The 43,868-nt window shown below is 52.9% G+C and carries 29 protein-coding genes and 3 pseudogenes; 23 read left to right on the top strand and 9 right to left on the bottom strand.

Annotation, left to right across the window (positions count from 1 at the left end; all coding sequences use genetic code 11):
• The 3 genes and pseudogenes from KP708_RS14115 to KP708_RS14105 form a co-directional block, all read left to right on the top strand.
• On the top strand, positions 1–1,086 hold a 1,086-nt coding region (locus tag KP708_RS14115; RefSeq protein WP_215757204.1), incomplete at its 5' end, for an efflux RND transporter periplasmic adaptor subunit.
• A 6-nt stretch (positions 1,087–1,092) separates the two neighbouring features.
• Positions 1,093–4,162, top strand: a pseudogene (locus KP708_RS14110) (efflux RND transporter permease subunit).
• Positions 4,159–5,595, top strand: coding sequence for an efflux transporter outer membrane subunit (locus KP708_RS14105; protein WP_215757203.1), 1,437 nt, complete (start codon positions 4,159–4,161; stop codon positions 5,593–5,595). The pseudogene KP708_RS14110 and the gene KP708_RS14105 overlap by 4 nt, the downstream one beginning before the upstream one ends.
• Before the next feature lie 424 nt (positions 5,596–6,019).
• Here the strand turns inward: KP708_RS14105 and KP708_RS14100 are convergent, their stop codons facing one another.
• Together KP708_RS14100 and KP708_RS14095 are read right to left on the bottom strand one after the other, a co-directional pair.
• Positions 6,020–7,372, bottom strand: a complete 1,353-nt coding sequence (locus tag KP708_RS14100; RefSeq protein WP_215751357.1) for a carbohydrate porin — start codon at positions 7,370–7,372, stop codon at positions 6,020–6,022.
• Between the two features lie 243 nt (positions 7,373–7,615).
• A complete protein-coding gene (locus KP708_RS14095; RefSeq protein ID WP_215751356.1) occupies positions 7,616–8,254 on the bottom strand; it encodes a TetR/AcrR family transcriptional regulator in 639 nt (212 codons plus the stop codon).
• Between the two features lie 213 nt (positions 8,255–8,467).
• Here KP708_RS14095 and KP708_RS14090 point away from each other — a divergent pair, with 213 nt between their 5' ends.
• From KP708_RS14090 to KP708_RS14040, 10 genes and pseudogenes are all read left to right on the top strand, one after another.
• On the top strand, positions 8,468–10,936 hold the full coding sequence (locus KP708_RS14090; protein WP_215751355.1) for a membrane-bound PQQ-dependent dehydrogenase, glucose/quinate/shikimate family: 2,469 nt from the start codon (positions 8,468–8,470) through the stop codon (positions 10,934–10,936).
• A 553-nt stretch (positions 10,937–11,489) separates the two neighbouring features.
• On the top strand, positions 11,490–12,560 hold the full coding sequence (locus KP708_RS14085; protein ID WP_215751354.1) for an oxidoreductase: 1,071 nt from the start codon (positions 11,490–11,492) through the stop codon (positions 12,558–12,560).
• The gene (locus KP708_RS14080; RefSeq protein WP_215751353.1) at positions 12,551–13,039 is read left to right on the top strand and encodes a heme-degrading domain-containing protein; all 489 of its coding nucleotides are present in this window, start codon (positions 12,551–12,553) and stop codon (positions 13,037–13,039) included. Before KP708_RS14085 ends, KP708_RS14080 begins: the two co-directional genes overlap by 10 nt.
• Before the next feature lie 156 nt (positions 13,040–13,195).
• A pseudogene (locus KP708_RS15875) lies at positions 13,196–13,935 on the top strand (IS3 family transposase).
• Between the two features lie 487 nt (positions 13,936–14,422).
• Positions 14,423–14,713 carry a type II toxin-antitoxin system RelE/ParE family toxin gene (locus tag KP708_RS14065; RefSeq protein ID WP_215751350.1) on the top strand — a complete coding sequence of 97 codons (291 nt, stop codon included), beginning with the start codon at positions 14,423–14,425 and terminating at the stop codon, positions 14,711–14,713.
• Positions 14,703–15,032, top strand: coding sequence for a HigA family addiction module antitoxin (locus KP708_RS14060; protein WP_252347592.1), 330 nt, complete (start codon positions 14,703–14,705; stop codon positions 15,030–15,032). Before KP708_RS14065 ends, KP708_RS14060 begins: the two co-directional genes overlap by 11 nt.
• A 138-nt stretch (positions 15,033–15,170) precedes the next feature.
• Positions 15,171–16,199: a hypothetical protein gene (locus KP708_RS14055; RefSeq protein ID WP_215751349.1), complete on the top strand. Its 1,029-nt coding sequence runs from the start codon at positions 15,171–15,173 to the stop codon at positions 16,197–16,199.
• A 290-nt stretch (positions 16,200–16,489) separates the two neighbouring features.
• Positions 16,490–16,732: an AbrB/MazE/SpoVT family DNA-binding domain-containing protein gene (locus KP708_RS14050; RefSeq protein WP_215751348.1), complete on the top strand. Its 243-nt coding sequence runs from the start codon at positions 16,490–16,492 to the stop codon at positions 16,730–16,732.
• The gene (gene mazF, locus KP708_RS14045) at positions 16,733–17,065 is read left to right on the top strand and encodes an endoribonuclease MazF (RefSeq protein ID WP_215751347.1); all 333 of its coding nucleotides are present in this window, start codon (positions 16,733–16,735) and stop codon (positions 17,063–17,065) included.
• A 230-nt stretch (positions 17,066–17,295) separates the two neighbouring features.
• Positions 17,296–18,292 (top strand): annotated as a pseudogene (locus tag KP708_RS14040) (IS3 family transposase).
• Positions 18,293–18,353: 61 nt separating this feature from the next.
• Here KP708_RS14040 and KP708_RS14035 read toward each other — a convergent pair.
• Complete coding sequence (locus tag KP708_RS14035; RefSeq protein WP_215751346.1) at positions 18,354–19,268, bottom strand: LysR family transcriptional regulator; 915 nt, start codon at positions 19,266–19,268, stop codon at positions 18,354–18,356.
• Between the two features lie 98 nt (positions 19,269–19,366).
• On the opposite strand from KP708_RS14035, the gene KP708_RS14030 reads away from it, so the two are divergent.
• On the top strand, positions 19,367–20,215 hold the full coding sequence (locus KP708_RS14030) for an NmrA/HSCARG family protein (protein ID WP_215751345.1): 849 nt from the start codon (positions 19,367–19,369) through the stop codon (positions 20,213–20,215).
• Positions 20,216–20,524: 309 nt separating this feature from the next.
• Positions 20,525–20,947: a hypothetical protein gene (locus tag KP708_RS14025; protein ID WP_202208616.1), complete on the top strand. Its 423-nt coding sequence runs from the start codon at positions 20,525–20,527 to the stop codon at positions 20,945–20,947.
• Positions 20,948–21,027: 80 nt separating this feature from the next.
• On the opposite strand, the gene KP708_RS14020 is transcribed toward KP708_RS14025, so the two are convergent.
• Positions 21,028–21,969 carry a LysR family transcriptional regulator gene (locus KP708_RS14020; protein ID WP_215751344.1) on the bottom strand — a complete coding sequence of 314 codons (942 nt, stop codon included), beginning with the start codon at positions 21,967–21,969 and terminating at the stop codon, positions 21,028–21,030.
• 108 nt (positions 21,970–22,077) lie between these two features.
• Between KP708_RS14020 and KP708_RS14015 the strand changes: the two genes are divergently transcribed.
• The gene (locus tag KP708_RS14015; protein WP_215751343.1) at positions 22,078–22,983 is read left to right on the top strand and encodes an NAD-dependent epimerase/dehydratase family protein; all 906 of its coding nucleotides are present in this window, start codon (positions 22,078–22,080) and stop codon (positions 22,981–22,983) included.
• Between the two features lie 81 nt (positions 22,984–23,064).
• On the top strand, positions 23,065–24,810 hold the full coding sequence (locus KP708_RS14010) for an alpha-glucosidase (protein ID WP_252347590.1): 1,746 nt from the start codon (positions 23,065–23,067) through the stop codon (positions 24,808–24,810).
• Between the two features lie 152 nt (positions 24,811–24,962).
• Here KP708_RS14010 and KP708_RS14005 read toward each other — a convergent pair whose 3' ends face one another.
• From KP708_RS14005 to KP708_RS13990, 4 genes are all read right to left on the bottom strand, one after another.
• Positions 24,963–26,609, bottom strand: coding sequence for a lactate permease LctP family transporter (locus tag KP708_RS14005; protein ID WP_215751342.1), 1,647 nt, complete (start codon positions 26,607–26,609; stop codon positions 24,963–24,965).
• Between the two features lie 70 nt (positions 26,610–26,679).
• On the bottom strand, positions 26,680–28,200 hold the full coding sequence (locus KP708_RS14000) for a carbohydrate porin (RefSeq protein ID WP_252347589.1): 1,521 nt from the start codon (positions 28,198–28,200) through the stop codon (positions 26,680–26,682).
• A 209-nt stretch (positions 28,201–28,409) separates the two neighbouring features.
• Complete coding sequence (lldD, locus tag KP708_RS13995; RefSeq protein ID WP_215751341.1) at positions 28,410–29,558, bottom strand: FMN-dependent L-lactate dehydrogenase LldD; 1,149 nt, start codon at positions 29,556–29,558, stop codon at positions 28,410–28,412.
• 613 nt (positions 29,559–30,171) lie between these two features.
• Positions 30,172–31,053 (bottom strand): LysR family transcriptional regulator, encoded by an 882-nt coding sequence (locus KP708_RS13990; RefSeq protein WP_215751340.1) that lies wholly within the window; start codon positions 31,051–31,053, stop codon positions 30,172–30,174.
• A 101-nt stretch (positions 31,054–31,154) separates the two neighbouring features.
• Between KP708_RS13990 and KP708_RS13985 the strand changes: the two genes are divergently transcribed.
• Together KP708_RS13985 and KP708_RS13980 are read left to right on the top strand one after the other, a co-directional pair.
• Positions 31,155–32,846 carry an alpha-keto acid decarboxylase family protein gene (locus tag KP708_RS13985; protein WP_215751339.1) on the top strand — a complete coding sequence of 564 codons (1,692 nt, stop codon included), beginning with the start codon at positions 31,155–31,157 and terminating at the stop codon, positions 32,844–32,846.
• Between the two features lie 170 nt (positions 32,847–33,016).
• Positions 33,017–35,449 carry a membrane-bound PQQ-dependent dehydrogenase, glucose/quinate/shikimate family gene (locus KP708_RS13980; RefSeq protein WP_215751338.1) on the top strand — a complete coding sequence of 811 codons (2,433 nt, stop codon included), beginning with the start codon at positions 33,017–33,019 and terminating at the stop codon, positions 35,447–35,449.
• A 224-nt stretch (positions 35,450–35,673) separates the two neighbouring features.
• Here the strand turns inward: KP708_RS13980 and KP708_RS13975 are convergent, their stop codons facing one another.
• The gene (locus KP708_RS13975; RefSeq protein WP_215751337.1) at positions 35,674–36,570 is read right to left on the bottom strand and encodes a LysR family transcriptional regulator; all 897 of its coding nucleotides are present in this window, start codon (positions 36,568–36,570) and stop codon (positions 35,674–35,676) included.
• 101 nt (positions 36,571–36,671) lie between these two features.
• Between KP708_RS13975 and KP708_RS13970 the strand changes: the two genes are divergently transcribed.
• The 4 genes from KP708_RS13970 to KP708_RS13955 all read left to right on the top strand — a co-directional run.
• Entirely contained in the window at positions 36,672–39,077 is a 2,406-nt protein-coding gene (locus tag KP708_RS13970) for a TonB-dependent receptor (protein WP_215751336.1), read from the top strand.
• Positions 39,078–39,119: 42 nt separating this feature from the next.
• Positions 39,120–41,009 (top strand): CocE/NonD family hydrolase, encoded by a 1,890-nt coding sequence (locus KP708_RS13965; protein WP_215751335.1) that lies wholly within the window; start codon positions 39,120–39,122, stop codon positions 41,007–41,009.
• 433 nt (positions 41,010–41,442) lie between these two features.
• Positions 41,443–41,637 (top strand): transposase, encoded by a 195-nt coding sequence (locus KP708_RS13960; protein WP_215751334.1) that lies wholly within the window; start codon positions 41,443–41,445, stop codon positions 41,635–41,637.
• A 539-nt stretch (positions 41,638–42,176) separates the two neighbouring features.
• The coding region (locus tag KP708_RS13955; RefSeq protein WP_371822796.1) for a beta strand repeat-containing protein at positions 42,177–43,868 on the top strand (1,692 nt) is incomplete at its 3' end.

Here is a 43,868-nt window from a genome sequence, read left to right as displayed (position 1 = left end):
GGCTGTCAGAAGAAAGCTGCCGCTCCGCAATTGCCGCCACAGCCTGTTGGCGTCATGACGCTGCAAACCCAGCCGGTTACGCTGGAGACGTCTCTTCCCGGCCGAACGGATGCCTATGAACAGGCGCAGATCCGGCCGCAGGTGAATGGTGTGATTGTCTCGCGTGACTTTGAGCAGGGTGCGGACGTCAAAAAAGGGCAGCAGCTGTTCCAGGTTTATATTGCGCCGTATCAGGCTGCTTATGACCAGGCTAAGGCTCAGCTTATGAATGCTCAGGCCGTTGCCACGCGCGCGGCTGGTCAGCTTCGCCGTTATGCGCCGCTGGTCAAGGCGCATGCTGTCAGCTCACAGGACTATGACAACACGCTTGCAACGGCCCGCGAAGCTGAAGCGCAGGTTGCTCAGGCGAAGGCCAATCTTGAGGCTGCTGAAGTCAATCTCAATTACACCCATGTCCGCGCGCCGATTGATGGCCGTATCGGCCGTACGCTTTACACGCCGGGGGCGCTGCTCACGGCAGGACAGACACAGCCGATCGCAGTCGTGACACGGCTTGATCCGATCTATGTGGACGTCAATCTGGCAGCTTCGGACATGCTGCGTCTCAAGCATGAACTGGCAACGGGGCAGGTTGAGCGGAAGGGCGATGATGCCGCCGCTGTTGGCCTCAAGCTTGAAGACGATTCAGACTACCCGCAGCGCGGCAAGCTCCAGCTTTCGGAAGTCACGGTCGATCCTGCAACGGGAACGCTTGTCATGCGAGCCGTTTTCCCGAACCCGGATCATCTGCTTCTGCCGGGAATGTTTGTACATGCCCATATCCGCGAAGGTATCGATCCGAACGGCATTCTGGTGCCGCAAGTGGCTGTCCAGCGTGATTCTAAGGGCAACCCCTTTGTGATGATTGTTGATGCAGAAAACAAGGTGCAGCAGCGCTCTATCCAGACGTCCCGGACAGTTGGCAAGGACTGGCTGGTGACGGGCGGCGTCAAGGCTGGCGACAAGATCATCGTGAACGGTCTGCAGAAGGTTCAGCCGGGTGCGAAGGTCGCACCTCAGGACGTTCCTGCGGGAAAGGCTGAGTAACAGCACATGACGCTCTCACGCTTTTTCATTGATCGGCCGATCTTTGCCTGGGTGATCGGTCTGATCATCATCCGTGAACAATACGGTCGTCCGTCCGATCCTGCAGCAGATGTATGGTCTGGATCATCTCGAGTATCTGTCTGCGTCGTCCTATGCGAGCGGCCAGATGGAGATTGATCTGACGTTCGAGCAGGGGACCAATCCTGACATTGCTCAGGTTCAGGTTCAGAACAAGCTCCAGCTGGCGCAGCCGCGTCTGCCTTCCGAAGTGACGGCTCAGGGTTTGAGCGTTACGAAGGCCACCAAGAACTTCATGATGGTTCTGGCCTTCATTTCCGAAGATGGTAGCATGTCTGGCCAAGACATCGCAGATTACGTGGCTTCCAATATTTCTGATCCACTGTCGCGTGTGTCAGGCGTGGGTGACCACACGCTGTTTGGCTCTGAGTATGCCATGCGAATCTGGCTGGATCCGTCCCGGCTGTATAATTACGGGCTGACGGTTGGGGATGTGCAGTCTGCCATTCAGGCACAGAATATTCAGGTTTCGTCTGGTGAACTGGGTGGTCTTCCCGCAAAGAAGGGTATCGGATTTGATGCGACGGTGATCGGCCCGACGCGTCTGAGTTCGCCTGAAGAATTCAACAAGATTCTGCTCAAGGTCCAGCAAGACGGCAGTCAGGTTCGCCTGAGCGACGTGGCCCGTGTTGAACTGGGCGCACAGAGTTATGCTCTGGGTTCCGTCTATAACGGTCATCCTGCATCTGCGATGGCGCTGAAGCTGGCGCCGGGTGCTAACCAGCTTCAGACAGAGGCCGCAGTTCGCGCCAAGATGACGGACCTGCAGCGTTATTTCCCTCATAGTCTGAAGCTGGTTTATCCGCTGGATACCGAGCCGTTTATCACGCTTTCTATTAAGGAAGTCATCGAGACGCTGGTTATTGCCATCATTCTCGTCTTCTTCGTGATGCTGATCTTCCTTCAGAACTTCCGCGCCACGCTGATCCCGACGATTGCTGTTCCGGTTGTTCTTCTGGGCACGTTCGGGCTCCTGTCCGTGATGGGATATAGCATCAACACGCTGACCATGCTGGCTATGGTTCTGGCTGTTGGTCTGCTCGTGGACGATGCGATCGTCGTTGTTGAAAACGTTGAGCGTGTGATGACGGATGAGGGCCTGTCTCCCAAGGAAGCAGCCCGTCAGTCCATGGATGAGATTTCCGGCGCCCTGATTGGTATCGTGCTGGTTCTGACGGCCGTGTTCCTGCCGATGGCTGCCTTTGGTGGCTCTACCGGTGTGATTTATCGCCAGTTCTCCATCACCATTGTTGCCGCCATGTGGTTGTCTGTTCTGGTGGCTATGGTCATGACGCCGGCACTCTGCGGGTCCATGCTCAAACCGACCCATAAGGGACATGAGCGTGGTCCGGCAGCCTGGTTTAATCGCAATTTTGATCGCCTGACCAATGGTTATCTGGGTGGAGTGAAGTGGCTGATCCGCGCTCCTGTTGTCAGCATGATCGTGTTTTTGTTGCTGACCGCGGGTGTGGTGTTCCTGTTTACTCGTGTGCCCGGTGGATTCCTTCCTGACGAAGATCAGGGGATCATCTTTGGCCAGGTCACGATGAGGAATAACGCAACGCAGGAGCAGACGGCGGCCGTCAATCAGAAGATTACGGATTACGTCCTGAAAAATTACGGGGACTACGTTCAGTCTGTCTTCACGATGAACGGCTTCAGCTTCGCTGGACAGGGCCAGTCTGCGGGTGCGTTCTTCATTAGAATGAAGCCTTGGGATCAGCGTCCCGGTGCGGCCCATACGACGATGACTGTGTCTCGTGAAATCATGATGCACTTCTGGATGGATCCGGACGCGCAGATCTTCGCAGTTAATCCTCCTGCCGTGATGGAGCTGGGTAATGCTACCGGTTTCGATCTGGAACTTGAGGACACAGGACATCTGGGTCACGCAGCACTGCTGGCTGCGCGTAATCAGGTGCTGATGGAAGCAGCTAAAAATCCGCTGCTTCAGGCTGTTCGTCCGCTCGGTATGGAAGATGCGCCACAGTTCAAGCTGGACATCAACCGTGAACGTGCAAACGCACTTGGTCTGACCAACGCGGACATCAACACGACGCTGGAAGGTGCTCTTGGCTCCATCTACGTCAACCAGTTCATGCGCGATGACCGTGTGAAGCAGGTCTATATCCAGGGTGAACCCTGGGCACGTATGACGCCGGAAGATCTAAACCGCTGGTATGTCCGTAATACGACGGGCACGATGGTTCCGTTCAATGCCTTTGCTTCAGGTACGTGGGAAAGCGGCCCGCAGAAGGTCGAAGACTACAACGGCATGAACTCCTATGAGATTCAGGGGCAGCCCGCCGTTGGGTCCAGTTCCGGTCAGGCTATGAGCGAGATGGAGAAGATCCTCGCCAAGCTGCCACGTGGCATCGGGTATGAGTGGACGGGTCTGTCCTACGAACAGCTTGCATCCAGTGGTTCAACGGGGCCGCTTTATGCTCTGGCAGCTATCGTGATCATGTTCTGTCTTGCCGCGCTTTATGAAAGCTGGGCCATTCCTTTTGCGGTACTTCTGGTGCTGCCACTGGGTGTGCTTGGAGCGATTGCTGCAACGTTGGGCCGTGGCCTTTCCAATGACGTTTACTTCCAGGTTGGTCTGCTGACGACAGTGGGCCTGTCTGTGAAGAACGCGATCCTGATTGTGGAATTTGCCAAGGCTTTCTTCGAAGAAGGGCAGTCTCTGGAAGAGTCCGTGATTGAAGCCGGGCGTGAACGTCTGAGGCCAATTCTCATGACGTCCATTGCCTTCGTCTGTGGTGTGTTCCCGCTTGCGATCGCAACGGGGGCGGGCTCTGCTGCACGTGTGGCTATTGGAACCTGCGTGGTGGGCGGCATGCTGTCTGCAACCTTGCTTGCGATTTACTTCGTGCCGGTATTCTTCGTGGTGGTGCTGCGTCTGTTCCGTGTGGTCCGGATCCGGGATCGCAAGGATGCCTATGCCCATCTGGATAATAAGGCGACACCTGCCATTGAAGGGGAGCACGGCGCATGAAGGCCCGTCTTGGATTTGCCGCGCTGTTGATGCTTTCCGGCTGCAACATGGCTCCCAGATACCACCAGCCAACGCAGGCTGTGCAGAATGGTTATCCTGCCGACACAGGTGCAAAAAATGCACCTGCGGTCAGCAGCGTTGCCAATCTCGGGTGGGAGGATTTCTATACCGACCCGCGGTTGAAGGCGCTCGTTCAGCTGGCTCTGAAGAACAATCGTGATCTGGCGGCGCAGGCAGCGGCTGTCACGGTTGCGCGTGGGCAGTATGAAATCCAGAATGCGTCCCTGTTCCCCATTATTTCTGCTGGGGGGCAGGGGATGTTCATGGCGCCGTCTGATACGGCGGGCTTCTCGTTTGCTCCAGGACTGGGTACTTCTGTTTCCACCTTGCGCCTGTATCAGACGTCCATCGGATTCTCGTCTTATGAGGTGGATCTCTGGGGACGTATTCGCAATCTGACGAGGCAGCAGGCTGAAACTGTTCTTAACAGCGTGGAGAATGCCCGGAATGTTCTGCTCACCACCGTGTCACAGGTGGGGACAACCTACATTCAATGGCTGGCTGACAGGGAACAGCTTCGTGTCACACGCGGGACGCTGAAGTCGCAGGGAGAAACCCTGCGTTTGACGCAGTTGTCGTATGACAATGGCGAAACGGATGCGCTCACGCTTGCGCAGGTCAAAACCCAGGTTGAGCAGGCTTCCGCCAATGAGGCGCAGTATGCCCGCGCCGTAGCGGATGACGAGCATGCGCTTCAGTTGCTGGTCGGAACGCCTCTGCCCGCCGATCTGCCGCCACCGGCGCCGTTCGGTACGCAGACCATGATCGCGAACCTCCCGGAAGGTCTGCCGTCGGATCTGCTTGCACAGCGGCCTGACATCGTGGCTGCCGAACACACTCTGATCGGTGCCAACGCGAATATTGGTGCCGCACGCGCCGCGTTCTTCCCGAAAGTGACACTGACAGCTTCGGAAGGCACAAGCTCGCTCCAGTTCCGCAAGCTGTTCACGCCTGGTGCGGAGACATGGACTGTCTCACCGTCCATCAGTTTGCCGATTTTCACCTGGGGCCAGAGTGAAGGCAATCTGTTGATGGCGAAGGCGCAGAAGCTTCAATATGCGGCACAGTATGAAAAGACTGTGCAGACGGCTTTCCGGGAAGTGTCGGATGCGTTGACGGCCCGTGAGACGTATCTGTCTCAGGACCGCCATATGCAGTCCCTCGTTGATCAGTCACAGAAGGCGTATGACCTGGCGAAGATGCGGTATGATGCCGGGATCGACAGCTATCTGACGACGCTCGAGCAGCAGAGAACGCTTTATCAGGCCCAGCAGAATGCCATTCTGGTTCAGGCGGCCCGGTTCCAGAACCTCGTCACGCTTTACCGGGCGCTTGGCGGTGGCTGGAGCCAGAAGACGGTTTCGCCAAAATGATTGTCTGGCGCGCTCTAAGCGTAACAGACTTAGAGCTGATCCCTGGAGAATGACGGTTGCAATGAGACCGATAACGGAGAACGGGATACATTTAGGCATCTGTTGTGTGCGGAGGGAGCGAGGAACCGTTTTTTGACGTTCTGTCAGCCCAATTTCTGATTTTCTAGACGATAAAAATAGTGCTGACTGCCATTTTTACTCTGCTTTCCAGGTAGAGTAAAAATGTCTATTCCTTCAAATGGGTTATGCATCTGCATTCATCTGGTATTCGATCCTTATCCGGATAATGATAAGAAATTATAAAACTATTTCTTACTTATATAGTATTAACAAGTATGTTTATTAAAAATTACATAACAAATTTTTACAACTATATAGTAAGACATTTTAATTATATTCTTGGAATTATATACTATAATGAAAATTAAAGATCGGCTAAGATTCGAAATCCTGTCACAAGGGCTGTATTATAATAATCTCCCGCATCTGGTCTAAATATAATCTGGAAATCGGGTACGATCGAAACCCCGGGATAAAGCTTCGCCGAGTAGTTGACCTCCAGAACCTGAATATTCGTCTCGACCGCATGTACGCCATTCCGGAGTGTTAGCCCGAGAGACTGCTGAAGCTCCTGCGTGCGCGTCAGGTTTGGATTGACCTGAAGGTTGGAGAAAAAGACGGACACATAATCCGCTGGCCGGTTCGGTATAAAGTGCTGTGCAATCAGTCCAACTGTATATTGATGCCGAAACGGTAGAGAGGACCCCGTCGCATCCGTGGCAATTCCCATGATGATAAGACCGTCACGTGGGCCGGGCCCGAAACGAAGTAGCATTTGATCGCCGCCAATATAGGCTGCACCTCGCTGTCGTTCGATCTGTGGGGCAGCATGGGAAGTCACAATTGGAGCGCCTGTTACGGAAGCGAAGAGGTCATTATTGTCCGAGGTATCGATATAACCACCAATCTTGTAATGCCCTGGGAGCTTATCTCTTCCCCAATGCGGCTCCCAGCCAATCTCCATGGGAACCATAATTCCGAGAGACGCTGTAGTGATCGTGAAACCGGCAGTTCCTCCGTCCTTTCTCGTATCCTGAAATAGTCCGATGCGGGTATAGACCGATTTTATAGGGTCATATTCTACCTGCGCACCTAACTCAGCGTAAGGCCAGGACCGCCAGTGTGAAGAGACAGAAACCGCCGTTGGATGCGAGCATGTTACATTATCCAAAGCATAGCACCCCAATGGAAACGATCCGAAACTCATGTTGGGAGGATAAAAACCCGCTGTGATCGTCAATCGATCATGCGCCAACTTCTGTTGTAAATAGAGCTGGACAAGGTGGTACAGGACGTTACCGCCGACACCGAAACTTTGTTGTGGTTCGAGCAGCGTCAGATCGCCGACGTAGTTCCTCGCTACATCTCGTCCGGCACGTTGCACACCCAGCATGCGGAAGCTCAAGCCTTTCGCGCCAATTAGCTTCTGTAGATCTACATCGACGGCCATTGTAACCTGATGATCGTAGGCGATCCCCGTGCGTCGACCACCGGCTACATTGGCCAGCGTTTCGGTAAGATAGGTGAGCGTCAAATCAATTCCGTGATCAAATAACCAGCTTCGAGCACCGAAAGGATCCCCCAACGCTTTATTGATAAAGGGCGTGACGGTCGCTGAAGGGGGGCGAGGCTGTGCCTTTGGCTCCGGTTGCACATTGCCAGGGACAGCCTGTACGGGCTCTTGAAGAGGATCATGCCCCGTGGCGGGTAGGGGCACCGCGTGTGCTGATATCGTCAACAGGCCAAGCAGACATGCGGCCGAAAAAAAATTTCTAGCGACAACAACAGCGGCGGCAGAACCACAAGAATGAAACATCCACTATTCCTCTCATGGCATTTCGATTCTGACTGACTAGATAGTCAGATCGGAAAGCGAGCGAATAGTTCAAAAATACCTGCCGGAAAAATCACACTTTTGGGAAAATATGTCTAAATCAATCTCTCATCTGCGGCATCAAACTCAGTCCGATGACGCGAGATAGGCGATGACGGCGTCTTTCACCATCTGGCGATGTCGTGCACGACTCTGCGTACTCAGCATATTGATTCCAAGAACAGAGGAAATAGTATGATGATTGCTAACGCGATAAAAACACAAAGACGTATAGAATATATGTAAATCTACGGGGGTTACATCTCTTTTAAAGACACCAGTTGCTGTGCCTCTGTTAATAATATCTGCTATTATCATCATGATTCTGTAACTAACGGTGCTATCAATACCTGTTTCTCGTAGATGCACGCCTTTATTTATATTTTCTATCATAACAATTCTAACAAAGTCTTCATGCTTCTCATGATAGTCGAGAGTAAAATCTATAATACGCTTCAGTGCCTCAACTGGGTCAGTGTTGCGTACATCCAGATGCTCCTCATCTGACCGAAGACTGGGATAAATCTTTTCCAATACGGCTTTATACAAGCCATCCTTATCTCCGAAATGATAATAGATCATGCCTTTCGTCGTGCGGGTTCCCCTGGCGATCCGATCTACCCGGCCGCCCGCCAGTCCGTATTCAGCGAATTCCTTCAATGCGACTTCCAGAATATTTTTTCGTGTCTGGTCTGCATCACGCTGAAAGGGAATATCATCACTCATTCGTCAATTCTCTCACATCTTCAATTGGTTAGGGGGTTTCGTCCATAGCGGAAAATATCCTGTCAATTTATCACGGTGAATTGAGGATCCCAACCCGTGCGTAGTGTTTGGTCTAGCTTGTTAGTTGTCCTATGCGTTCGCTTGCTGACTAACTGGTTAGTAGGCATTTTCTAAGACGGCCGGATTCCTTTGCCGCAGAATAGGAGAAACGTCTTGCATCCGATTGACCAACCCACCAGTTGGCTAGGCCTTCTCCTAGCCTGGTTATTAGCAATCGCCCTATTCGTCACGGGGCTCTATTTCTTCGGAGGAGGTATCTGGCTGCTGGCACTCGGCGGCAGTCCTTATTTTGCCCTCGAAAGCCTCCTGCTTCTCACCTCGGCCTGGTTTTTAGCGCGTCGGCGTACGCTCGCCTTTTTCCTTTTCATCATTTTTTACATTACGACGGTACTATGGGCATTCGGCGAAGCGGGCTTTGATTTCTGGCCTTTGATCTCGCGACTGATGGTGCCGTCCGTTTTTCTGCTCGCCTTTTTTGCTCTTCTGCCCTATCTGCGCCAAGTCAGCGGTAAGACGCCACTTCGTGGTCCGTCTTATGGATTATGCCTTGTAACGTGCATTGGTCTGATCGTGGCTTTCGCAGAGATGTTTATTCCACATGCGCCTGTCGCGGGCCCGACGCAAGAACAGGCACTTGCCAGGACCAGGGACGGCGCAGGAGATTGGAGTGCATATGGTCGCACTGCAGCCGGCACGCGCTTTGCCCCTTTTTCGGAAATCAACCGCAATACTGTTTCTGATCTCCGTCAAGTTTGGGTCATCCACACGGGGGATACTCCCATAAGCCCTGGAGGAAACGGTGCGGAAGACCAGGAGACGCCACTGCAGATCGGCAACAGTCTCTTTCTCTGCACACCACATAACAATGTCATCGCTGTTGATGTGGACAGCGGCCGCAAGCACTGGGAAGCCCATGTCAATTCCCAGTCGAAGATATGGCAGCGTTGTCGTGGGCTTGGCTATTTCGATGCCTCTGCTTCTCTCCCGATTACCGCTAACGCCGTTTCCGCACCTGCACCGATCGCTCACGATCCGACTGCTCCTTGCGAGAAGCGTCTTTTTACCAACACACCCGACGGCCGACTGATCGCCATCGACGCCCAGACGGGCAAGTATTGTCAAGGATTTGGAACCGATGGTACCGTGAATCTGCTTGAGGGTCTCGGTAATGCGCCGGATCCGCAATATCAGGTCACCTCACCGCCAACCGTTGCCGGTACGACCGTTATCGTTGGCGGTCGCATCGCTGACAACGTCAAGACCGACATGCCTGGGGGTGTAATCCGCGGTTACGATGTCATTACCGGCGCACTTCGTTGGGCTTTCGACGCCCGTAACCCTGATCCGAACCATAAACTTGCCGAAGGCGAAACCTATCGGCGCAGTTCTGCCAATTCTTGGGCGCCGATGTCCTATGATGCCGCAATGAATACGGTCTTTATACCGATGGGCAGTTCGTCCGTGGATTTATGGGGCGCCAATCGCACGCCGGAAGATCATAAATACGCCACTTCCATTCTCGCATTGGATGCAACGACTGGTCATATGCGTTGGGTTTACCAGACCGTGCATAACGACCTCTGGGATTTCGACATTCCGATGCAACCCACGTTGATTGATGTGTCGGCGGCACATGGCACCATCCCCGCCGTTGTCTTTGGCACCAAATCCGGACAAATTTTCGTTCTCGATCGCGCAACGGGCAAACCGTTGACGGACGTCAAGGAAGTATTCGTCCCGAAAGCTGATATTCCGAGTGAACATTATTCACCGACACAGCCCGTCTCAGTCGGTATGCCACAAATCGGCGCTGGCCCGCTGAGTGAGGCGGATATGTGGGGTGCCACGCCGTTCGATCAACTTGCCTGTCGGATCAGTTTCCGCTCCATGCGGTACACGGGTCTGTTCACGGCCCCAGGTATGGATACTTCGCTAAGCTTTCCTGGCTCGTTGGGTGGCATGAACTGGGGCGGCATCTCCACCGATCCCGACAACCACTATATTTTTGTCAATGACATGCGTCTCGGCCTTTGGGTCCGGATGGTCAAGACATCGGCCCCAGCCCCTACACCATCGGTGGGACAAAGTGAAAAGGTCGAAACAGGCAAAACCGGACCGGCCAGTGGCGGGGAGGCGGTCAATGCCGGGATGGGTGCTGTGCCGCTTGGAGGCACTCCGTATTCTGTCGTGAAGAACCGCTTCATGTCGCCGCTGCAGATACCCTGTCAGAAACCGCCCTTCGGGACGCTTTCGGCAATCGATATGAGGACGCACAAAATCGTTTGGCAAGTTCCGGTTGGCACAGTGCAGGACACAGGTCCCTTCGGGATCAAGATGCATGTCAAAATGCCAATCGGCATGCCAACCCTGGGAGGGACGCTCGCGACGAAGGGTGGCCTCGTTTTCATCGCTGGCACACAGGATTATTATCTACGTGCTTTTGACAGCGCGACCGGCAAAGAGGTCTGGAAAGCCCGCCTGCCCGTTGGTAGCCAGGGTGGTCCAATGTCTTACGTGTCGCCCTCAACGCACCGGCAATACATCGTCATCTCGGTTGGCGGTGCGCGACAGTCTCCCGACCGTGGAGACGACGTCATCGCTTTTGCATTGGATGAAAAATAACGTTCATTCCTGCGGCCGCACATCGGCCGCAGGATTAATTACCTTGTGTCGAGTGGTCCCCTGAAACTGAAGATCGGTTCACGACCTTGTAATAAAGCGTTTTATAGAAGCGAGAACTTAATTTGTGAATTTGACCATTGGGGTGGAAGCACGAAGCAGTCGATCTTTTTTTTGGGGGGGAAGAATATTGGGCTCCCTTGAGCATATTAGTTAATCAGGCTCCTGAAAAATCTTTCCGTTGAGCGGATAAAACACCTCATTTTGTTGAGGTAGGCGCTATCAGTGCGATAGGTACGAGTCTTCTTCTGCTGGGATTATAAGGTAGGGACAGAAATTTATAACTGAAAGCGCTCCGACTATTGCTCGAAGAACCGTGACAGAAAGTAAGAAAAAGGGATGGGCCAGATTAAACCCTGCGTGATCCATGTCGATGCAGAGTAGAAATACTTTCTGATCATTCTAATATGGCTATCCTAATCACTTCTCATGCCGCGTCTGGGACGAAGCAAAGGAGAGGGGGCGAGATCATCATTTCCTGAAGGAGCGTTGGATCATGAACCAGTTTCCTTCCATTATCCGTGTTGGCCTGATTGGCTACGGGTTTTCTGGAAAGACATTCCATAAGTCATTGTTGATAGCTGAACCGCGTATGCAGATCACCCGTGTCGCGTCGAGTGACAGCGCAAAGGTACGTGCCGACCTGCCTGACGTTGCAGTCGATGCCGACCCAATAGCCCTTATCGCGCGCGAGGATATCGATCTTGTTGTCATCGCAACCCCAAATGAACACCATGCTCCTCTGGCGCGACAGGCCCTGCTCAGCGGCAAGAACATTGTCGTGGACAAGCCCTTTACGCTGACCTTGGCGCAGGCCCGCGAACTGAGGGCTCTGGCCGCGCAACAGGGCAGATTGCTGTCCGTATTCCACAACCGTCGCTGGGACAGCGACTTCCTCAGCGTGAAGGCCGCAATAGCAAACGGGCTGGTCGGTCGCGTTGCCCATTTCGAATCCCATTTCGACCGCTTCCGACCTGTGGTTCGCAAACGGTGGCGTGAAAATGCTCAGCCGGGAGCGGGTCTGTGGTTCGATCTTGGTCCGCATCTGGCCGATCAGGCGCTCTGTCTGTTCGGACTACCCTTTGCTGTGCATGGCGACTTGATGATGCAGCGTGACGGTGCATTGACAGACGATTGGGCGCATGTCGTGTTGGAATACGATCGGCATCGTGTGATCCTGCACGGCAGCATGCTTGCTGTTGGCGGATCGCCGCGCTTTGTCGTTCACGGTGACAAGGGAAGCGTACTTAAACGTAAAGCAGATGCCCAGGAAGCCCAGCTTCTTGCTGGCATGTCTCCTGGTGATGAGGAGTGGGGCTATGACCCTGACCCGCTTCTTGCCTATGACGAAAAAGGATCGGAATGGGAAGTTCCTGCGTTCCGGGGCGATCAGCGAGACTATTACACCGGTATCGCGGATGCACTGACAGGTGTGGGTCCCAATCCTGTGCCTCCAATTCAGGCGCTGGCTGTGATGGCCGTTATTGATGCTGCCAACCGTTCTGCCCGCGAGAAGACATCTGTTGGGCTAAATCTTACCGATGAGGAAATTACCGCATGGTCGTGACAGATGACCTTCGCATCATTGCGCGTCAGGAACGCGAACTGGTCTTTCCAAAATTTGACGAAGGCGATGCGTGGCAGTTGGGCCAGTATCTGCGGGAATGGGGCCATCGGAACAAGGCCCCCATTGCTATTGATATTCGGACCTTCAACCGACCATTGTTTTTCGCCGCCCTGTCGGGATCTGCACCGGATAATATCGACTGGATACGGCGTAAGTGTAATGTAGTAGATCGCTATCGTCGAAGCAGTTATGCACTCGGCCTCGAGATGGCAGCCAAGAACTCAACCCTTGCGGACCGCTACGGTCTTCCACTTCAGGATTATGCATCTCATGGCGAATCCTTTCCGCTCACCTTGGACAGGAGCGGAGTAATAGGCTCCATAACTGTCTCTGGCCTTGAAGAGCGTGAAGACCATATGCTGGTTGTAACGGCAATCTGTGAAACCCTCTCGCTGGATGTAAAATGTTACGATTTATAAGGAAAGTCGTTTGAGAGAAGTTTTGGCGTTTATCTAGCTGTTTAGTCCCGGGGTTTGATGGTGTGATATTTTCACGTGAGTGGAAGGAAGCATCATGAGACATACGAGACCATGGCAGTGACGCACACAGAAGAATTTCGCTGAGAAGCGGTCAGAATTGCCTTGAGCAGCAGTTTGTCACGGACCCGTGTGGCGGCAGATCGACGCTTGGGCACTGGATTTCGCAATATCGGATGGCCGATCCGACAGTGCCTGAAGTACAGACAGATCTTGCTCGGGAGAACGAGCGTCTTCGCCTGGAAAACCGCGTTCTTCGCGAGCCAAAAGACGTGAGGTTCGCGTTTATCTGCGAGCACCGCCATGACTGGTCCATCGAAAGATGGTGCCTAGTTCTGCAGGTCTCTATCGGTGTGGAAGGTAAGGTCGGTATGCTTGCGCCAACGCATCGACTTGAAGGCACTGGCGCATATCCTGGAGCATTTTGCCCTGAGTAACTACACTATTGGTTGCCTTCGGATGACCATGTAACTCAAGGAGCTAGGACTCGATATGGCGGTACAACTGCGCGATCCCTCGCCTGGCTGTATTTTCCACTCTGATCGTGGCAGCCAATATTGCTCATACGATTTCCAGAAGAAACTGACGGAATGAAGGATGATGCCATCCGTGTCCGGCAAGGGAAACTGCTTCGACAATGCCGCCGTGGAGACCTTCTTTAAGAGCCTGAAGACCGCAATGCTCTGGCGACAGACATGGCCTACATGGCGGCAGGCAACCGCTGCCATCTTCCAGTACGTCAACGGCTTCTAGAATCCGCGAGGCGCCATTCATATCTCGGCAACATCAGCCCAGGCCAAAGCCGCCTAACAGGATCATATACCAGCACAAAGCCGTAGCAAGTCCACCCTGACGTAGGCCCAAATCTGCATTGGACTGGCTACGTGGAGGGGCAACTCCCGCTGAGACCTTATCGGTGGCAGCTTGAGCTTATTGCGCCCAAAGGGCTTCAATATGGCGTTGATACAGTAAAGCTCATCACACCAGCTGGGCATCCTAGCTCTTCCGGGGGACGGCAACGGAAGTTTGACAGCTTCTAACGGAGACCTGTGGAGACGATCAGACTGTCTTTCCCGGAGGCGCCTTTATCCGGGGACGAACGCCCGCGAGACATGCCTCAAAAAGAGCCTTAGGGGTCTTTCTTTCGTTATACCCTATGTCCGATTAAAGAGATTAACGGATTTAAATTTACCTTGTCAGGCTTACTGAGACCGGTCGGCTCAAATGAGACAGGGAAGGGGGCACTTAGGTAAGTTCAAGGCAATAGGAATTCCACAATGTAAAGCACAACTTTACATTTGGAGCGTGAAGCTGTAGGTTACATCTATGGAGATCGACAGCATCAGTCACAAAGGCCTGCGCCGATTTTTTGAAACAGGTAATGCTAAAGGTCTAGTTGGCGATGTTACCCGGCTTCGGAAGATGTTGGCATTCATTGATGCAGCAGCGTCGTTGGACGAACTCGCTGTTCCTCCAAATTATGGATTGCATCCATTGACAGGGGATCGTGCCGGAACCTGGTCTATGACGGTTACCAAAAACTGGCGTCTGACGTTTCGCCTGAACGAGCAGGGTTCACTCTGCGATATGACACTGGAGGATTATCATGACGCTTAAAATGCATGCCTCGCTGGCCGTTCATGTGGGTGACTGGCTCAAAACGGAGATCCTGGAACCTTATAATATCAAGGTGAACACCGTTGCAGAACATTTTGGCGTCTCGCGCCAGTCGATCAGTGCTCTTCTGAATGGACGGTCCAACCTGTCCGCAGACATGGCCATTCGGTTTGAAAAGGCCTTTGGAGTACGCGCCGATACCCTGATGCGTATGCAGAGTGCTTTCGAGTTGGCTCAGGCACGAGCGCATGAAGCCAATTTGAACGTCCAGCATTTCAATCTCGTCGCACCTTCCAGGACTGAACAACGGACTATTTAAGGTCTGCTTAGGGGGGCAAACGGAACGTCGGTTTTGCCGACGATTGTTCTTTAAAGCGGACATGTCCACCGAATCAGGACTGATTTGGATTGAAGGCACGTTGGGGTAAAGTCAGATTAGCTCGAGGGAGGTGAAGACATGAAAAAGGAGTTCGATCTGCTACGAGAGGTCTCTCGGTTTGGATTGAACCAAGGTCTTTCGCTAAACGATCCCAAAATGTCATCGGCCTTCGGTCTGCATGTCAATAAATCGTTGAAATACGCTCTGTCAGACCCGGCTTTTCTCCATGGCCTCCGTGTCGAAGCAATGTTCGAAAATATGGTCGAGAGTTTTGGCGAGGTCGTCATGATCAAGCCAGAAGACACCGGTCCGGTACGGACGGACTTGCCGATGCAGGCGCCTGATTTCCGGATTGTGCTCAAGGACGGGTCCAACTGGCTAGTTGAGGTCAAGAATGTTTATGAAAAGAATACCTCTCGCCAGCGTCGCCAAATTCTCAATAGAGACTATCGCCGGTCCTTGAGCAATTATGCGCGAGCAACCGGCGGGACGCTCAAGCTCGCAGTTTTCTGGGCACGTTGGTCCATTTGGACACTAGTAGATCCCGAGCGCCTGGCACCAGGTGATCAAAAACTTACGCTCGACATGATAACTGCGATGAAGGCGAATGAGCTCGCGGCCGTTGGCGATCAGCATCTCGGATTGCGCGCTCCAATTGTTCTGCGTCTGGCGATGGATCCGGCGCAAACCAGCGACATCGATGAGGCCGGGCGGGCACTGGTGACGATTGGAAAAACGCAACTGTTCTGTGACGGCAGGGAAATTCTCCATTCGCACGATCAGAAAATCGCATGGACTGTCATGAATTATAGTGATTGGGAAACCTCTGATGCTCGTGCAATCATCGAAGGAGACCGGCTGCTTGCGATCGAATTCGAGAGCAATCCGCCAGAACTAAGCCATCAGGGATTTGAGATGGCCGGCAGCCTCAGCCGTATATTTGCCCGCCACTATGCACAGCGAACAATGTCCGACAGCATAATCACCAATATCAACACTCCCATTCAAGCCGAGTGGTTCGAGGCGCTTCGGTCCGACGAGGGGTTCGGTCGAATTCCGCTGTGGCGTTTTATGCTGCAACCGAATTACGATAACTTGCTCCCATGAAATGCCGACAGCACGCTAGTTCCATCCCGGCCGCCTAAGTTTGTCTGGGACAACACAGTGTCGTTACGCCTCCGCTCGGAGGGGGCACAAAATCCAGTCGAACGACCGAAAAAACGGCGACCGCAACCTGTCCGTTCCATTATCATTAAGCAGACAGACGGTTAAGGGGGGAAAGCGGAAAGTCCGCTTCATACACCCCATCCGTTAAAAGCGGACATCGGATATTTTAGGATTGAAGTAAGGTCACTCGGAATGGTATCTACTATGTAGATACATATAGGAGAGATCCAATGCTTGGAACCGTCCGGAAATGGGGTAACAGCGCGGCCATCCGTCTGCCAGCCAATATCCTTGAGGCTGCTCACCTGCAGGTGAATCAAGCCGTTGATGTCCGTGAAGAAGATGGACGTATTATCATTCAACCCGTTCGACCTGCGGCACTGTCTCTCGAAGCCTTAACTGCTGCCATCACAGATGATAATCGTCATGGTGAAGTGAATTTTGGGTCCGAAATGGGTAGAGAAGTCTGGTAAATGTCAGCCTCCTGGGTGCCAGATTGCGGAGACATTGTCTGGCTAGAATTCGATCCGCAGGCAGGACGCGAACAGGCGGGGCATCGTCCCGCTGTGGTGCTCTCCCCTGCCGACTACAATAAAAAGTCTGGTATGATTGTTTGCTGTCCCACAACAACAAAAATCAAAGGGTATCCTTTTGAAGTGCCGTTGGCGGGTGAGCCTGCGAGTGTCGTTCTTTCTGATCAGGTGCGTAGCCTTGACTGGCGTGCTTGTCGTGCAAAGCATAAGGGTCTGGTCTTGGACAGCGAACTTGAAGCGATACGTGAACGGGCTCGGCTCCTGGTGGGGTAACGGTCGTAGCTTTTCTCTCCGGTCAGACTAGGCCACAAAATCTTTTCAGATGGATGCGCAAGGGCCTTACGAAGCCAACGTGAATAAAACAAAGGACGCGCACCAGTAGTAAACCCTTGTTCTACAGGATATCAGGACAACCGTTTATGGCTGATGACGAAGAGCACGTAAGTGGACGTGTGGCGGTTTAGTTCCGGACCTTTAAGAGCGAAGAAGGTCGTGAAGGAGAGTTGGAATGGGACGAGTTTACAGAGACGAGGCAGCCCGTCTTGCTCTCAGCAGTGATCTTTCGTGAGAGCGCATTGCTGAGAATCGGATCTTCGACCTTGAAGGCATGGATCCGTATGCCCAGAAGCACGACACTGTCGTTGCTGACACAACGGATCATACGGCGTTATTGCGTGAGAATGAGAGATCACGTCGTGAGAACCTTCTACTAAAAGAGGCAACACAGTTCTTCTGGAACCAAAGATCGTGAGGTTTGTGCCCACAGAACGGGGGATGATGCTCTGATGGTCCATATCCGCACCGTTTACGAGCAGAGCAGGCGAAGTTACGGACGTCCCCGCATGTCAGAGGGCCTCAGAACTTGTGGCTTGTCTGCTGGACATCGTCGTGTGGGACGGCCGATGCGGGAGACTGACATCCGGGTTGTCCGAACGCGGCGCTTCAAAGTGACCACAACAAGTTCGCGTAGGCACAGTATTGAACCCAGCCTTCTGGGACAGGACTTCTCCACAACACCATAACCAGAAATGGACAGCGGACATCACAGAGATCTGGACACGTGAAGGCTGGGTTTACCTGGCGGTGATGCTGGACCTCTTCTCACGAAGAGGCATCGGCTAGAACCTTGAGGTCCTTATGACCGCAGATCTTGCCACCGTAGCGTTACAACGCGCTCTTGTCTTGCGTCAGCCACCACCAGGGTGCGTCCATCATACGGATCGTGGCAGTCAGTATTGTTCAGGGGCGTACCAGCAGCTTCTTTCTGCTCATGGCTTTCTCGTATCCATGAGCAGAAAGGAAAACTGTTGGGATAATGCAGTGGCTGAGAGCTTCTTCAAAACCCTGAAAGCGCAACTCCTGTGGCGACAGGCCTGGAGCACACGTCAGGAGGTCGAGCAGGCCATCACTCTTTACATCAACAATTTCTACAACGCGCAGAGGCGGCATTCCGCACTCCAGTGGAAAAGTCCTCTGGATCATGAGCGCAACGTCGCTTAACAGATACCCATGGTCCGGAACTTAAAACCCCGACACGTTCAATCAAGAAGTGCGCGCCTCGCTACCGTGGCTTATCGTCACCTGTTTGCGCCTCAGTTTGCTGCAAGAGGTGAATCCGTAGCGCGTCAATGAAAACGCGGATTTTTGAGGAAAGGCTTCGGTGCGCAGCGTAGACAGCATGCGCTTCCACGGTTTCTGTTGTGAATGTTGGAAGGACCCTGACCAAGGTTCCACGCTCAATGGCTGGTCGAGCGAGAAAATCAGGCAAGCGTCCAATTCCAGCTCCGTGTTCCAGCAAGACCTGCAATACGGCGGGCTCAGGCACAACGGAGCCAACGGGAACAGGAATGCGATGCTCGTGTTTCTGCGCGTCCTGGAACCGCCATATCGTGGGGCGATCAGTCCATCCGAGAAGGACGTGATTGGTCAAATGTGCTGGCGTATCCAAGGGGCCTCGTTGAGCAAGATATGCGGGACTGGCACATGGCCATAACGCGATGTGACCCAGTTTGCGCGCAATTAGGTCTGAGCTGGGCAGGGCGCCGATACGGATGGCTATATCAAGATTCTCCCGAGCAAAATCTACAACGCGGTTTTCCGTATCGAAGTGCACGTACAATTCGGGAAAACGTTTGAGAAAATCAGGAAGCATTGGAGCGACAAGGCCAAGCGCAAAGGTCATTGCAGCATTGATCCGCAAGATACCTCGTGGCTGTCCTGTCACACCATCCAGAGCCGCTTTCGCCTCATTTAAATCATCCATAACCCGACGCGCATAGGGCAGAAGCATCCGTCCTGCCTCCGTCAGCCGGAGAGCCTGCGCGCTGCGTTCAAACAACTTCGCTCCAATGACCTCTTCAAGGCGAAGCAGCGCTCGACTGAGGGAGGATTTTGGGATGCCTGTTGTGCGAGCAGCGGCACTGAGACTCAAGGAATCTGCAATATGTATGAAGCAACCAAGATCATCAGAGTTCATTGCAGAACGTTCCATAAATGGGACGCAACGTCTACGATAAGATATCTGCTCTTCACAAGCGGAACGGCATATTGTCGTCCTTCAACGAGGGGACAACCATGTCAAAGCCAATTATCCTGATCACAGGTGCGACCGGGCAACAGGGCGGCGCTACCATTCACGAAATGGTGCGTCGCGCAGGACCATGGCAGCTTCGAGCACTGGTTCGTGACCCGCAGGCTCCAAAAGCTACTGCTTTGGCAAAGCTCGGGGTCGAACTGAGACAGGGCAACTTGGATAACGAGCAGTCCCTTCGGGCAGCACTTCGAGGTGTCCATGGGGTGCTGTCCGTCCAATCTCCCATGAAAATCGGGCCGTCGGGAGAGGAGCGTCAGGGCAAATTACTGGCGACGTTGGCTGCGGAAAGCGGTATCCGTCATTTCGTGCAGTGTTCTGTCGGCGGAGCAGAACGCCAGAGTAGGGTGCCTCATTTTGAAAGTAAGTGGGCCATTGAGCAGCATATCGTGTCACTCGGTCTCAATGCGACTATTCTTCGGCCAGCGGCTTTCATGGAAAATTTTTCCACCTTTGTGTTCCGCACGACAATGCTTTCGATGATGAAAACCTATCTCGCCCCGAAACAGTCCATGCAACTTGTTTCGATTCAGGATGTCGGGTGGTTCGCTGCTGAAGCATTCGAAAGGCCCGAGCAATTTTCTGGACGAAGTATTGAACTGGCGGGCGACACTGTCACCTTGCAGTCTGCCTCATCCGTCCTCCGTCGTTCAGGTCTGCGCCCTACACTGTCCTTCAAGATGCCAGCACTGCTTTGCGCGCGGTTACCCGAGGATTTCCGCCTCATGTTCGAATGGATCGCACGCGAGGGGTTTGATGCTGATATTGCCGGTCTCCGTCGTGAGCATCCAGGTCTTCTGACCTTGCGCGACTGGGCAGACTGTAGAGCGTAATAGAAGTTTTATCAGAACTGCTTACTTTTGTCCGGATCGAAGACAACGACAAAAGACGATTTTGTTATTGTGACCAATTCGATAAAATTCTTACTATTACCCGACTGTGTTTTCCCCCGAAAAAGAAGACCTCTCAGTCTTTCGAGAAGCGGATGCGGCTCGGCTAGGCACGTTAGATCGTAATGGAGTACTATGCTACTTCTCTCAGGAACCGCATGATGAAATCATGTGAGAGATAGAAGCGATCATTATCGGCGCAGAATAGTGCGGCCGGTCAGGCTCTTATGTTTTTTTTGGTGAGTATATCGAATGCGTATTTTGAGAGGTTTGTTTTTAGCGGTATTACAGCTTGCACTTGGGGGCACAGCAGCTGCAGCATCAGACACGACAATCTTTGTACCATCCACCCCATGTTTGACTTATCTGAACTACGCGACCAAGGACGCAGCATCTCCCAATATGCCGGAAGCGCGAAGCAGAGTCATTTCGGCAATGAATATAATGAAGCCGTATATGACGGAGTTTGCCTCGCTTCGTATGGATCATATGGAAATGCTCATGGCGCAGATTACCCAGAGCTTCTTTATCAGGATGGAGCTTGAATGCCGCAGTCATCCCGATCAGCCCTTGTCCGAAGTCATCCGAAAGGTTGGCAACGGCATTGTTGATAACGTGAATGCGAGTTTAGCCCAATCAGGAGATAAGAGGCATCTTCCTTATCCAGCCTTCTGAACAGAGGCGGCGGATTACCAAACTTTCCTGACGATCGGCGTTACGCCAAGCCAGACAACTATGCCGATGCCTAGCGGACGTTACCGTGCAATATTCATGTCTCTGACAATGTGATGTCCGGATCGGAGATTTGCGGCCAGATAGTCGATAAAGACACGGACTCTTTGCGGCATATAACGATTTGGTCCCATAAAGACGGCGTGCACAGTTTGTAGCTCCTGCGCGGCAAATCTTTCGAGCACAGGGACAAGCTTCCCCGTAGCGAGGTCTTCCTGAACCTGAAAAAGTGAAAGCTGTGCGATCCCGGCTCCTGCGAGCGTCAGACGGCGCATGCTTTCTCCGTCTCCCAAAAGGAGATTGCCTTTTGGGGCGAAGGTTCGTGGCTGTCCGGTTTCATCGCGGAACTTCCATTCCGGCGTTTGTCGTCGGAATGCGAACGTCATACAGTTATGCTTTTCCAGTTCATTGACCGTTTCAGGAATGCCATGGCTTTCCAGATATGACGGAGCCGCCACGGTAACGAAATGCGTTTCCATGAGCTTGCGCTGCAGAAGCCCTGAATTCCGCATCGGACCGATGCGAATGGCGACGTCGGCATGATGCTCGACAAGATCCACAACCTGATCCGTGAGATCTACAGAGAGCCGGATTCCCGGATAGCAGGCCAGGAATCCGGGCAACAGATCAAGCACGCATTGAAGACCGAACGGCAGATTCATGTTGACCCGAACGTCTCCCGTCGGCCGGGGCGTTTCATGCAGAAGGCCATCTTCCAGCGCTGTCATCTGTTCCAGAATACACAGACTTTCGCGATAGAAGCGCTCCCCTTCTGCCGTCAACTCAATGGACCTGGTCGATCGGTTGAGAAGCCGCGTTCGCAGCCGCGCTTCCAGACGTGACGTCAGCTTGCTAACGGCGGACGGTGACATGTCGAGCCGACGCGAGGCTTCGGAAAATGATCCGGCCTCCACAACGGCCACGAATACTTCCATTTCGCCCGACCGGTTAACATCCCTCAACATATCTGTGCCCTGAATTCATAGCGACTGTGAATTCATGTTCTCTAGTTCATTCGTCTTTCAGGGAGCAAGTTTCACGAAGCTATCCAAACTTTCTGGAGACAGTGAACCATGAAAATCTTTCTCACCGGCGCGACCGGCTATATTGGCGGTTCCGTTGCCCGCTATCTGACCGACTTCGGCCATGAAGTCCGTGGTCTCGTGCGTCAGTCCGACAAGGCACAGGCTCTGCAGGAGATTGGTATTTCGCCCGTTCAGGGATCGCTGGGTGATGCTGCTCTTCTGGCGGAAGAAGCCAAAGCAGCAGATGCCGTCATTCATGCGGCCAACTCTGATCATCTTGCTTCTGTTCAGACCTTTCTCGAAGCTCTGAAAGGCAGCGGCAAGGCGTTCATCCACACATCCGGATCAAGCGTCGTCGGTGATGATGCACGGGGAGCCTATGAACGACCGGATATCTTCGCAGATGACACCCCTTTCGTCCCGATGGACATCCGTAAGGATCGTGTTGAAATCAATGAAATCGTCCGGATTGCCGGAGTACGCGACGGGATCAGGACAATCGTTTTTTGCCCAACAATGATCTATGGGGAATCTCTTGGGCTGCCAGCAAAAAGCGATCAGCTTCCTAAGCTGTATGCTCAGTCTCGGAAAGTCGGTGCCGGCGCTTATATCGGAACAGGGCTGAACCGCTGGTCGAACGTTCATATCCGTGACCTTGCAGAACTTTATCGACTGGCTTTGGAAAAAGCACCGTCAGCCTCTTACTTTTACGCAGAGAATGGTGAAGCGTCTTTCGTCGAGATCGCGACCTCCATCAGCAAGGCGCTTGGCTTTGAGGGCAAGACGCAAAGCTGGCCAGCAGAGGATGCCATTGCTGAACTGGGTGACTGGGCCCGCTTTGCCATTGGCTCCAACAGTCGGGTGCGGGCCGTGAATGCACGCCGGCTCCTCGGATGGGCGCCTCAGCACACCTCCATCCAGAAGTGGATCGAAACAACCGACGTAGTCTGGTGAAGACAATCTAATGATGTCCGCTGCCCAAGCCCCTCTGACGCAGCGGATCATTTTCTTTTCACACTCCCTTAGGAGCTTTCCATGACCGGCATCGACCTGAGCCGCCGAAGCTTATTGCCACTGGCTGTTGGCTTCTGGGCGACGGCATCTGCATCCACGCCTGCTCAACCCCGTATGCCATGGTGGAAGAGCAGTGTGTTCTACGAGATTTATCCCCGCTCATTTCAGGATGGAAATTCTGACGGTATCGGGGATTTTATCGGGATGAAGGACAGGCTGGAATACCTTGCGGAACTAGGCGTTGACGCGATCTGGGTTGCGGCCTGCTTCGACTCTCCCAATGTCGATAACGGATATGATGTGCGAGACTATCGCAAGATCATGCCCGACTTTGGCACCATGGAGGATTTCGATGCCTTTCTGGCACGCGCGAAGCAACTGGGAATTCGTGTCATTCTCGATATGGTTTTCAACCATACGAGCGACCAGCATGCCTGGTTTGTAGAAAGCAGATCCTCCAGAGATAATCGCTACCGCAACTTCTATCACTGGCACGATGGAAAAAATGGCGCACCTCCCACGAACTGGCAGACGCAGTTTGGAGGTTCGGCCTGGACACTAGATCAGAAGACAGGCCAGTATTATCTGCACTCGTTTGAAGCACAGCAGCCGGATCTGAACTGGGAAAATCCTGAAGTTCGTGCTGAGCTTTACGCGATTCTGAAGTTCTGGGCCGACAAAGGTGTTGATGGTTTCCGGTTCGATGCGATTACTTTCATAGCAAAACCGGAAAAGCTGTACGATCTCACTCCGGAAGAAATTCCGGCACGGAAAACGTTTGCCGATCATGGGGATCGGCTCAGTTTCTATCTGAAAGATATGTACGAGCATGTTTTCAAGAATACAGAACTGTATTCTGTGGGAGAAAACTGGGGCGTGAGTCGCGATGAATATGCTCGTATTACAGACTCACGAAACAAGGAACTTTCATCCGGATTTCGCTTCGACTTTCAGATCAAAGATAATATCGATGCATGGCGTAAGGGAACTTTTCATCTAAGTGATTTGCGCGCATTCAATCGTGACAACAGTTTTGACGATCACCCCGGGACGTGGCCTGTTGTCTGGCTGGAAGACCATGACTATTCACGCTCGGTGTCACGGTATGGCTCGCAACTTCCCCAATACAGAGATCGTTCGGCAAAACTTCTGGCAACGATGATGCTTTCCCTGCGCGGAACGCCATTTATCTACCAAGGACAGGAGATTGGCATGACCAATTTTCCGTTCAGATCGATCGATCAGTTCGACGATGTATTTGCGCATAACGAATGGCGCTTGCAGGTTGAGTCAGGACACATTTCCCCTCGGGAAATGCTTGTAAATCTGGCGGCAACGACGCGCGACAATACCCGCACACCCATGCAATGGAATGAAGGGACTAACGCTGGGTTTTCTTCGGTAAAACCCTGGATGCTCGTTAATCCGAATTTCCGTACAATCAACTGCTCTACAGAATCTTCTGACCCCAGATCCGTACTTTCTTTTTACAAGAGCATGATCCGGATCAGAAAACAGTTTCCAGTTCTTATTCATGGAACCTACCAAGACATTTCGCCGGATGATTCACCGATCTACGCCTATATCCGGGAAGATTCCACAAACAGAGCCTTGGTTGTTCTGAATTTCTCTAATGATGAAAAAATGTTCTCCTTGCCTAAAGGGAAAACTGTAAAGCGCGTCATTGCCAGCAATATGGATAGAAAACAGATTCAGGGCAGCGCCATCCGTATTCAACCATGGGAGAGTATTATTGCTATCGTATAATAAATCCTGAGGTACTAGCGGCGGGTCGCAACCCGCTAGGACAGATGCCCTAGCGTCTTCTTCTCAGCCMTCTGTCTCGCCGCAACCGCCTTGATTGGTCCAAGGATCCTTGGACCAATCAATTATACTGTATCTTCAAAAAAAATACTAAATTAGATTTCTGAAATAAAATAGACTCTCGCTGAAAGCAGGCAACTGACCATTAAGACGAGTAAGATGCTCCATTTCAGTGTGAATTTGAGCATTTCTCCTTCTTTTCCAACAATCCCTACCGCTGCACAGGCGACGGCGATCGATTGGGGCGAGATCATCTTCCCAACTGAGCCTCCAACAGCATTGGCAGCAACGAGAAGTGGACCACTGACGTGGATCTGCTGACCTGTTGCGGCTTGTAATCCTCCGAATAGGGCGTTCGAGGATGTGTCAGATCCTGTGAGGAAGACGCCAAGCCATCCAAGGATTGGAGAAAGAAACGTAAAAGCTGGGCCAGTTGCGGCGAACAGGAGGGCAAGCGTCGCGGAAAGACCGGAATAATTCGCCAGATAAGCAAAGGCGAGGACCATGCCGATAGAATAGATCGGGATTTTTAGTTCGTTCAGTGTCTGCAGAAAGATCACTGCCGCATCCCGGGGGCGTGCACGTAGCACGAATGTCGAGAGGATCGCAGTCAGCATGATGCTCGTGCCGACTGAGGAAATCAGATCAAGCTTAAATACCGAGTGAAACGGTGAAGGTTCGATCGAGACCGGCGGCATTTTGATGATCAGATCATGAAGATAAGGAAAGGGGAACGTGATGACAGAGGACGCAAGCAGACCACCTGGTTTGAAGAGGTTTTTGAAAGGCGCAATGCTCCAGAGGGCGACAAGTGCAGTCAAGATAACGAATGGCATCCAGGCACGGATGACCTCGTTTTTGCTATAATTTTTCTTAGAACCAGGAACGGGTGCATTGGTGCTTTCTTGAGGGAAACGGAAACTCTTTGCTGGCGTCCAAAATTTCAAAAAGAGAGGGATGACCAGGAGTGTTGCCAAAGCCGCGGCAATGTCGGGAAGTTCAGGTCCTACAAAAACAGCCACCAAAGTCTGTGTAATGGTAAATGTCAGTGCTGCAACGAGGGTGATCGGCCAGACCTCTCTTAGCCCGCGCAGCCCATCCACTATCATCACCAGAAGGAAAGGGATGGCAAACGCGAGGGCAGCAAGCATAGGCATTGCAAGCCGAGAGATCAGCAATGGATCCGCACCAATAACCTGACCTCCGACGATGACTGGAATGCCCATAGCCCCGAACGCGCCAGGCGCAGCATTAGCGAGTAGACATAGTCCTCCCGCATAAAGCGGTGGTACCCCAAGACCGACCAGGAGCGCTGTCGTGATCGCAACCGGAGCGCCGAAACCGGCAGCACCTTCGAGAAAAGCACCAAAGCCATAAGAAACGAGGAGGATTTGAATGCGCTGATCGTCGGAAACTGTGACAATCGAATAGCGAATAATGTCGAAGTATCCGGTTTTGACTGAAAGTTTATAAAGGAAGACTGCAGCTAGAATGATCCACGCAATAGGCCATAAGCCATAGAGAAAGCCGTATAATCCTGTCGCGATCAGATAGGGTATCGGCATTCCGTAGAATAGTACGGCTATGAGGGCCGTGAGAACCACCGTGATGGTGCAGGCGATATGGCCCTTCATGCGAAGCACCAGCAACGCTACGAAGAAAAATGCAATCGGTATCAAAGCAACCAGACTGGAAATTATAATATTTCCGGCTGGATCGTATATCTGCTTCCAGGGGGACATGGATTTATTCTCCTGACTTCGTGTCGATAAGGCTTATCCATGCCGATTTCCGGCCCTGGATGCGGGGGGATTAAAGATTGCCGATAACTTTGATGCCGATGACCGTTGCGTTCGGAATGACTGACGTTTCTCCCGGTCGCATCTGGTATTCAAAAGAGGGTTGAAAGAGCAGGCCGGGCATAATGGGAACTCCGTAATAGGCTTCCAGCGTTGCCGTATGCGTCTGAGGGCCGTTTACGCCTGCGGGGAAGGGCAGGCCTGCGTCCTGAAGAAGGTGCTGCCCGAGCGTCAGGCGTTTGCTGATCTGATAATACGAATACATCACCCCAAAACGGTCGAGTGGGCGAAAAGGGATGATGCCAAGAAGCGAAGTTCCAACATAAAACTGATCAGAAAAGACCGAGACTTGCGGTGTATTATGAATGTAGCCCGCCATCAGGTAGCCTCCTGCCATCTGATGCAGGCCGTGGCTGCGATAGATCATCTGGTCAGCTTCAATATAAAATGTGTCGCGTGCCTGAGGCCTTTGCACCGCATATCGGAGGGCCATCGAGGAGGGGACCGAGCCAATCATGTCCGTAAAACCGCTGGTATCGTGGCCAAAGCCGAGTTTGTAGTGGCCCGGCAGCTTTCGTGGGCCGATAAAAGGCTCCCACGTCAGCTCGATGGGAAGCATGACGCCAGTCTGCTTCTCACTGCCCCAGGCCCATCCTGATGGATTGGATGTCAGGACGGAGGACGCGTAAACACCTGTTCTTAACGTCAGATCGCGTGTTGGACGCAGACGGATCGTGCCGCCCCATGTTGCCTTCGGATAGACGCTCCACCCTTGAACGCTTTTAATGCCTACTGGGGCTGAGCACTGGATCATGAAGGTGCATAAGAGCAGAGATGTGCCATAAGTATGTGTGAGGGTCAGGCGGCCCAGATTGATATTGATGCTGTTGTGACGGAAAGATTTTTCCACGTAGAAGTCTGCTAGATGTGCCGCCATATGGCCGGAAAGGCTGTAGACTTCAGACAGCAGAATTCGCCGCTCGCCGACGTGATCAAAGCTGATCTGTCGACCTGCTCGTTCCATTAAAACACCGTGCAGGATCCATCCATTCAGACCCAGCAGCTTGCCCAGATCGAAATTATTTACCAGCGTCAGTTCATGAGCGTACGACATGCCTTTGCTCAGACCGCCGCTCACATTAGCCAGAGCTTCCCCTTTATAAGCGAACTGGAATGTATAGCCCTGTTTAGCAAGCCACGCTCGTGCGGGTGCTACTTGTGGAACCAGATTACCGAATGCTTGAGCAGGTACGAAATACCCCGCAGAGAGGTCACGTTCCCGCAGGGCATCATCTCTGCGATTGAGGAGTGCAGACAGGCTTTCAGTATTAAAAAGGCTTTCAAGCTGATTAGGGTCGGAAAGATGTTCGGTCCTTTTGGTGGATGCCGCCACGGTATGTGATGCTTTTGCGTCGGAATGGAACGGCGTATCTCTGTCCGTTTGAAAGCTCGTTCCGGGGTGCTGTCGCATGGTTAATGCTGTATCAGGTGCACTTTCAGCAGAACTGGTGGCCATTAGGGCGATAAAGAGCATTGCACCTGCATACCAAATGGTCCCGGAGCGTCTTTTTGTCTTAACAACGGATAACGACGAAGGAAGATCTTTGGTAAAACCATGAAACATGACATTAATATTCCGTGTTATTCACAGATTATATTTATTTTTGATGTATTATTCGGTAATCGCGCCTCTATTATTTCGCGCGATATGCCGTGATGAAGTCTTTGTGGGTCGTTGAAGGATCAGCGTTCTCGCGCAAGTTTCTCAACACTGTCGGAGGTGATTTCCGAGATTGAGCGCGCGCCAGTCAAAATCATCGCAACACGGAGTTCTTTTTCGATGATGTCCAGCACATTCGCGACGCCGCGCTCTCCTGCTGCTGCGAGAGCGTAAACGAAGGCGCGCCCCAGCAGGACGGAATCAGCCCCACATGCAATCATTCGAGCAATATCCAGACCGCTGCGAATTCCTGAATCAGCAAGGATTTTCAGGTCACCCTTGACGGCATCTGCGATGGGAGGAAGGGCACGAATGGTTGAAAGGACACCGTCAAGTTGCCGTCCACCATGATTGGAGACAACGATACCGTCTGCCCCAAATTTTACAGCGTCTTTCGCGTCTTCAGGGTCCAAAATACCCTTAATGATCATTGGTCCTTCCCAGAAATCACGTATCCACTGCAAGTCTTTCCAGCTTATTGACGGATCGAAATTACCTGCCAGCCAACCAATGTAGTCTTCAAGCGCAGTGGGGGTGCCTCGATATGTCGAGATATTGCCCAGATCATGCGGGCGTCCACGCAAACCAACATCCCAAGCCCATTGCGGATGTGTCACCGCCTGAGCATAGCGACGCCATTTAGCCATCGGGCCGGACATGCCTGAATGAGCATCGCGGTAGCGCGCCCCCGGTGTTGGCATGTCTACCGTAAAGACGAGGGTGGTTACGCCTGCTGCTTTTGCGCGCTCCAAGGCATCACGCATGAAACCACGGTCTTTGAGCACATACAACTGGAACCAGATTGGTTCTCGAACTGCGGCTTGCACTTCCGCGATTGGACACACTGATACAGTGGAGAGGGTGAAAGGGATACCTTTGCGGCTTGCGGCCCGTGCTGCCTGAACTTCGCCGCGACGGGCATACATACCTGTTAGTCCCACCGGGGCAAGCGCGGCTGGAAAAGCAAGCTTACGCCCGAATATTTCGGTAGAAGTATCCAGGTCAGAGACGTTGCGAAGAATACGCTGTCTTAAAGCGAGATCTGCAAGGTCTGCAGTATTTCGTTTCAGCGTATGCTCCGCATATGATCCGCCATCAATGTAATGAAACAGGAAAGGAGGGATTTTCCGAGCGGCTGCTTTTCGGTAATCTGTCGCTGCTGAAATAATCATTGCAACTCTCCTTCGCGGATTTTGTCATTCCGCGTGCGCTTGGTTTTTTTTCTTAGATCCGTCTTTCTCACGGACTGCCTGGCGCATTGTCTGGAAGAGAAATGTCCTAACATCCATTCGCTTAAATTGGTGCTATCCATACTTTTTAGATATATAAAATAAACTTGTTATGAAATATCTATATATTATAAGGACTTAGGAGCATCGCGTACTGTGATTTCGGGTGTTATCAAAGAGGCGTGATTACTTTGAGTGTTCTAACTATTACGAAGATGAAAACCTTCGAAATCCTGTTTGATAACAGTCATTTCTTTTTGGTGAGGAAGAACAGGTTCTAATCTAACAGACTAAAGATTCTGCCCGGACACCTTCTGCTGTCAATGATGGCTATGTTCCGCGCATTTCAGTCTTGAACGCGGGGGCGCGGACCCATTCAGCGTGTCGATAGGGTTGGTTACTGTTATCCTTGCCATCGTACGCATGAGGTAAATTTGCTCTCAGGAATGTCCTATCCTGAGAACAGGGGGGCCGTCACGGCAGGATCTTTTCTATTATCAAGAAGATCGACACGAGAGTTATGCGACTATTAATGCACCTCAATCATTGAGATACTTCAGGCGAGTTCACGCAAAAGGGCATGAAACCGTGCGCTGGGCCCTGAAAGCTCAGGTTGGCTTGAGGCCAGTGCTATAGAGGCGCGAGGCATGGGGCCATCAATGGGATGAAATGTCGCACCTTCAGCATGGATCTGGCTGAGATAAGCTGGAACGATGGAAACGCCCATTCCGGCGGCTACCATGGGAACTGTCGCAGCAATCTGCGGTGTGGATTGACCAAGGCGAGGGGTGAAGCCTGCTTTCTGGCAAGCCGCGATGATAGCGTCATAAAAGCCTGGGCCAAGTTCGCGTTTGAAAATCAGGAACGGTTCGTCGGCCACAGCCGAAAGCGGGATACGGTCCTGCTGTGACAGTGGATGCCCTTTTGGAATGGCCAGAACGGTGGGCTCATCAAAGAGTGGGTGGAGAGTAATGCGCGGGTCCGGGGCTGGGGGGCGGACGATCGCGATGTCCAACCGGTGTTCATGCAGGGCCTCGCAAAGTGCAGGGGTGTTGCTCTCGTCTAAGGTGATGACGATGTCGGGCCAGCGTTCCCGAAAGAGGCGGATGGCCCGAGGAATAAGGGGCAGGAGGGCGACGGCGCCGGCCATGCCGAGACGTAGTCGCCCTTGTTCGCCTCGTGCCAGGCCTCCCGCCAGCAGATAAAATTCGCGTTCCATTGCAAGAATATGCTGTGCCTTCGCGAGGAGCTGTATGCCGCTATCGGTCAAGGTGGCACCGCGTCTGGAACGATGAAACAGGGAAAGGCCGAGTTCCGCTTCCAGTGCTTTGATCTGCTGACTGAGCGGCGGCTGCTCGATGTGCAGGGCTTCGGCTGCACGAGTAAAACTCCCGTGATCCGCAATGGCAACGAAGTAACGTAAATGGCGTAGGTCCATGATCCATACGTATCATATATGGAAATGCATTCAACTATATATTGGACTTTATCCAGCAGTCTGCCGAGAGTCGTGACAGACACTCCTCAGAGGATTTCGTGATGAGCTTTACTGTTGGACATTATCTCGCTGAACGGCTGACGCAGATCGGTCTGAAAGACCATTTTGCCGTCGCGGGAGACTATAACCTCGTCCTGCTGGATCAGCTTCTCGAACATGGCGGCATGCGTCAGATCTACAGCTGTAATGAGCTGAATTGCAGTTTTTCCGCAGAAGGTTATGCGCGGGCTAAAGGGGCAGCAGCAGCTGTCGTGACGTTTAGCGTAGGCGCTATTTCTGCCATGAATGGCCTCGGTGGATCTTATGCCGAGAACTTGCCCGTTATCGTGATTTCCGGTGCGCCCAATACCAACGATTATGGCTCGGGGCGGGTGCTGCATCATACGATCGGCACGACGGACTATAACTACCAGCTCGAAATGGTACGGCACGTCACCTGCGCAGCCGAAAGCATCACGGATGCGGAGTCCGCTCCAGCCAAAATCGATCACGTGATCCGCACGGCTCTGCGTGAGAAGAAGCCAGCTTATCTGGAAATTTCCTGCAACGTGGCTGCGGCTCCTTGTGCCCGCCCTGGTCCGGTGGACTCTCTGCTGTCTTATCCGGCTCCGGACGAGGTCAGCTTGAAGGCCGCTCTCAAGGAGAGCGAAGAGTTTCTTGCGCATCGCGAAAAGGTTGTCATCCTTGTCGGCAGTAAACTGCGTGCGGCTGAAGCACTTGAGGAAACTGTGGCTCTGGCCGACAAACTCGGTTGCGCAGTTACGATCATGAGCGCGGCCAAAAGCTTCTTTCCGGAAACACATCCGGGTTTCCGCGGCGTGTATTGGGGCGAAGTTAGCAGCCCGGGTGCTGAAGAGGTCGTCAAAAGTGCAGATGGCGTCATCACCCTGGCGCCTGTCTGGAACGATTATTCCTCCGTGGGCTGGAATGACCTGATCCGTGGTGAAAACGTTCTGGAGGTCAATCCGGACCGTGTGACGGTTAACGGCAAGACGTTCGAAGGCTTCCGTCTGAAAGAGTTCGTCAAGGCTCTGACGACACAAGCTCCCCATAAGCCTGCATCTCTGACCGGAAGCTACGAGCCGGTTGTTCTGCCGACGGCCAATCCGACCGCCCCGCTGACGAATGACGAAATGACGCGTCAGATCAATGCTTTGGTGGATGGCAACACGACGCTGTTTGCAGAGACTGGTGATTCCTGGTTCAACGCGACCCGGATGCACCTTCCTGAAGGTGCGCGTGTTGAATCTGAAATGCAGTGGGGCCACATCGGCTGGTCCGTACCTTCCGTTTTCGGGAATGCGGCGGGTTCACCTGAGCGTCAGCACGTTCTGATGGTCGGTGATGGCTCGTTCCAGCTTACGGCTCAGGAAGTCGCACAGATGGTTCGGTATGAACTGCCGGTTATCATCTTCCTGGTTAATAATTATGGCTATGTCATTGAAATCAAGATTCATGATGGGCCGTACAACTACATCCAGAACTGGGATTATGCCGCGCTGGTTAACGTCTTCAACGGTGGTGTGCCGGGTGAAGCAAGCGGCAAGTCTGGCCTCGGCTTAAAAGCCACCACTGGTGAGGAGCTGGCTGAAGCCATTGAAAAGGCTAAAAAGAACACCCGTGGACCGACCCTGATCGAATGCAAGCTCGACCGGACGGATTGCACGGATGCGCTCGTTGCGTGGGGCAAGCGCGTAGCCGCTGCCAATTCCCGCAAGCCACAGCGCAGCTGAAGGCACAGATCTGAAATGAAAAAGCCAGAGCCTTTGGGGGCTCTGGCTTTTTTTTATGTCATCTGAGCCTATCGGGGTTTGTAGACATAAGGCACTAACATCAGGTTGTGCGATTTCAGAGAAGGTAATTTCCTGATGGACGGAAGGATATTTGTGCGGAGTATTGGGGCGTGAATAGTAATATTTCAGAAAAAGTCGGAGCTGACATACGTTCCGCATCTCGCATTTTGTTTGCGATAATTATTTTTTTTGTGGGTGTCGCTCTTTTAATAGGGGGAATACGTCTTACGCTGTTGGGAGGATCCTTTTATTATTTTGTCGCGGGTTTTGCCTATGTCGCTATTGGCATTCTCATGTTTCTGCGACAGCGTCTGGCTCTGCCCTTAACGGCAGTGGTCTTTCTCGCAACACTTCTCTGGGCTTTAGTAGATACGCCGGAAATCGGTTACTGGGCTTTGCTACCGCGCCTGACGGTTCCAGCGGTTCTCTGTGTGCTCGGGTTGTGGGGAACAGTAACGCTTACAAATGTCAGCTCAGTCGCTCGTAAGGCCGGAGTTTTCGGTGGTGCAGGTCTTGTGCTTGCTCTTGTGGTCACGCTGCTTGAAGCCTTTACGCCACATGGCGCCATCCATAACGAAAGTGATGTCGCGAGCCGTACGAAAGATGTCGTCGCGAGTGAAAATGTGCCAGATGATTGGGCATATTTCGGCCGAAACGCGCATGGCACGCGTTACGTTCCGTACACGGCAATCACGCCGGAGAACGTAAGCCATCTGAAGGTTGCCTGGGTGTATCACACGGGGCGCCGCGTGACCGGAAGCGGTACGGGCGTTGATGAGAATACGCCGCAGCAGATCGGGAATGTTCTTTATTCCTGCACGCCGGAAAACAAGGTTGCCGCGATTGAGGGCGATACAGGTCATGCCCTATGGACTTTTGATCCGCATGCCCATTCCGCAGAGCATGTCAGTTGCCGTGGTGTCGGTTATTATGACACGGACAGGGATCTGACGCTGACAGCCGAAGAGAAGTCCGTCGATCCGGATGCGCCTTGCCGTCAGAGCGTTATTGTAAACACGGTTGATGCCCGCCTGATCGCACTGGATGCGCACACTGGCAAGCTGTGTCCGAAATTTGGTGACAATGGTATTGTCGATTTGAAGCCTCGCATGGGGCCAGTTGAAAACGGCAAACGGTATCACCCTACAGGTATCCCGGTAATCATGGGTCACACGACGGTTATTGGTGGCTGGGTGCGCGATATTGTGCATGGCGAGCCGTCAGGTGCCGTGCGAGCTTTCGATGTGCGTACGGGTGCTCAGACGTGGGCGTGGGATGTCGGTGATCCAGATAATGCCAACGCGGCAGATCCATCCAAGACTTACACACTGGAAACGCCGAATGTCTGGACTATTCCGACATATGACCGGGACCTGAACCTTGTTTATCTGCCGACGGGTGGGGGGCCGCCGGATTACTGGGGTGGTGATCGCAGTGCGGTGAAAGAAAAGTTCGGCGCAGCAATCGTTGCAGTTGATGCGGCTACCGGGCAGACAAAATGGGTGTTCCAAACGGTTCATCATGATGTCTGGGATTATGATATTCCCTCACAGCCGGTGCTCTACGATGTAAGTAATTCCCGGGGAGAGAAGGTTCCTGCTCTGATCCAGACGACCAAGACGGGTAATATCTTTGTCGTAGACCGTCGCACCGGGGTGCCGGTGACGGATGTGGTCGAGAAGAGCGTACCGCTGCAAGGAGCGGCGGACGACGAGCATCTGGCTAAGACGCAGCCATTCTCTGTCGGAATGCCCGGGATCGGCAATAAGCCGCTCAGTGAAAATTCGATGTGGGGCGTGAGTACGTTTGATCAGCTTTACTGCCGTATCATGTTCCGCAACTCTGTCTATGAAGGTCCGTTCACACCGCCTGGCGAGAAACCTTACATCGAGTATCCGAGCCTTCTTGGCGGGATGAACTGGGGTGGTATTGCCATCGACGAGGCACGAGGCCTGATGTTTGTGAACGATATGCGCGTGCCCTTGCGCATGATGCTCGTGAACGAAAAGAATGCTTCCCACTACACGATTTCAATGGACGAGGTGCCGGGCTTCATGGGGACGTTGCGGCCACAGGTTGCTGGTTCTTATCGTGGTGTACGGATTGATATCTTGCAGTCTCCGCTCGCTGTGCCGTGCAACACGCCACCGTTTGGAACAATGAATGCCATTGACCTGCATACGAAAAAGCTACTGTGGCAGGTTCCGCTGGGAACGGTGAAAGATACAGGGCCCATGGGTTTGAAGACTCATATGGCGGTGCCGATGGGCCTCCCGACCCTTGGAGGGCCGACGGTAACGGCGTCTGGGATAGTGTTCTTTGCGGGCACGCAGGATTATTATCTTCGGGCGCTGAACTCGCTGACGGGTAAGGAGCTTTGGAAAGCTCGTCTGCCGGCGGGTGCGCCTGCGGCTCCTCTCGTGTTTCGTTCTCCGAAAAGCGGTAAAGAATATGTCGTGATTTCGGCGGGTGGCATGAGCCATTCGCCTGATGTAAGCGATGAGATTATCGCCTATGCGCTGCCAGATGGGGAAGGGAAGTAACTCATTTGGGACGTTGTCTTGGGAAAATAACTCCCAAGACAACTCATTAAAAATTCGTATCGATCAAGGGTTAGCCTGTTATTGCTAAATTCCTGAAGTTGAAAAATTTTTCCAAAAAACCATAGAAATTTTAGACATTGTGCGTATTTTTGTGATTGCTTAGTCGTACCCGGTATGACGAGAATGAAATGCTAACCATCTAGGTTAGCAGCACGTAACTGCTCTCAAACTACCTTACGGATCAGCCCTTCAAGCCAGCCAACACCTGCATCGTACTCCGATTTGCGCGGTAGCAGCATCCGCACCTCATGGGCTCCAAAAACCTCTGGCAGAGAAGAAATCCGTAGCCCATTCGTCATGAGAAAAAATTCAGCGATATAATCAGGAACAATCGCAATGGTGTCTGGCTGACAGAGGAAGGTCGGCAGGTGCCCGAAAGACGGCACAATCGTCCTCACAGTGCGCCGAATGCCCATGCTCCGCAGCCGATGATCGAAAATACTGTGCCGTAATGCGGTCTCAACCAACACATGACGACAGCGCTCCAGATCTTCAGGTGTCATCTGCTCGGGTAAAATACAGAAATCCGCATGCCAGACACAGACAAACCGGAATGATCCGAGAGGTGACGAGACACAGTCAGGTCGCGTGAGGGAACTGATAGTCAGAGCCATATCAATCTCTCGCCGCCCCAGGGCCCCGTCCAGAACCGGAGCCGAAACGGTGCGAAACGTCAGCGTGATATCCGGCGCCTCAGCCGACAGACGTGCAACAAGCCGTCCCCCCAGTGCATAATCCAGCCCCCCATCGCTTCCAATTATGAAGAAGCGGGACGAAGACGCCGGATCGAACTGCCCTCGCAGCCCTAGCGAGGAGCGCAGAGAAGACACGTTCATTTCAAGCGTTTCTGCAATTGCCACCGCATGCGCCGTTGGCTGCATTCCATACCGTGTGCGCACGAAAAGCTCGTCGCCGCACGCTTCGCGCAAACGCCGCAATGCCGAACTGACAGCCGGTTGCGTCAAAGACAGCCGTTCTGCTGCACGGCTGACACTGCGCTCATGCCACAGGGCTAGAAACACATGAGCCAGATTAAGATCGATCCGCGATATATTATTCATCGGATTTATAGCTAACAGCAAAAATTAAAATTTGACCACAACGTTCTGACAAAGCAACGATCTGTTTCGCCTCTTCCCCTCCCGTTACACAGGAGCATCACGTGCGGAAAACCAACGGATTTCTGGCCGTTCTTCTTGCTTCTTCCGTCTCGCTACCCGACCCGGCGGATGCCCGTCCAACCCATAAGAAAGTGCCTTCGCACCGGCCCGCCGCTGCGAGCGCCGCAGTATCTTCTAAAGCCGCTGCGAAACCGAAGCCACAGCATCCCTTCAGCGCAGCCGGCACGGAAATGGTCGAAGTACATGCTGGCATGCGAACCGCCAACGGCGTCACTAACACTACCCCCGGCGGTGGCCTCATGGCTCGCCAGACCGCCGCACGGGCTCAAAGCACCATTACGCGCGACTTTATCGCCAAACAGTCCCCTACAAGCAACGCTATCGCCATGATCTCGGCTCTGCCGGGTGTCATCTCTGCTAGCACCGACCCGCTGGGTCAGTCGAGCACCGCGATGTCCATCCGTGGCCTGCAACAGGCCGAAATCGGTTTCCTGTATGAGGGAATTCCTCTCAACGATTCGATCAACTACACGCCCTATACTCAGGCTATGGTGGACACAGACAACATCCAATCCGTGACTGTCGCACAGGGTGCGCCAGATATCGGCGCGCCCGTCTATAACGACGTGGGTGGTCTCGTCACCGTCGCCCTGCGCGGGCCGCAGGACAGGAGAGGAGGGAGCGTCGATTTCAGTTTCGGATCCAAATCACTCCAGCGCGAATATATTCGCCTCGATACAGGTGAAATCGGCCATAGCGGTGTCAAAGCCTTTGCCTCGTTCTCCTCCACGACCAACAACCAGTGGCGCGGCTCAGGTCAGTTCAGGAAATTCCATGTTGATTCAAAAATTATCAAGGAATGGGGCACCGGCAGTAGCGCAGGCCTCACTTTTTCTTATGACAATTGGCAGCAGGCGAGCTACCGCCCCCTGACCATGGCCCAGTGGAAACAATACGGAAACTCCTTCAATTATACGAAGGAATACTGGCCTGGGAACACCAGCTGGGTCGGCCTGCGGCAGTATCAGAGACGTTCCACAGTGCTGATCGCTCCAGTGAAGCTGAAACTTAGTGAACACGTCAACCTCGACCTGACCCCCGCCTATATGAACTATTCCGAGTTCTATTATGGGGGCGTTACGATCAAAAACAGCGGATCATATTTTGGAAACCAGCGTATCGCTGACCTGAATATGCCGTACCAGACCAACGGCGTCACAACTGCTTCCAGCATCAATCCGGTGCCGCAGAAAACCGGCTTCCTGAACACCGCCGTGACTTGGAAAGCTGGACATAACACCTTTCGCGCCGGTTATATCTATAATTATATTGCGCTCGAAGAGCCTATTTATTATGCGCCTGTTAATTACACCGGCGGCATCGTCAATAATTACAGTAAATATATGGTCACCATGCCGAATGGTCAGCAATACCGGACCCTCGACATGAACTTCAAACACCAGATGAACGAAATCTTCGTCGATGACACGTTGAAATTGCTTGATGACAAACTAACGCTCAACGCTGGTCTACGTTACCTGATGATAACCCGCTGGAATACGAACCTTATTCCCGGTGTCACGAAATACAAGGTCGGAGCCAGCTATGCCCAGCCTTTGCCACAGGTCTCTATCAGCTATCAGCTTACGCCGCACGATCAGATCTATGTCGATGGAACAACAGCCTATCGTGCCCCGGCCTCGGTGCAGGTATACGGCGAGGTATTCTCTACCAATAGTCCGAACCCCGCGTCGAAGCAGGCGTCCCTCAAGGGCGAATACTCTATCGGCGAGGAAATTGGTTACCGCCATTACGGCCTCGTCAATGTGGCGGTTTCTCTGTTCAACTACAACATCACCAACAACCAGATCACCTCATCGCAATACATCAACGGCATCCCGTTGCCATCACCGATCGAGGCTGGTGGCAAAACCTCTCGTGGCGCACAGGGTGAAATCGGTCTGCGCCCATGGCATCACTGGAGCCCCTATGTTTCCGCCCAGTATCTCCACGCTACGACAGACAACAATATCGCCTCAGGCCTCGACTACCTGCCGACAAAAGGGAAACGCGCCGTCCAAAGTCCGGAATTTTCCGCTGCCGCCGGGATATCCTATGACGACAGTCATATCTTCGGAAATTTTGTCTTCAACTACGTTAGCTCCCAGTATTCTACTCTCATGAATGACGAAAAAATTCCCGGTTACGAAACTGCCAATATTACCATGGGATATCGCATGAACACTATTGGCTTCGTGCAACATCCGCAATTCCAGCTCAACGTCGTTAATATCGGCGCTAAAAACTATTTGTCCGGATTCCAGAGTATTTCCAACAATGCGAAAGCCACGCGCGGCGTCTACGGCACAACCATTGCCGGATCATCTCCGCTCTATCTCAGTGCCGGTGGCCTCGCCGTCGTCGCCTCCCTTAGCGCCGGATTTTAGTAGGCCCTAACCCCATTAGACCGCTTAACGGAGATTTGCTCGATGTTTTACATTCGTTCCGCCCTATTCGTTTCAACCTGCCTCGCTCTGTCTGCCGTGACCTCCTCAGCCCAAGCCACACCGGGCTGGCCAAACGATGAAGGACGCGGCTCCTGCGCCGTAACAAAGAAGATCGATGTGCCCGCAAGGATGCGTGACGGAACCGTCCTCCGTGCTGATGTTTATACGCCGAAAACTGCCGAAAAAGTGCCGGTTCTGCTTATGCGGACGCAGTATGGAAAGAGCGCCGCTCAAATCCAGCCGGCCCGCTATCAGACCCCTGAATGGTTTGCCTCGCACTGCTACGTCGTCGTCGTGCAGGATATCCGTGGGCAGGGAAAATCTGATGGCACGTTTTACGAATATCGCTACGATCGGAATGACGGCTACGATACCGTTCAGTGGGCCTCCACACTCCCTGGTGCGGACGGGCAAGTCGCCATGTACGGATCTTCGTATGTCGGCGCCACCCAGTGGCTGGCCGCCACCGCGTCTCCCCCTGCTTTGAAAGCCATCGTCCCTTCCAATACAGGTGATGATTATTATGACGGCTGGACCTACGAGGATGGCGCCTTTCGCCTCGCTTTCATTGAACCTTGGATGCTCGACACCATCGCTTCGTCTGCCGCCGCAAACCGTGGCGATAAAAAACTCTCGAAATCGCTCTATGCAGACGGCAAAAATGCCTCTGTCTGGATGCCATACACCCCTTACGGCAGCTTTCCGCCTCTCCACCCCGACAAACCGGAAGTCGCTCCGTATTTCTACGACGCAGTCGCTCATTCTACCCGCGACAGCTATTGGGAAGCTTTCCAGATCCGTACCCATTACGACCGCGTAAAAGTTCCCGTCCTTGCCTTCGATGGCTGGTATGATTCCTTCCTCAATGGCGCTGTCAACAATTTCAACGGAATGCGTACCGACGGTGGAACGCCGGAAGCCCGCGAAAACCAACGTCTCGTTATAGGTCCTTGGGAACATATCGGCTGGGGACGCCCCAACGGCACCATCAGCCCACGTTTAAAAGACATCGGCGCTGTCGCCAACAGTCCTGTCAACGAACTGACCGTACAGTTTCTCGATCACGTTCTGAAAGGTCATGCCAACGGCTATTCTGACGGCCCGCGGGTCGATTACTTCACCATGGGTGAAAACCGCTGGCATACCGCGAAATCCTTTCCTATCGAAGGCACTCAATACGTCACCTGGTATCTTGGCAGCGCGGGGCGGGCGAATTCTTCAATGGGCGATGGCTCTCTCTCCACAAGGCCGGTAAAAAAAACCGCGACCTCCGACCAGTTTACCTATGATCCGGCAAATCCCGTCCCCAGCGTGGGCGGCCACTCCTGCTGCTCCTGGACATCCGGCCCACAAGGCCAGTTCGACCAATCCGCCATCGAACAGCGGCCCGATATCCTCATCTATACAAGTCCCGTCCTCGAAAATCCCGTAAACGTAACCGGCCCGATCACGGTTGACCTCTTTGCCAGCACGGATGCGAAAGATACGGATTTTACCGCCAAACTCGTTGATGTTGCGCCGGACGGGCGCGCCATTAACCTCAATAATGGCATCATCCGAGCCAGTTACCGGGACTCCCTGAGCAATCCAACTGCGATCGTTCCTGGTCAGATCTATGAATATCACATCAAAGTTTGGCCGACTTCCAACCTCTTCAAAGCCGGTCACAAAATCCGTCTGGAAATTTCATCGAGCGACTATCCGCAATTCGCCCCCAATCCGAATACCGGCGAACCCTTGGGTACCGCCACCACCAGAGTCATCGCCCATCAGACCATCTGGCACGATAGAGCCCACCTTTCATCCGTGATGCTGCCTATCCTCTCGGCTGCTATCGCTGGAGACGCCGCCGACCACGCCCCACAGAACTGACTTTTCCCAAACAGCGGGCTGTTCAAAACAGCCTGCTTAAAAGATAAAATCTTGAGGCTTTTTCATAAGAAGCCTCAAGAAAAATGAAGATTTCGAATACCCATTGATTGAAGCTCTTGGTGCCTGATTTTGGGCATCAAGGACGATGATTTCGGTTTCTGTGTGACGGGTTTCACTTTTCGTTGCGAGCAGAAAGGGGGGGCTCATTCGGAAGCTTTTGGTCGGTCACGCGGCGGCTTTACGAGCAAAATCGATCCCTGATGTGATAGTCAGGGATGCCGTCCTGGCTTTGTCCTCCCTAGAGAGCAAGTCTCAGACGACAAAAGCCACAGACGCTCTGATAAAGGTGTCAGCCCCCAACCCGAGAGCCATGCGGGCCAACCAGACCTGTGACAGCGACAGTTTTCGCTAGGCTCTGCTGATCCACGGGATCGTGCCGGTTATTCCCTCACGCAAAGGCCGCAACGCTCCCCAGAAAACAGACTGGAAATGCTATCAGGACCGTAACCGCATCGAACGCATGTTCAAGCTGATGCGGCGTATCGTAACCCGATATGACAAGACTGCTTTGTCTTTCAGGAGCGTCCTCAATCTCGCTGTGCAGGCTTTGGATCAGGTCTTTTGCTAATATGATCTAGTAAAACCGTATTTTTCTAATCTCAAAGGCGCGTCAGCATGAGGTGATGTTGCAGACTCTGTACCCTGAGATGATGAGCACCGGGCTTAATTCTGAGTCAGCCTCGGTACTTCGCCCACCTCTCAGAAAAGATCAAATTAAGATCTCTGTGTTTTAATCCGAATCCAGTACCTATGAGAATCTTAAAATAATCATCTAACGAGAATTATTTTCATAACAAAAAGAATGATCAGGGGGAGCTTTCAACAAACCCTTAGATCTAAAAAATCATGATTATTTCTATATTTTTTATGTCCACTGTCTTTTTTTGGGAAGCGTTGGGACTGAATTTCATAAAATAAACGTTAATAAATCTCGTTATACTCAGGAGAAAAAAGCTTGAATTCATACTCGGAGAGTGTTTGTTTTTTCCTCTCCTTGTAGCTGTCCACACAAAAATGACGGGCAATTGCAGTGAAGAAGTTTAGGTGGCCAGAGCGTGCACGCTTTCACATTGCACTTCATGGCTGACGATTGAGGATGGACACGCGATGGCGACTTACAACGTTTCTTCCGGGCAGGTGGTCTCGAATACCCTCGTTTACGGGGATGTAGAAACCGTTTCGAGCGGCGGTGTCACTCAGGACCAGCACAATGGCGGTCAGCGATATGTGCTCTCGGGCGGTGTCGTCCGTAACGGCGTGGTCAGTAGTGGCGGTAAGGACTATATCTCCAGCGGTGGTTCCTCCTATCAAGGCGTCATTCAGGAAGGTGGCATCCGGTATGTTTCCGGAGGCGGAACAGTCAATAATCCCTATATCGCAAGCGGCGGCACTGTCAGCGCTGCGAGCGGTGCTACGGTTCTCGCAGTCAATGCGTTCAGCGGCGGCGTTCTGAGCGCCGCAAATGGCGCGATTATTAGTGGCGGGAATGTAGCCACTGGCGCGTCTGTTACGGCAAATTCAGGTACGCTTCTCGAAGGAACGATCAACGTTTCCTCCGGCTCTACCGTGACAAACGGTACACTTACCGGCTCTGGCGCGGCCCTAAGTGCTTATACTGGGTCCCTCATCAGCGGCGTCAGTGTCGGCAGTAGTGCTCGTCTATATCTGGGTGCCGGGGCTACAGGATCTGCTAACAAGGTCAACGGCGGTACGCTGGAAATCGCTAGTGGTGCAAGCCCTAGCAACAATGGATTTGGCAGCGGCACCGGTGGAACCATTATTATCGACAGTGGTGTAACCTGGAGCAATAACAATGTTGGCAGCCTGGGTGTTACCTCTGGTAACACGCTGATTATTCAGAGTGGGGCATCAATTTCCGGAACGCCTCTCTCTGCGGGCGGTACAACCATCATTTCTTCTGGTGCCACCCTTATTGGTACGCAGACCGTCATTTCTGGCGCCAATCTCTACATCAATACCGTGAATTCAGGCGCAACAGTTAATGTGCGCGACGGGGCTGTTGTCTCAGGTCTCGCAACAGTTGCCAGTGCGGGCGTTCTGAGCGCTACCAGCAGCTACTTTTATAGTGGCACTGTAACCAACTATGGTACGATTTATGGTGGAACCCTATCAGGTTCTGCGCAGTTGATCGCTTCGGGGTCCGGTGCGAACTCTGTAACGTCGGGCGTTTCTATTCAAAGCGGTGCACGACTCTACCTAGGCTCTGGGGCTACAGGATCTGCTAACAAGGTCAATGGCGGTACGCTGGAAATCGCGAGCGGCGCCAATCCCAGCAATAATGGATTTGGCAGCGGTGCAGGCGGAACCATCATTATTGATAGCGGTGCCGTCTGGAGCAATAATAATGTTGCCAGCCTGGGCGTCACTTCGGGCAATACAGTGGTCATCCAAAGCGGTGCGACCGTTTCTGGCACCGTCATTTCAGCCGGTGGTACGACCGTTATTTCTTCCGGTGGCCTGATTGCAGGAACTCAAACTGTTTCCTCCGGCGGTACGCTCGTTTTGAATAGCACTGCAGGAACTGGTAGTATCCTGCTTTCTGGTGATGGTGCGAACCTGGTTATCAGTGGCACGACCATGCCGACGAATACCATTTCGGGCTGGTCGCCCACAGACACGATTGAGCTGGCGTCCATCCCGCAGGCCAGCGTCACCAGTGTCAGCACAACGGCGAGTGGCATCACGTTCTACACCACCGGTGGCACGTATTCGCTGAACGTGCCGAACGCCAGCACGTATGGCTATACCCTGTCGTCTGACAGCAATGGCGGTCTGGTC

The sequence above is a fragment of the Gluconobacter sp. P5H9_a genome (assembly GCF_018812085.1).
Classification (GTDB): Bacteria; Pseudomonadota; Alphaproteobacteria; order Acetobacterales; family Acetobacteraceae; genus Gluconobacter.
Note: the sequence above shows the minus strand (reverse complement) of the source record. Positions and strands in the feature narration are given on the sequence as shown.

Coding starts and splice junctions, on each gene's coding strand:
- KP708_RS14010 (WP_252347590.1), top strand. CDS start 23,065: ATGACCGGCATCGACCTGAGCCGCCGAAGCTTATTGCCACTGGCTGTT.
- KP708_RS14095 (WP_215751356.1), bottom strand. CDS start 8,254: ATGAGTGATGATATTCCCTTTCAGCGTGATGCAGACCAGACACGAAAA.
- KP708_RS14065 (WP_215751350.1), top strand. CDS start 14,423: ATGGAGATCGACAGCATCAGTCACAAAGGCCTGCGCCGATTTTTTGAA.
- KP708_RS13990 (WP_215751340.1), bottom strand. CDS start 31,053: ATGGACCTACGCCATTTACGTTACTTCGTTGCCATTGCGGATCACGGG.
- KP708_RS14085 (WP_215751354.1), top strand. CDS start 11,490: ATGAACCAGTTTCCTTCCATTATCCGTGTTGGCCTGATTGGCTACGGG.
- mazF (WP_215751347.1), top strand. CDS start 16,733: ATGTCAGCCTCCTGGGTGCCAGATTGCGGAGACATTGTCTGGCTAGAA.
- KP708_RS13985 (WP_215751339.1), top strand. CDS start 31,155: ATGAGCTTTACTGTTGGACATTATCTCGCTGAACGGCTGACGCAGATC.
- KP708_RS13975 (WP_215751337.1), bottom strand. CDS start 36,570: ATGAATAATATATCGCGGATCGATCTTAATCTGGCTCATGTGTTTCTA.
- KP708_RS14000 (WP_252347589.1), bottom strand. CDS start 28,200: ATGCTCTTTATCGCCCTAATGGCCACCAGTTCTGCTGAAAGTGCACCT.
- KP708_RS14055 (WP_215751349.1), top strand. CDS start 15,171: ATGAAAAAGGAGTTCGATCTGCTACGAGAGGTCTCTCGGTTTGGATTG.
- KP708_RS14025 (WP_202208616.1), top strand. CDS start 20,525: ATGCGTATTTTGAGAGGTTTGTTTTTAGCGGTATTACAGCTTGCACTT.
- KP708_RS14060 (WP_252347592.1), top strand. CDS start 14,703: ATGACGCTTAAAATGCATGCCTCGCTGGCCGTTCATGTGGGTGACTGG.
- lldD (WP_215751341.1), bottom strand. CDS start 29,558: ATGATTATTTCAGCAGCGACAGATTACCGAAAAGCAGCCGCTCGGAAA.
- KP708_RS14020 (WP_215751344.1), bottom strand. CDS start 21,969: ATGTTGAGGGATGTTAACCGGTCGGGCGAAATGGAAGTATTCGTGGCC.
- KP708_RS14080 (WP_215751353.1), top strand. CDS start 12,551: ATGGTCGTGACAGATGACCTTCGCATCATTGCGCGTCAGGAACGCGAA.
- KP708_RS14005 (WP_215751342.1), bottom strand. CDS start 26,609: ATGTCCCCCTGGAAGCAGATATACGATCCAGCCGGAAATATTATAATT.
- KP708_RS14050 (WP_215751348.1), top strand. CDS start 16,490: ATGCTTGGAACCGTCCGGAAATGGGGTAACAGCGCGGCCATCCGTCTG.
- KP708_RS14105 (WP_215757203.1), top strand. CDS start 4,159: ATGAAGGCCCGTCTTGGATTTGCCGCGCTGTTGATGCTTTCCGGCTGC.
- KP708_RS14035 (WP_215751346.1), bottom strand. CDS start 19,268: ATGAACTCTGATGATCTTGGTTGCTTCATACATATTGCAGATTCCTTG.
- KP708_RS14030 (WP_215751345.1), top strand. CDS start 19,367: ATGTCAAAGCCAATTATCCTGATCACAGGTGCGACCGGGCAACAGGGC.
- KP708_RS14015 (WP_215751343.1), top strand. CDS start 22,078: ATGAAAATCTTTCTCACCGGCGCGACCGGCTATATTGGCGGTTCCGTT.
- KP708_RS13965 (WP_215751335.1), top strand. CDS start 39,120: ATGTTTTACATTCGTTCCGCCCTATTCGTTTCAACCTGCCTCGCTCTG.